This window comes from Kitasatospora sp. NPDC094015 (assembly GCF_040304075.1).
Lineage (GTDB): Bacteria > Actinomycetota > Actinomycetes > Streptomycetales > Streptomycetaceae > Kitasatospora.
The window spans coordinates 335,114-390,597 of record NZ_JBEOUL010000001.1 but is presented as its reverse complement, the minus strand read 5'-3'; the positions used below and the strand labels follow the sequence as shown (position 1 = coordinate 390,597).

Annotated in this window: 56 protein-coding genes and 1 riboswitch (1 of these 57 cut by a window edge); of the genes, 24 read left to right on the top strand and 32 right to left on the bottom strand. The window is 74.8% G+C overall.

What is annotated here, in order from left to right; genetic code table 11:
- Positions 1-58 carry the 3' portion of an NUDIX domain-containing protein gene (locus ABT014_RS01805; protein WP_350635716.1) on the top strand. It extends 437 nt beyond the left edge of the window, so only the last 58 of its 495 coding nucleotides appear in the window; its start codon lies off the left edge, out of view; it ends in the stop codon at positions 56-58.
- A 64-nt stretch (positions 59-122) separates the two neighbouring features.
- On the opposite strand, the gene ABT014_RS01800 is transcribed toward ABT014_RS01805, so the two are convergent.
- Positions 123-1,562, bottom strand: coding sequence for an MFS transporter (locus ABT014_RS01800; RefSeq protein ID WP_350635714.1), 1,440 nt, complete (start codon positions 1,560-1,562; stop codon positions 123-125).
- A gap of 105 nt (positions 1,563-1,667) precedes the next feature.
- Entirely contained in the window at positions 1,668-2,627 is a 960-nt protein-coding gene (locus tag ABT014_RS01795; protein ID WP_350635712.1) for a class I SAM-dependent methyltransferase, read from the bottom strand.
- A gap of 78 nt (positions 2,628-2,705) precedes the next feature.
- On the opposite strand from ABT014_RS01795, the gene ABT014_RS01790 reads away from it, so the two are divergent.
- A complete protein-coding gene (locus ABT014_RS01790) occupies positions 2,706-3,290 on the top strand; it encodes a helix-turn-helix domain-containing protein (protein ID WP_350635710.1) in 585 nt (194 codons plus the stop codon).
- A 26-nt stretch (positions 3,291-3,316) separates the two neighbouring features.
- Here the strand turns inward: ABT014_RS01790 and ABT014_RS01785 are convergent, their stop codons facing one another.
- From ABT014_RS01785 to ABT014_RS01770, 4 genes are all read right to left on the bottom strand, one after another.
- A complete protein-coding gene (locus tag ABT014_RS01785; RefSeq protein WP_350635708.1) occupies positions 3,317-3,691 on the bottom strand; it encodes a three-helix bundle dimerization domain-containing protein in 375 nt (124 codons plus the stop codon).
- 121 nt (positions 3,692-3,812) lie between these two features.
- The gene (locus ABT014_RS01780; RefSeq protein WP_350635706.1) at positions 3,813-5,549 is read right to left on the bottom strand and encodes a SpoIIE family protein phosphatase; all 1,737 of its coding nucleotides are present in this window, start codon (positions 5,547-5,549) and stop codon (positions 3,813-3,815) included.
- Positions 5,550-5,703: 154 nt separating this feature from the next.
- Positions 5,704-6,621, bottom strand: a complete 918-nt coding sequence (locus tag ABT014_RS01775) for an ADP-ribosylglycohydrolase family protein (protein WP_350635704.1) — start codon at positions 6,619-6,621, stop codon at positions 5,704-5,706.
- Positions 6,622-6,770: 149 nt separating this feature from the next.
- The gene (locus ABT014_RS01770) at positions 6,771-8,252 is read right to left on the bottom strand and encodes an MFS transporter (protein WP_350635702.1); all 1,482 of its coding nucleotides are present in this window, start codon (positions 8,250-8,252) and stop codon (positions 6,771-6,773) included.
- Between the two features lie 254 nt (positions 8,253-8,506).
- Between ABT014_RS01770 and ABT014_RS01765 the strand changes: the two genes are divergently transcribed.
- Positions 8,507-9,085 (top strand): TetR/AcrR family transcriptional regulator, encoded by a 579-nt coding sequence (locus ABT014_RS01765; RefSeq protein WP_350635700.1) that lies wholly within the window; start codon positions 8,507-8,509, stop codon positions 9,083-9,085.
- Positions 9,086-9,140: 55 nt separating this feature from the next.
- On the opposite strand, the gene ABT014_RS01760 is transcribed toward ABT014_RS01765, so the two are convergent.
- Positions 9,141-9,593, bottom strand: a complete 453-nt coding sequence (locus tag ABT014_RS01760) for an ATP-binding protein (RefSeq protein ID WP_350635698.1) — start codon at positions 9,591-9,593, stop codon at positions 9,141-9,143.
- 320 nt (positions 9,594-9,913) lie between these two features.
- On the opposite strand from ABT014_RS01760, the gene ABT014_RS01755 reads away from it, so the two are divergent.
- Genes ABT014_RS01755 through ABT014_RS01745 form a run of 3 tightly spaced genes read left to right on the top strand, consistent with a single transcriptional unit; the run spans position 9,914 to position 11,731 of the window.
- Positions 9,914-10,675, top strand: coding sequence for a hypothetical protein (locus ABT014_RS01755; protein ID WP_350635696.1), 762 nt, complete (start codon positions 9,914-9,916; stop codon positions 10,673-10,675).
- A 46-nt stretch (positions 10,676-10,721) separates the two neighbouring features.
- Positions 10,722-11,534 (top strand): helix-turn-helix domain-containing protein, encoded by an 813-nt coding sequence (locus tag ABT014_RS01750; RefSeq protein WP_350635694.1) that lies wholly within the window; start codon positions 10,722-10,724, stop codon positions 11,532-11,534.
- Positions 11,531-11,731 carry a DUF397 domain-containing protein gene (locus ABT014_RS01745; RefSeq protein ID WP_350635692.1) on the top strand — a complete coding sequence of 67 codons (201 nt, stop codon included), beginning with the start codon at positions 11,531-11,533 and terminating at the stop codon, positions 11,729-11,731. The genes ABT014_RS01750 and ABT014_RS01745 overlap by 4 nt, the downstream gene beginning before the upstream one ends.
- A gap of 40 nt (positions 11,732-11,771) precedes the next feature.
- Here the strand turns inward: ABT014_RS01745 and fusA are convergent, their stop codons facing one another.
- Positions 11,772-13,838, bottom strand: coding sequence for an elongation factor G (fusA, locus tag ABT014_RS01740; RefSeq protein ID WP_350635690.1), 2,067 nt, complete (start codon positions 13,836-13,838; stop codon positions 11,772-11,774).
- 520 nt (positions 13,839-14,358) lie between these two features.
- On the opposite strand from fusA, the gene ABT014_RS01735 reads away from it, so the two are divergent.
- Positions 14,359-15,054, top strand: a complete 696-nt coding sequence (locus ABT014_RS01735; protein ID WP_350635688.1) for a phosphatase PAP2 family protein — start codon at positions 14,359-14,361, stop codon at positions 15,052-15,054.
- 152 nt (positions 15,055-15,206) lie between these two features.
- Complete coding sequence (locus ABT014_RS01730; protein WP_350635686.1) at positions 15,207-15,641, top strand: hypothetical protein; 435 nt, start codon at positions 15,207-15,209, stop codon at positions 15,639-15,641.
- Positions 15,642-15,704: 63 nt separating this feature from the next.
- On the opposite strand, the gene ABT014_RS01725 is transcribed toward ABT014_RS01730, so the two are convergent.
- The 4 genes from ABT014_RS01725 to ABT014_RS01710 form a co-directional block, all read right to left on the bottom strand.
- Complete coding sequence (locus ABT014_RS01725; protein WP_350635684.1) at positions 15,705-16,691, bottom strand: pirin family protein; 987 nt, start codon at positions 16,689-16,691, stop codon at positions 15,705-15,707.
- Positions 16,684-17,187 (bottom strand): OsmC family protein, encoded by a 504-nt coding sequence (locus ABT014_RS01720; protein ID WP_350635682.1) that lies wholly within the window; start codon positions 17,185-17,187, stop codon positions 16,684-16,686. The genes ABT014_RS01725 and ABT014_RS01720 overlap by 8 nt, the downstream gene beginning before the upstream one ends.
- Positions 17,188-17,210: 23 nt before the next feature.
- Positions 17,211-17,516 (bottom strand): GNAT family N-acetyltransferase, encoded by a 306-nt coding sequence (locus ABT014_RS01715; RefSeq protein WP_350635680.1) that lies wholly within the window; start codon positions 17,514-17,516, stop codon positions 17,211-17,213.
- Positions 17,517-17,619: 103 nt separating this feature from the next.
- Positions 17,620-18,180, bottom strand: a complete 561-nt coding sequence (locus tag ABT014_RS01710) for a Uma2 family endonuclease (protein ID WP_350635678.1) — start codon at positions 18,178-18,180, stop codon at positions 17,620-17,622.
- A gap of 234 nt (positions 18,181-18,414) precedes the next feature.
- Here ABT014_RS01710 and ABT014_RS01705 point away from each other — a divergent pair, with 234 nt between their 5' ends.
- The gene (locus ABT014_RS01705; RefSeq protein ID WP_350635676.1) at positions 18,415-19,704 is read left to right on the top strand and encodes a ricin-type beta-trefoil lectin domain protein; all 1,290 of its coding nucleotides are present in this window, start codon (positions 18,415-18,417) and stop codon (positions 19,702-19,704) included.
- A 135-nt stretch (positions 19,705-19,839) separates the two neighbouring features.
- Here ABT014_RS01705 and ABT014_RS01700 read toward each other — a convergent pair whose 3' ends face one another.
- Entirely contained in the window at positions 19,840-20,148 is a 309-nt protein-coding gene (locus tag ABT014_RS01700) for a hypothetical protein (protein WP_350635674.1), read from the bottom strand.
- 17 nt (positions 20,149-20,165) lie between these two features.
- On the bottom strand, positions 20,166-20,963 hold the full coding sequence (locus ABT014_RS01695) for a VOC family protein (RefSeq protein ID WP_350635672.1): 798 nt from the start codon (positions 20,961-20,963) through the stop codon (positions 20,166-20,168).
- A gap of 214 nt (positions 20,964-21,177) precedes the next feature.
- On the opposite strand from ABT014_RS01695, the gene ABT014_RS01690 reads away from it, so the two are divergent.
- A complete protein-coding gene (locus ABT014_RS01690) occupies positions 21,178-21,750 on the top strand; it encodes a universal stress protein (RefSeq protein WP_350635670.1) in 573 nt (190 codons plus the stop codon).
- 43 nt (positions 21,751-21,793) lie between these two features.
- On the opposite strand, the gene ABT014_RS01685 is transcribed toward ABT014_RS01690, so the two are convergent.
- From ABT014_RS01685 to ABT014_RS01670, 4 genes are all read right to left on the bottom strand, one after another.
- Positions 21,794-22,963 (bottom strand): magnesium and cobalt transport protein CorA, encoded by a 1,170-nt coding sequence (locus tag ABT014_RS01685; protein ID WP_350635668.1) that lies wholly within the window; start codon positions 22,961-22,963, stop codon positions 21,794-21,796.
- Between the two features lie 362 nt (positions 22,964-23,325).
- Positions 23,326-23,499, bottom strand: a riboswitch (M-box (ykoK) riboswitch).
- Between the two features lie 227 nt (positions 23,500-23,726).
- Positions 23,727-24,497, bottom strand: a complete 771-nt coding sequence (locus tag ABT014_RS01680; RefSeq protein ID WP_350635666.1) for a bestrophin-like domain — start codon at positions 24,495-24,497, stop codon at positions 23,727-23,729.
- Between the two features lie 51 nt (positions 24,498-24,548).
- Positions 24,549-25,337 carry a hypothetical protein gene (locus ABT014_RS01675; protein ID WP_350635664.1) on the bottom strand — a complete coding sequence of 263 codons (789 nt, stop codon included), beginning with the start codon at positions 25,335-25,337 and terminating at the stop codon, positions 24,549-24,551.
- 270 nt (positions 25,338-25,607) lie between these two features.
- Positions 25,608-27,020 (bottom strand): family 2B encapsulin nanocompartment shell protein, encoded by a 1,413-nt coding sequence (locus ABT014_RS01670; protein WP_350635662.1) that lies wholly within the window; start codon positions 27,018-27,020, stop codon positions 25,608-25,610.
- Positions 27,021-27,261: 241 nt separating this feature from the next.
- Between ABT014_RS01670 and ABT014_RS01665 the strand changes: the two genes are divergently transcribed.
- Both ABT014_RS01665 and ABT014_RS01660 read left to right on the top strand, forming a co-directional pair.
- A complete protein-coding gene (locus ABT014_RS01665; protein ID WP_350635660.1) occupies positions 27,262-28,452 on the top strand; it encodes a M20 metallopeptidase family protein in 1,191 nt (396 codons plus the stop codon).
- A gap of 126 nt (positions 28,453-28,578) precedes the next feature.
- Positions 28,579-28,878 (top strand): hypothetical protein, encoded by a 300-nt coding sequence (locus tag ABT014_RS01660; RefSeq protein ID WP_350635658.1) that lies wholly within the window; start codon positions 28,579-28,581, stop codon positions 28,876-28,878.
- Positions 28,879-28,917: 39 nt separating this feature from the next.
- Here ABT014_RS01660 and ABT014_RS01655 read toward each other — a convergent pair whose 3' ends face one another.
- Positions 28,918-29,235, bottom strand: a complete 318-nt coding sequence (locus ABT014_RS01655) for an SHOCT domain-containing protein (RefSeq protein WP_350635656.1) — start codon at positions 29,233-29,235, stop codon at positions 28,918-28,920.
- 285 nt (positions 29,236-29,520) lie between these two features.
- On the opposite strand from ABT014_RS01655, the gene ABT014_RS01650 reads away from it, so the two are divergent.
- Positions 29,521-30,180, top strand: a complete 660-nt coding sequence (locus tag ABT014_RS01650; protein WP_350635654.1) for an Rv1733c family protein — start codon at positions 29,521-29,523, stop codon at positions 30,178-30,180.
- A 48-nt stretch (positions 30,181-30,228) separates the two neighbouring features.
- Here ABT014_RS01650 and ABT014_RS01645 read toward each other — a convergent pair whose 3' ends face one another.
- A complete protein-coding gene (locus tag ABT014_RS01645; RefSeq protein ID WP_350635652.1) occupies positions 30,229-30,924 on the bottom strand; it encodes a DUF4232 domain-containing protein in 696 nt (231 codons plus the stop codon).
- Between the two features lie 248 nt (positions 30,925-31,172).
- Here ABT014_RS01645 and ABT014_RS01640 point away from each other — a divergent pair, with 248 nt between their 5' ends.
- The 6 genes from ABT014_RS01640 (at position 31,173) to ABT014_RS01615 (ending at position 37,122) form a co-directional block, all read left to right on the top strand.
- The gene (locus ABT014_RS01640; protein WP_350635650.1) at positions 31,173-32,237 is read left to right on the top strand and encodes a GNAT family N-acetyltransferase; all 1,065 of its coding nucleotides are present in this window, start codon (positions 31,173-31,175) and stop codon (positions 32,235-32,237) included.
- Positions 32,238-32,350: 113 nt separating this feature from the next.
- A complete protein-coding gene (locus tag ABT014_RS01635) occupies positions 32,351-34,372 on the top strand; it encodes an oxidoreductase (protein ID WP_350635648.1) in 2,022 nt (673 codons plus the stop codon).
- A 64-nt stretch (positions 34,373-34,436) separates the two neighbouring features.
- Complete coding sequence (locus ABT014_RS01630) at positions 34,437-35,003, top strand: PadR family transcriptional regulator (protein ID WP_350635646.1); 567 nt, start codon at positions 34,437-34,439, stop codon at positions 35,001-35,003.
- Between the two features lie 38 nt (positions 35,004-35,041).
- A complete protein-coding gene (locus ABT014_RS01625; RefSeq protein WP_350635644.1) occupies positions 35,042-35,362 on the top strand; it encodes a GNAT family N-acetyltransferase in 321 nt (106 codons plus the stop codon).
- A gap of 96 nt (positions 35,363-35,458) precedes the next feature.
- Positions 35,459-36,277 carry a DUF1028 domain-containing protein gene (locus tag ABT014_RS01620; protein ID WP_350635642.1) on the top strand — a complete coding sequence of 273 codons (819 nt, stop codon included), beginning with the start codon at positions 35,459-35,461 and terminating at the stop codon, positions 36,275-36,277.
- A 242-nt stretch (positions 36,278-36,519) separates the two neighbouring features.
- Positions 36,520-37,122: a superoxide dismutase gene (locus ABT014_RS01615; protein ID WP_350635640.1), complete on the top strand. Its 603-nt coding sequence runs from the start codon at positions 36,520-36,522 to the stop codon at positions 37,120-37,122.
- A gap of 52 nt (positions 37,123-37,174) precedes the next feature.
- Here the strand turns inward: ABT014_RS01615 and ABT014_RS01610 are convergent, their stop codons facing one another.
- From ABT014_RS01610 to ABT014_RS01600, 3 genes are all read right to left on the bottom strand, one after another.
- Positions 37,175-37,957, bottom strand: coding sequence for an aminotransferase class IV (locus ABT014_RS01610; RefSeq protein ID WP_350635638.1), 783 nt, complete (start codon positions 37,955-37,957; stop codon positions 37,175-37,177).
- Positions 37,958-38,007: 50 nt separating this feature from the next.
- Entirely contained in the window at positions 38,008-38,334 is a 327-nt protein-coding gene (locus ABT014_RS01605; protein WP_350635635.1) for a hypothetical protein, read from the bottom strand.
- Between the two features lie 131 nt (positions 38,335-38,465).
- Positions 38,466-38,885, bottom strand: coding sequence for an HIT family protein (locus ABT014_RS01600; RefSeq protein ID WP_350635633.1), 420 nt, complete (start codon positions 38,883-38,885; stop codon positions 38,466-38,468).
- A 162-nt stretch (positions 38,886-39,047) separates the two neighbouring features.
- Here ABT014_RS01600 and ABT014_RS01595 point away from each other — a divergent pair, with 162 nt between their 5' ends.
- Positions 39,048-41,141: an MDR family MFS transporter gene (locus tag ABT014_RS01595; RefSeq protein WP_350635631.1), complete on the top strand. Its 2,094-nt coding sequence runs from the start codon at positions 39,048-39,050 to the stop codon at positions 41,139-41,141.
- A 29-nt stretch (positions 41,142-41,170) separates the two neighbouring features.
- Here the strand turns inward: ABT014_RS01595 and ABT014_RS01590 are convergent, their stop codons facing one another.
- From ABT014_RS01590 to ABT014_RS01560, 7 genes are all read right to left on the bottom strand, one after another.
- Entirely contained in the window at positions 41,171-42,322 is a 1,152-nt protein-coding gene (locus ABT014_RS01590; RefSeq protein WP_350635629.1) for an alpha/beta hydrolase family protein, read from the bottom strand.
- A gap of 114 nt (positions 42,323-42,436) precedes the next feature.
- A complete protein-coding gene (locus ABT014_RS01585) occupies positions 42,437-43,378 on the bottom strand; it encodes an ROK family protein (protein ID WP_350635627.1) in 942 nt (313 codons plus the stop codon).
- 97 nt (positions 43,379-43,475) lie between these two features.
- Positions 43,476-44,687 carry a serine hydrolase domain-containing protein gene (locus tag ABT014_RS01580; RefSeq protein WP_350635625.1) on the bottom strand — a complete coding sequence of 404 codons (1,212 nt, stop codon included), beginning with the start codon at positions 44,685-44,687 and terminating at the stop codon, positions 43,476-43,478.
- Positions 44,688-44,789: 102 nt separating this feature from the next.
- Positions 44,790-45,287: a hypothetical protein gene (locus ABT014_RS01575; RefSeq protein ID WP_350635623.1), complete on the bottom strand. Its 498-nt coding sequence runs from the start codon at positions 45,285-45,287 to the stop codon at positions 44,790-44,792.
- 50 nt (positions 45,288-45,337) lie between these two features.
- Positions 45,338-46,816 (bottom strand): phytoene desaturase family protein, encoded by a 1,479-nt coding sequence (locus ABT014_RS01570; protein WP_350635621.1) that lies wholly within the window; start codon positions 46,814-46,816, stop codon positions 45,338-45,340.
- Between the two features lie 36 nt (positions 46,817-46,852).
- The gene (locus ABT014_RS01565; RefSeq protein WP_350635620.1) at positions 46,853-47,788 is read right to left on the bottom strand and encodes a 1-phosphofructokinase family hexose kinase; all 936 of its coding nucleotides are present in this window, start codon (positions 47,786-47,788) and stop codon (positions 46,853-46,855) included.
- Between the two features lie 64 nt (positions 47,789-47,852).
- Positions 47,853-48,725 (bottom strand): Fpg/Nei family DNA glycosylase, encoded by an 873-nt coding sequence (locus tag ABT014_RS01560; protein WP_350635618.1) that lies wholly within the window; start codon positions 48,723-48,725, stop codon positions 47,853-47,855.
- A gap of 124 nt (positions 48,726-48,849) precedes the next feature.
- On the opposite strand from ABT014_RS01560, the gene ABT014_RS01555 reads away from it, so the two are divergent.
- Both ABT014_RS01555 and ABT014_RS01550 read left to right on the top strand, forming a co-directional pair.
- Positions 48,850-49,059, top strand: a complete 210-nt coding sequence (locus ABT014_RS01555; protein WP_350635616.1) for an EF-hand domain-containing protein — start codon at positions 48,850-48,852, stop codon at positions 49,057-49,059.
- Between the two features lie 66 nt (positions 49,060-49,125).
- Positions 49,126-49,983: an EamA family transporter gene (locus tag ABT014_RS01550; RefSeq protein WP_350635615.1), complete on the top strand. Its 858-nt coding sequence runs from the start codon at positions 49,126-49,128 to the stop codon at positions 49,981-49,983.
- Between the two features lie 70 nt (positions 49,984-50,053).
- Here the strand turns inward: ABT014_RS01550 and ABT014_RS01545 are convergent, their stop codons facing one another.
- Entirely contained in the window at positions 50,054-51,136 is a 1,083-nt protein-coding gene (locus ABT014_RS01545) for a sugar ABC transporter substrate-binding protein (protein WP_502894804.1), read from the bottom strand.
- 260 nt (positions 51,137-51,396) lie between these two features.
- A complete protein-coding gene (locus ABT014_RS01540) occupies positions 51,397-52,353 on the bottom strand; it encodes an EamA family transporter (protein ID WP_350635611.1) in 957 nt (318 codons plus the stop codon).
- A 212-nt stretch (positions 52,354-52,565) separates the two neighbouring features.
- On the opposite strand from ABT014_RS01540, the gene ABT014_RS01535 reads away from it, so the two are divergent.
- Entirely contained in the window at positions 52,566-54,011 is a 1,446-nt protein-coding gene (locus tag ABT014_RS01535) for a lipase maturation factor family protein (protein ID WP_350635609.1), read from the top strand.
- Between the two features lie 195 nt (positions 54,012-54,206).
- On the top strand, positions 54,207-55,484 hold a 1,278-nt coding region (locus tag ABT014_RS01530), incomplete at its 3' end, for a hypothetical protein (RefSeq protein ID WP_350635607.1).

The window sequence follows — 55,484 nt, the reverse complement described above, 5'->3', positions numbered from 1 at the left end:
GGCCCGCCGCAGCGGCGTCCCGTTCCACCTCGCCGGCCCGGACGAGGCCTTCGCCTGACCGCCCGGATTCCTGCGGTGCCCCGCGGTGCCCCGCGGTGCCCCGCGGGCTTCGGCGGGGCCGCTCAGGCCGGGAGCGGCTGCCGGCGGGCGGTGCGCGCGAGGGCGAGCGCGGCCAGTACGAGGACGGCCGCGACCGCGAAGGTGACCCGCATGCCGGTGGCGACGGCCGCCGGCCCCGCCGTGCCGACGTCGGGGGCCGCCGAGGCCAGCGCGAACACCGCGCCCATCACCGAGGCGCCGGTGACCAGCCCCAGGTTGCGGGAGAGGTTGAGCAGCCCGGACACCACCCCGCGCCGCTCCGCGGGGACCTCTGCCATGACGGCGGTGTTGTTCGCCGTCTGGAACACCGCGTACCCGGCCGTGACCACCACCAGCGGGGCGAGGTAGCCGGCGAGGCCGGCCGAGGCCGGGGTCACGGCGAGCACGAGGGCTCCGGCGGTGATCGCGGTCAGGCCCAGGGCGGTGGTGCGGCCGGTGCCGAAGCGGTCGGCGATCCGGCCCGCCGGCACCCCGGTCAGCGCGGCCACGACCGGGCCGACCGACAGCGCGAGCCCGACCGCGGCCGCGCCGAGCCCGAGCGTCCGGGCCAGGTAGAACGGGCCGACCACCAGGGTCGCCATCATCACCGTCGAGACCAGCGTGCTCATCGCGAGGCTCGCGCTCAGCCGCCGGTCACGGAACATCGCCGGCCGGATCAGCGGCGCGGCGGCCCGCGCCTCGACCCGGACGAACACCGCGATCCCGGCGGCCGCCGCCACCAGCAGCGCCAGGTTCAGCACCCCGAACCGGCCGTGCCCGATCGTCATGGCCAGCGCGTACGCCGCCAGCGCCAGGGCGAGCAGCAGCGTCCCCGTCCCGTCGAGCCGGACCCGGTCGCCGGTGCGCTCCGCCCGGCGGTCGGCGGGCAGGTGACGGTGGGTGAGCAGCAGCGTGAGCAGGCCCAGCGGCGCGGCGACCAGGAAGACCGCCCGCCAGCCGAGGCCGGAGAGCAGCGCGCCGCCCAGCGACGGGCCGAGCGCGGTGCCGACCGCGGACATCGCACCGAGCAGCCCCATCGCGCTGCCGGTCCGCTCCTTCGGCACGGTCTCCCCGACGAAGGCCATGGTCAGCGCCATCATCACGGCTGCTCCCAGGCCCTGTGCCGCGCGGGCCGCGATCAGCAGCCAGAGGCTGGGCGCCACCCCGCACAGCACCGAGGCCACCGTGAACAGGGTGATCCCGGCGACCAGCAGCCGGCGGCGGCCGGTGAGGTCCCCGAGCCGCCCGACGCTGACGATCAGGGTGGTGACGCCGAGCAGGTAGGCCAGCACGATCCACTGGACCTGCTGGAACGAGGCGCCGAAGGCCTGCCCGAGGGCCGGCAGCGCCACGTTGGCGATGCTGGTGCCGAGCGAGGACAGCAGCATGGAGAGCGAGAGCCCGGCCAGGGCCAGGCGTTCCGTCGGGGTCCTGGCGGTGCGGACGGCGGGGGCGTCGTCCGGTCGTGCGGCGAGCGATGTCACGGGCGGTGGGCTCCGTTCTCGGGGAAGGGCCGGGCATCGGGGGATCGCGGGCGCCCGGCCGACCGGTCGGGTCGGTCGGCAGGGCTGGCGGGTCGGCCGGTCGGCTCAGCGGGCCGGTCGGGTGCCGGTGTAGACCGTGGTGGCGTCCAGCAGGAAGGCGTCGGGCCGGCGCAGGATGCCGTCCGGCGACTGCGGATCGACCAGCACGCCGAGCGTGCGGCGGTCCTCCTCGTCGAGCGGCCCGTCCATCGACTGCCAGATCCGGTCGAGGTTGGCGTGCAGGAATTCCCGGGCCGCGGTGTCGAGCGGCGCCGGGAGGTCGAGCACCAGCGTGAAGCCGCCGGTGCCGGTCAGCCCGGCGTGGCCGAGCATCGCGGGCCAGTCCTCGGTGACGGCGGTGGTGCCGGGCAGGTCGGCCCGCATGGCGGCGAACCACTCCTCCTGCGCGGCGTCCAGCCGGGCCTGCAGTCCGGGCCGGCCGATCCCGATGTCGCGCGGGAGGAACCGGGCCGGCAGCCCGCCCTCCGCCACCGCGAGCACCCCGCCGGGGCGCAGCAGAGCGGCGAGGCCGGTCAGTGCGGCCTGCTGGTCGCCGAGGTGGTGCACGGCCTTGCTGCTCCAGATCAGGTCGGCCGTGCCGAGCACGCTGCCGGCCGGCCCGTCCCCGCCGTCGAGGCCCGCGGGCAGCTCGGCGTGCAGGACGGTGACCCGGTCGCCGAGGCCGAGCCGTCCGGCCCGCACCAGCGCCTGGTCGAGGAGGCCGGTGGAGCCGTCCACGGCGACCGTCTCGGCCTCCGGGAAGGCCTCGGCGAGGACGCAGGTCATCACACCGGGGCCGCTGCCGACGTCGAGGATGCGGCGCACCTCGTGGTCCGGGCCGATCAGTTCCCGCAGGCGGGCCGCCGCCCGGCGCAGCACCGGGAGCTGGATCTCACCGTTGCGCTCCAGGTGGGCCACCATGGCGGCCCAGTCGATCTCGGTGCTGCCGTGGCCGTGGCCCTGGGCGGGGGTGCGGGCGGTGGGGTGGTCGTGGCCGCTCTGGTGGAGGTCGCTGTGTGGGCTCATGCCCAGGAGCGTGCACCGGCCTGCGCCGGGTGGCAATTTCTGTTGCCGTTTCCGGGACAGCGGGATGGAATGGCCCCCATGGACGAAGCACCGACCTACCAGGCGGTCCTCGAGGAGGTCGCCCCGCGGCTGCGGCGGCTGCGCGACAAGCGGGGGCTGACCCTGGCCGCGCTGTCCGAGCTGACCGGCATCTCCAAGAGCACCCTGTCCCGGCTGGAGTCCGGCCAGCGCCGGCCCAGCCTGGAGCTGCTGCTGCCGCTCGCCGGTGCCTACCGGGTGCCGCTGGACGACCTGGTCGGCGCCCCCGAGGTGGGCGACCCCCGGGTCAGGCTGACCCCGCGCGCGCTGGCCAACGGGGGTAGCTTCGTCCCGCTGACGCGCGGCCCCGGGCCGCTCCAGGCGTACAAGATGATCATCCCGGACCGGGGGACCGAGCCGGACCTGCGCACCCATGAGGGCTACGAGTGGCTGTACGTGCTCGACGGCCGGCTGCGGATCGTGCTCGCCGAGCACGACCTGGTGCTGGGCGCGGGTGAGGCGGCCGAGTTCGACACCCGCGTCCCGCACTGGTTCAGCAGCGCGGACGGGCGGCCGGTCGAGGTGCTCAGCCTGTTCGGCCGGCAGGGCGAGCGGATCCACGTCCGCGCCAAGTCCCGGAACTGACGCGGCCGCGCGTCCCGCCGGTGCGGTCAGCCGGCGGCGGCGTCGGTCGGCCGCGGGGCGCCGGCTGCCCGCAGCCGGTCGATGACCTGGCGCTCGACCAGGATCGGGATGAACGAGCGGATCGGGCTGCCGTCGAACCCGTGCCGGGCGGTCTGCACGGCCCGCTCCACGGCGTCCGCGCCGTACGCGTCGTCGAACCGCCCGTGCAGGCGCACCCCGACCGCCTGCAAGGCCTCGTCCTCCTGCACGGCGGGGTCCTGCGCGCCGGCATCCGGTACGCCGCCGTCCTGCTGCCGCTCCTGCGGCGCGCCCGGGTCCGGCCCGTCCGGGTCGGGGACGTCGAGCTGCTGGGTGCCCGGCCCCCGGGTGTCGAGCCGTGCCGCACCTGGCTCCTGCTCCACGGTGTCCTCCTCGCTCGTTCGCGATCCGGTGCCTCAGTCGATTCTGCGCGCCGACGCGCCGCACCGCCTTTCCACCGAACGGCCTTGCTCCTCCCCGGCCTTGCGCTCCGGTCGCTATGGGTCAGCGCGGGCGGGGGCGGGCGGCGAGCAGCGCGGTGTCGTCCTCGGCGGGCCGGGCGGACAGCTGGTGCAGGACGGCGTCGAGCAGGTCGTCCAGATCGCCGGCGGCGGGCAGCGGCAGGTCGGCGAGCCGGGCCAGCGAGACGTCGATGTCCTCGCCGCGGCGCTCGACCAGGCCGTCGGTGTACAGCAGCAGCGTCTGGCCGGGGGTGAGCGTGCGGGTGGTCTGCTCGTAGTCGGCGAGGCCGGTGCCCAGCGGCGGGCCGGTCGGCAGCCGGAGCAGCTCGGTGGGGTGGTCCGGGGTGATCAGGGCGGGCGGCAGGTGGCCCGCGCTGGCGAGGGTCCAGCGGTTGCGGGCCGGGTCGGCCAGCGCCAGCAGGCAGGTGGCCGGGCGGGAGGAGTCGTTCTCGGTGATCAGCGTGTCGAGCTGGCGCAGGATGCGGTGCGGCGGCAGGTCCATGCTCGCGGTGTAGCGCAGCATCGAGCGGTAGGTGCTCATGTCGACCGCGGCCTCGACCCCGTGCCCCATCACGTCGCCGATCACCAGCAGGGTGCGGCCGAACGGCAGCCGGACCGTCTCGTACCAGTCGCCGCCCACCACCGAGCTGCTGCCGGAGGGCAGGTAGCGGGTGGCGAGTTCGAGGTTGGGGTGCGGGTTGGCGGGCTCGGCGAGCAGGGCGCGCTGGAGGTCCAGCGCGACGTGCTGGGAGCGGGTGTAGCGCTGCGCGTTGTCGATGGCGAGCGCGGCGTGGGCGGCCAGGTCGCCGATCAGCGTGAGGTCGAGCTCGGTGAAGCCGGCCCGGTCGGCGCGCAGCCGGCCCAAGTGCAGCACGCCGAGGGTGCGGCCGCGCGCGGTGAGCGGCACCACCAGCAGGTACCGCACCCCGGCCGCCCGGTAGCCGACCGGATCGGCGGCGGCGGGCCCGGTGGCGGCCAGGTCGACGCTCACGGGCCGGCCGGTGGCGAGCGCCTCGGCGGTGGGGGAGCCGTCGCGGTGGCGGACGTTCTCGCCGGGGCGGGCCGGTGCCGGGGCTCCGGAACCGCCGACCGGGTCGCCGGCCAGCGCGGCGCGGTGCAGCCGTACCCCGTCGCCGATGTGCGGGGTCCGGCCGATCGGCAGCAGGTCGACGGCGGCGATGTCGGCCAGCCCCTCGGCGGTCGCGAACTGGGCGAGCTCGGCGCAGGTCCGGTCCGGGTCCAGGGTGGTCCCGATCTCGCCCGCGGCGGCCTTGACCACGGCGAGTCGCGCCGCGGCCCGGTCGGCCCCGCCGTCCGGTGCCGCACCGTGGGGTGCCCCGCCGCCCGGTGCCGCACCGCCGCTGGAGACCGCGCCCACCTCGGCGATCACGGCGACCACGCCGACCGTCCGGCCCTGGACGAGGACCCGCCGGCAGCTCAGCCGTAACTCCGGTGCGGCGCCGCCGCTGCCGTCACCGGCGGACGGCAGCGGCCCGGTCACCGTCCCGTCGCCGCCGGGGCCCGCGAGCGCGGCGGCCAGCAGCGGGGCGGCGGCGGCCAGCGGCGAGGCGTCCACGGACCTGCCGACCAGCGCCCCGGGGCGCAGCCCGGCGGCCTGCTCGAACGCGGGATTGGCGTACAGCCAGCGCAGCCGGGCGTCGGCGACGGCGATGCCGGTCGGCGCGCGGTCGAGGGCACCGCGCAGCAGCTCCGGGTCACCGCCGCCCGCCGGGGCGGGGGCTCGGAGCCGGTCGTCGCCCCCGGGTGCCTCGCTGTGCACCGTTGCCGCTCTCCCTCGTCACGCTCATCACCGGCGTCTGTCCATGATCACGCCGCGCTGCCGGGCCCGCATCCGCCCGGGCGGATTCCCGGACGGGGCCGGGCGCCGCACTCGGCGGTGCGACCCGGGGAGCGGGGTGGCGCGGCGGGCCGGCTCAGGTCGCGTGCACCCAGTCGGGCAGCGGTTCGCGGCGCAGCGTCCAGGCGCTCGGGACCGCGGCCGAGCCGGTCCTGGCCGCCACCGTGCCGCCGACGATCGCGCAGGTGGTGTCCACGTCGCCGAGCCCCTCGGCGGTGGTCCACAGCGCGTCGGTGAGGCTGTCCAGGTGGTGGGCGGCGGACCACAGGGCGAACGGCACGGTGTCGCTCGCCCGGATCCGCTCCCCGTTGCCGAGCAGCTCGGCGGCGTGCCGGGGGCCGGTGTCCGCGGGCAGTGCGGCCGCCCGCCGCAGGCCGTCCCGGACCGCCCCGGCGGGCGTGCGCCCGGCCACCTCGGCCAGCAGCTCCGGCCCGTCCGGCGCGGCGCCGCCGCGGCTGCGGGCGGCCAGGGCGGCGGCCAGCGCGACGGCCACCGCGCCCGCGATGCCCTCGGGGTGGGTGTGGGTGACCTCGGCCGAGAAGGCGGCCTGCTCGGCCACCTCGTCCAGGTCCGCGCAGAACCACGCGCCCAGCGGCGCGACCCGCATCGCCGCGCCGTTGCCGAGGCTGCCCTCGCCGCCGAACAGCTGCCGGGCTTCGGTGCGCCAGGCCGACGGGTCGGCGGCGAGCCGGGGCAGCAGCCGGTGCATGCCGTAGCCGTAGCCCCGGTGGGGGTCGTCCAGGTACCCGGCGGCGAACGCCTCGGCCAGCTGTTCCTGGTGGACGGCGTCGTGCAGGGTCAGCACCCGGTGGACCGCGAGCGCCATCGCGGTGTCGTCGGTCCAGCGCCAGGGCGATTCGGCCGGCGTCCGGCGGTCCCGGATCTGCTCAAGGGCCTCCTCGGCCGGGCGGAACCGGGGGAACCAGCGCTCCCCGAAGGCGTCACCGAGGGCCAGGCCCTCCAGAGCGTCGCGCGCGGCGTCGGCTGCGGTCATGGGCTGCATGCTGCCAGTCCGTGGCACCGCGTGCACCCGGTTTCGGCGCCCTCGTCCGCCCCTGTCCGCCCGCGCTCGCACCGGCGCGGTCCGTGCACCGGGGGCGCACCCCCCGGTCCACGCGCCGCGCCGGTCCACGCCCGCCGGTCTCAGCCGCGCACGCTCGCCCGCTGCGCCGCCGCCGGTGCGGTTGCTGCGGTCGGTGCGGCGGGTGCGGCGGGTGCGGCGGGTGCGGCCGGTGCGCCGGCCACCGCGACCGAGGTGGCGCGCCCGGCCGGGACCAGCAGCGCGGCCAGGGCCGCCGCCAGGCAGAAGACGGCGAGCATGGTGAAACCGTGGGTGTAGCCGGCGGCGTAGGGGCGGCCGGAGGGCTGGAGGTGCCCGGTCACCAGGCCGGTCATCAGGGCCGCGCCGATCGAGCCGCCGATGGTCCGGATGTTGGCGTTCATCCCGGTGGCGGCGCCGGTCTGGGCGGCCGGCACGCTCTGCACGATGAGGTTGCTCATCGAGGCGAACGCCAGGCCGATGCCGAGGCCGAAGATGCCCGCCGCCAGGGCGACCTGCCACTGCTGCCCGTGCCGGGCGGCGAGCAGCGCGCAGGCGATCGAGCCGAGGACCGCGCCGGTGGTCAGCTGGGCCTTGGCGGGGAAGCGCCCGGCCAGCCGGCCGCTGAGCACGCCGGCCACGAACATCGCGACCAGCATCGGCAGCATGAGCAGCCCCGCGCCGGTGACGGAGGAGCCGAAGCCGTAGCCGGCCGAGGACGGGGTCTGCGCGAAGCCGGGGAGGAAGGCCCACACCGCGTACATCCCGCCGCCGAAGAGCAGCGCGGCGGTGTTGGTGGTCCAGACCGACGGGAGGCGCATGATCCGCAGGTCGATCAGCGGGTTGCGGGAGCGGGCCTCGACCAGCGCCCAGAGGGCGAACAGCACCACGGCGACGGCCAGCAGGCCGAGCACGGCGACCGAGCCCCAGCCCCACTTGGCGGCCTGGCTGATCGGCAGCAGCAGTGCCACCAGCCAGCCGGAGAGCAGAACGGAGGCGAGCCAGTTGACGCTGCCCTCGGTGCGGTGCGGCGATTCGGGGACGTAGCGGTGGGCGATCAGCGCGGTGATCGCGACGATGATCACCGGGAACCAGAACAGCCAGCGGTAGTCCAGCGCGCCGACGATCGGCCCGGCGAGCACCATGCCCAGACCGCTGCCCACGGCGATGACCGCGGACAGGTTGCTGATGCCGCCGGGCACCCGGGCGGCCGGGAACTCGTCCCGGATGATGCCGAAGGACAGCGGGAACAGCGCCCCGGCGATGCCCTGGATCACCCGGGCGATGATCAGCACGGTGATGTTGGGGGCGAGCGCGGCCACCAGGCAGCCGATCAGGAGCGCGCCGAGCGCGGCGACCAGGGTGCGCTTCTTGCCGACCAGGTCGCCGACCCGGCCGAGGATCGGGGTGAAGATCGAGGCGGAGAGCAGGTAGGCGGTCATCACCCAGGTGACCGTGGACTGCGAGGTGTGCATCGCCTGCTGGACGGTCGGCAGCGCGGGCGTGATCAGCGACTGGAGCAGCGCGAACACGCCCGCGCCGGTCGCCAGGACGGCGAAGGTGAGGCGGTTGGAGCGGCGGTTCATCGGGACCCTCTCGGGACGCGGGACGGCGGCGGCCGGCCGTGGGCGGGCAGCCCGGGGCGGCGGACGACGCAGTGGCGGAGCGCGGACGGCGGAGCGCGGCGGGGGCCGCGGGAGGGCCGGCGCCGGCTCGGTGGGGTCGCGGTGCCGTACGACGGCAGGGCGACGGTGACGCCTCACTGGTAAAGTTGAGGCATGCCTCCAGATTACCGGAGGCGCACCTCCGGTTCAAGCCGGTGTCCGAGATGAGGTCCCCCGTGCCGGAACAGGTCGTCGTCAGCGAGTTCCTCGCGGCCCAGCGCCCGCGCCGCGCCGACGCGGCGCGCAACTTCGACGCGCTGCTCGCCGCCGCCCGTGAGGCGTTCGCCGAGCAGGGCGCCGAGGCCTCGCTGGAGGACATCGCCCGCCGGGCCGGCGTCGGCATCGGCACGCTCTACCGCAACTTCCCGACCCGCCGGCACCTCTTCGAGGCGGTCTACGCCAACGAGATCGACGAACTCGGCCTGCTCGCGGTGGAGTTGTCGGCCGAACCGCCGTGGGAGGCGCTCAACGACTGGCTGCGCCGGTTCGTCGCCTACACCCTCACCAAGCGCGCGATCCGCGACGCGCTGGTGGCCGAGGAGTCGGACATCTTCCTGGCCTGCCGCCAGTCCATGTACGACGCCGCCACCCCGCTGCTCGAACGCGCCCAGCGCTCCGGCGACGTCCGCCCGGACATGAGCACCGACGACCTGCTGCGGCTGATCTCCGGCATCAGCTCGGTCGCCTTCCCCGACGACGGCCAGCGCGACCGGGTGCTGGCCATCGCCCTGGACGGCGTGCGCGCCAAGGCCTGAGCGCGCACCGGGGGAAGTGCGCCGGGGGGAGTGCGCAGGCGGGAGTGCACCGGGCTCAGCGGAGGCACTCGGCCCAGACCGTCTTGCCCGGCGCCGCCGCGCGCGGCACGGTGCCCCACCGCGCGGCCAGGTGGCCGACCAGGAGCAGGCCCCGGCCCGACTCGGCGTCCGGGGCGGGGAGTTCCACGACGGTGGGTGGGGTCCGCTCGGTGCGGGTGTCGGAGACCTCGACACGCAGCGCGTCCGGCGACTCCGTCAGCCGCACCTCGAAGTCCCGCCCGGGCACGTGACCGTGGCGGACGGCGTTGGCGGCCAGTTCGGCGACGATCAGCGCGAGGGTCTCGTGGAGCGGTGTGCCGTAGCCGTACCCCCAGCCGTCGAGGCGGTGCGAGACGAGGCGCCGGGCGAGGCGCGCGCCGCGCGGGGTGGAGCTGAACCGCATGGTGAACTCCCGTGCGGGAGCCGCGATCCGCGGCGCGTCCGGTGAGGGCTGGTGCAGGGCTTCCATGGCGTCGAGCGTGGCGTTGCAGCCCGCGGCCGACCAGGGATGGCGCGCGTACAGCGGGGTCTGTACGGCCTGTCCGGTGGCGTGTACGAGGGGGCCGCCGGGATTCCAGGGAACGGGAAGCGACGGTCCGTCACTCCGTGCTACCGTCCGCTCACGGAACAAAGATTGACCCCGGCGGTGCGCTAACACCCCGGGGCCTGGCACTTGGAACAGAACTTCCTCATGCACCTTCACTTTATCGCGCCCGACCGCTATGTACGGGCATCCCACGAGATCGTGCGCCATCCGCGTCTACGGTCCACCGCGAAGACCCTGCTCCTGTGGGCCCTCTCCCTCCCGGCAGCCGGGACACCCTCCTCACGATCGGCAGCCGGATGCCCGAGGGCCGGATGGCCGTCTCCAGGGCCCGCTCCCAGCTGATCGAGGAGGGCTTCGTGCACAGCCGGCGCACCCAGCACCCGACCAAGGGCACCTGGTCGACCCGGGTCCTGGTCAGCAGCGTGCCGCTGACGGAGCGGGAGCAGGTCGAGGCGGCCTGGGACAGCGCGGTCCACAATCCGGCACTCGGTGAGCCGCCCACCCGGGCGGTCGGCACTTCCCCCCAGGGGGAGAAGACCGAGCAGAACACCTCCCTCCCCGCCGAGGCGTCGGCTCCGCCGGGAGCCGACCTGGCCCTCGCCGCCGGACTGCTCGACCGGCTGACCGCCCGGGACACCCGCCTGAGACTCGGCGCGTCCGAGACGCTCGAACTCGCGCCGCTGGTCTGCGCCTGGCTCGCCCGCGACCCGGATCCGGGGCGGCTGCGGGACGCGCTGCTGTCCGGACTGCCGGGCCAGGTCTTCTCGACGGTCGGCCTCCTGCGCAGACGGCTGGAGCGCAAGATGCCGGCACCCGAACCCGCCCCGGTGCAACGCCGGTACGGCGAGTGCGCTCACTGCGCGGATCCCGTGCCGCTGCCGGGGGAGTCCTGCGGCAGCTGCTCGGGCCGCGCCGGCCCGACGTTGCTGGACGGGGCGGCGATCGAACGCAACCGCCGCGGCGTGGAGCTGGCCCGCAGCCTGCTGCGCGGCGGCGTGGCATGACGTACAGAGCCCTGCTGTACGTCCCGGCTCCGACGAGGTGGCGCGGGTGACCGAACAGGACGACGCAGCGGGCTTCCTGCGGTGCTTCGGACGGCAGGTCCGGCTCCTGCGCGAGCGCGAGGGGCTGACCCGCAGCGAGCTGGGCGCCCGGCTCGGGTACGGCGACGAGCAGATCGCGTCCGTCGAGCTGGGTCGCCGCATCCCCAAGCCCGAGCTGATCGACAAGGCCGACGAGGCGCTCAACGCGGGCGGCGTCCTGCGGGCGATGAAGGAGGAGGTCGCCCGGGCCCGCTACCCGGCGTTCTTCCGCGACGCGGCCCGCCTGGAGGCGGAGGCGGTCGAGCTGCAGACGTACGACACCCACGTCGTGAAGGGGCTGCTGCAGACCGAGGCGTACACCCGAGCAGTGCTGGCCATGCGACGACCCCTGCTCGACGAGGAGACGATCGAACAGCGGGTGGTGGCCCGGTTGGCCAGGCAGGAGGTCTTCGACGCCCGGCCCGCACCGCTGTTCAGCTTCGTGATGGAGGAGTCGGTGCTGCTACGGCGGCTGGGTGGCGCGGCCGTGATGCGGGGGCAGCTCGAACAGATCCTCCTCATCGGTCGACGGCGGAACGTCGAGATGCAGGTGATGCCGCTCGATCGGGAGGACAACGCCGGTGTCGACGGCGGGTTCACGCTCTTCACCCGCAAGGGTGGCGAGCAGACCGGCTACCTGGAGACGCAGGGGCGTAGCACACTGGTCACCGATCGGGAGGAAGTCCGGGCCCTCGCGTCGCGCTATGGGATCATCCGGGCGCAGGCCCTCACCCCGAGTGAGTCGCTGGCCTTCATCGAGAAGTTGCTGGGAGAGCTATGAACGCCACGGTTACCGCCGGCACGACCTGGGCCAAGAGCAGCTACAGCGGTGCCGAGGGCGGCGATTGCGTCGAGGTGGCCACGTCCCCCCACACCGTGCGGGTGCGGGACTCCAAGGACCGGCCCGGTCCGGTCCTGGAGTTCGAGCCCGCCGCCTGGCGCGCCTTCGTCCGGTTCGCCGCCGCGTACCGCGCCTGACGGGCCCCGCCCCTGGGTGGGGCGGGGCCCGCCGGGCCGGTCAGCGCGGCGCCGGGGCGTACCCGGCGGGGCGGGAGGTGAAGGTGCCCCGGCCCTGGGTACGGCTGCGCAGGCGGGTCGCGTAGCCGAACAGCTCGGCCAGCGGCACGGTGGCGGTCAGGACGGCCGTGCCCGACCGGGAGGTCGAGCCCGTCACCCGGCCGCGGCGGGCGGCGAGGTCACCGAGCACCCCGCCCACCGCGTCCTGCGGCACCGTGACGGTGACCTCGGCGATCGGCTCCAGGACCGCCATCGTGCAGGCCCGCAACGCCTCGCGCAGCGCGAGCCGCCCGGCCGTGCGGAACGCGAGCTCCGAGGAGTCCTTGACGTGGGTAGCCCCGTCGGTCAGGGTCACCCGCAGCCCGGTGACCGGGTGCCCGGCGAGCGGTCCGTCGGCGAGCGCGTCCCGGCAGCCGGCCTCGACCGCCCGGACGTACTCCTGCGGCACCCGCCCGCCCACCACGGTCGAGGCGAAGGCGAACTCCCCGTCCAGCGGCTCGACATCGAGCACCACCTGCGCGAACTGTCCGGCGCCGCCGTCCTGCTTGGCGTGCCGGAAGGTCCGCCCGCAGACGCCGGCGACCACCGTCTCGCGGCGGGCGACCTGCGGCCGGCCGACCGCGATCTCCAGCCCGTGGGTCCGTCGGACCTTCTCCACGGCCACCTCCAGGTGCAGTTCTCCCATCCCGGACAGCAGGGTCTGCCCGGTCTCCGGATCGGTGCGGACCGCCAGTGAAGGGTCCTCCTCCACCAGCCGCGCCAGCGCCGACACCAGCCGTTCGGTGTCGCCGTTCCGGTGCGCCTCGACCGCCACCGCGACCACCGGGTCGGCCGCCGCGGGCGGTTCGAGGACCAGCGGCGCCCCGGCCGCGCACAGGGTCGCCCCGGTGCGTGCGGCCTTTGGCCCGACCACCGCCACGATGTCCCCGGCCGCGGCCCGGTGCATCTCCTCGTGCCGGTCGGCCTGCACCCGCAGGATCCGGGCGATCCGCTCGACCCGCCCGGTGCCCGCGTCCAGCACCGAGTCCCCCTTGCGGACCGTGCCGGAGTACACCCGCAGGAAGGTGAGCCGGCCGGTGGTGGCCGGGTGCACCTTGAACACCAGCCCCGCGAACGGCGCCGCCGGGTCGGCGGATCGTTCCTGCGGCGCGCCGTCCAGGGTGCCCCGCACCGGCGGGACGTCCAGCGGCGAGGGCAGGTAGGCCACCACCGCGTCCAGCAGCGGTTCGATCCCGCGGTTGCGGTACGCCGAGCCGCACAGCACCACCAGGCCGGCACCGGTGCGGGTCAGGTCGCGCAGCGCGGTGGCCAGGGTCGCCGCACCGAGCGCCGAGGTGGCGCAGAACTCCTCCAGCGCCGCCGGGTGGAGTTCGGCGACCGCCTCCTCGAGCTGCCGTCGCCGCTGCTGCGCCTCGGTGAGCAGCTCGTCCGGCACCGGTCCTTCCCGCACGCCGTCGCCGTTCCCGGTCCAGAGCAGCGCGCGCAGCCGGACCAGGTCCACCACGCCGGTGAACCCGCTCTCCCGGCCGATCGGCAACTGCACCACCAGCGGCGCCGGGTGCAGCCGCCGGCGGATCGAGTCGACGGCGGTGTCGAGGTCGGCGCCGGCCCGGTCCAGCTTGTTGACGAAGGCGATCCGCGGCACGCCGTGCCGGTCGGCCTGGCGCCACACCGACTCGCTCTGCGGCTCGACGCCGGCGACCGCGTCGAAGACGGCGACCGCGCCGTCGAGCACCCGCAGCGATCGTTCCACCTCGTCGGCGAAGTCGACGTGGCCGGGGGTGTCGATCAGGTTGATCCGGTGGCCGTCCCAGGTGCAGCTGACCGCCGCCGCGAAGATGGTGATCCCGCGTTCGCGCTCCTGCGGGTCGAAGTCGGTGACGGTGGTGCCGTCGTGGACCTCGCCGCGCCGGTGGGTGGCGCCGGTGAGGTGGAGCACCCGTTCGGTGACGGTGGTCTTGCCGGCGTCGACGTGGGCGAGGATGCCCAGGTTGCGGACGGCGGCCGTTGTTTCGGCGGCCGTCGCTTCGGCGGGGTGCGGGTGGAGGGGGTGCAGGTCGGTACGCATGGCCTACGGCCTTTCGCGGTGATCCGGAACGAGACGGGCGCGATTCCCGGACGGGCGGCGGCCGGTGGACCGGGTGCCGCGGGACCTGCTGCACGGCGCCCGTGGCCGGGGCGGCCGAGGGGCGGGCAGGGGTCAGGGGGTCGTCACGGGTTCCGGTGCCGGCCGCGCAGCGGGCACCGGGCGCGCGAAGACACCAGGATCACCTCGTACCGCGACGAGGGGACGACGACGGCGCTGCTGGTGCGCACGGCCGGTCTCCTCTCGCTCGTCACGGAGCGCGCCGGGAGAGTGGCTGCCGGCGCGCGGATCGTGAGGAGTCTAGGGAGCCGCCGGCGGGGCCCGAAAGCGAATTTCGGGGGATCGGGCCCGCTGCGGCACGCCGCGGCGCCGGGGTCCGGCCGGCGGCCCAGGATGGGTGGGGTGGGGCGGGTGGCCCCGCCGCGACTGACGACAGTAATGTAGACAGTCGGGGCGTCGCCTGCCGCCCGCCCTGTCCCCGACGACCGAGAGGTGCTCGCCGGTGCCCGGTCCCGACGGCCCGTCGGCCCGTCCGTCCCGTACCGCCGTGCTGGCCGCGGCGGTCCCGCTGCTGCTCTTCGGCCTGCTCACCGCACTGCTTGCCCGGCACGGGTGGGGGCCCACCGCCGCCGAGCGGTCGCTGCACGCCTGGGCCGTCTCGCACCGCCCCGCCGCCGCGGTCCGGGCGGCGGACCTCCTGACCGACCTCGGCGCCGGCGCCGTGCCCTACCTCGCCGCAGGGCTGGCCGGGGTGCTCGCGGTCCGGCACCCGCTGTCCCCGCACCGCCGGGCCGCGCGACTGCTCGGCCCGATCGCGGTGCTGGCGCTCGGCCAACTGCTGCGGCACGGGCTGATGCAGGCCTTCGCCCGGCCCCGCCCACCCGCCGCCGACTGGGTGGCGGCCTCGCCCAGCGGCTACGCCTACCCGTCCGGCCACGCCTTCACGGCGGCCGTCGCGGCCGGCCTCCTGGGCTGGGCGGTCACCCGCAGCGTCCGCCGCCGCCTCGCGGCACCGCTCCTGGCGCTGCTGGCCGCAACGGCTATGGCGATCGGCCTCACCCGGATCTACCTCGGCGTCCACTGGCCGCTGGACGTACTCGCCGGCTGGCTCCTCGCAGCCGGCTGGCTCGCCCTGACCCTCCCCGTACTCACCGCCCTCCAGCCCACCGACCCCGCCCCGCCGACGCGCCGGACCTGACGGCGAAGCCGCCTCCGCGCCGGAGAGTTCGGGCGCCGCGGCCGGGCGCCGGGCATCCCGCTGCCGGCCGACCGGGCAGCGCGCTGGTCGGCTACGCTCGCCCGAACCACTCACGCGGACACCGTTCGGGACCGCCGACCCCGGGGACGCGCATGTATGCCACCGCCCAGCCCGCCCGGACCAGGACCAGGCTCTGGGTACTGGTGCCCATCGGTGGTCTGCTCCTCATCGCGGCGGCCGTCTACGAGCGGCTGCCGGCCGAGGTGGAGCCCCCGCACATCTATCTGCTCTGTCGGGAACAGGGCTCACTCACGCTCATCTTCTGCGTGATTGCCCTGATCGTCGCCGTGGCCGGCCTGGCCTGCGCGATCGCTCTGGTCCACCTGGTCGTCGACCCGCCCGCCCGGTTCACCGCGCCCCTGGTCTACGCGGCGATCGCACTGACCGCGGTCGTCGGCATGGACGGCCTGGATCATCTGGGCGCCGGCATCGCCGCCCGGACCCAGGCCCGCTACGAGCGTGCCCCCGCCAGCACCTGCCAGTACCCGATGCCCGCCTACGAGGAGACACCCGGCTGGTTCTTCTGATCCACCACCCGACCTGCCGGCGATCACCGAAGCACCACCCAGCCCGGACGTAGAGCCCCCCGCTCAGCGCACCCGTCCCCGTGCCTTGAGCGGGAGTGCGGGCAGTTCGGGTGCGGCCAGCCGGGTGCCGTCGTAGCCGTGGACCTCGCCGAACGTCGACCCTTCCATCCACGCCTCGCGGGCCTGGCGGATCTCCTCGTCGGTGCGGCCGATGAAGTTCCACCACATCACGATCCGCTCCTCGAACGGCTCGCCGCCGAGCAGCAGCAGCGAACCGTCGGCGAGCGCCCGCAGCGGCAGTTCGGTGCGCCCGCTGCCGAGGTAGAGCATCGAGCCGGGCGCCAGCCGGACCCCGTCGACCTCGGTCAGCCCGTCCATGGTGAGCACCGCGTACTCGAAGTCCCGCTCCAGCGGCAGCCGTACGTCGCTTCCCTCGGTGAGCGTCAGATCGGCGCCCATCAGCGGGGAGTAGGTGGTGCCGGGTGAGCGGGTGCCGTCGAGTTCGCCGAGGATGAGGCGGGCGTCGAGGCCGGCGGCGGTGACGTGGGGGAGGTCGGGGTGGTGTTCGAAGGTGGGGGCGGTGTGGCGGTGGGCGTCGGGGAGGGCGACCCAGAGTTGGGCGCCGTGCAGGTACCGGGCGTGCGGGCGGGGGGATTCCTCGGAGTGGGAGATGGCGCGGCCGGAGGTCATCAGGCCGAGTTCGCGGGGGCGGACGGCCTGCAGGCTGCCGAGGCTGTCGCGGTGCAGGACCTCGCCCTGGTGCAGCCAACTGACGGTCTGCAGGCCGATGTGCGGGTGCGGCGGCACCTGCATGCCGGGCTCGTCGGCGATGTCGTCCGGCCCGTAGTGGTCCACGAAGCACCAGGCGCCGACCATCCGCCGCCCCAGGTTCGGCAGCAACCGCCGCACCACCGTCGACCCGCCGAGCGCGGTCTCCCGGGGCGCCAGCAACTCCCGTACGGGCTGCGCGCCGACCAGCCCGCGCCCGCCGAGGACGGTGGGAGCGGCGGTCGCGGCGGCCTGCGGGCCGCGCGGTTCGAGGTCACTCATGGCCACCGGTCTCCTGCTTCGTCGGGTGCGGGTCGTGCGGGTCGTGCGGGTCGTGCGGGTCGTGCGGGTCGAGCGGGACGATCGGGGTGCCGCCGCCGACCGCGAGGGTGACCGGGGTCCGCTCGGCGATGTCCAGCAGCCGGGCGCGCTGCGCCTGGTCCAGCTCGCCGACCAGGTCGATCCGCCGGGTGATCCGGGCGGTGCGGTCGGGGCCCTTCTCGTACCCGAGGTGCACCCGCACGGTCTCCAGCTCCCAGCCCTTGCGGTGCGCGTACATCCGCAGGGTGATCGCGGTGCACGAGCCCACCGCGGAGAGCAGCAGGCCGATCGGGGTGGTCGCGGTGTCGGCGCCCCCGGACGACTCGGGTTCGTCGGCGGCGAGGCGGTGGTGGCCGCTGCGGATCTCCACCCGGTAGTCCTCACCGGTGGAGGTGGAGGTGGCGACGGCGGCGGCCGCGCGCACGTACTGCGGGGCGGCGCCCGTGCTGCTGTCCATGTCTGTCCCTCCCTGGTCCGTGGCTACAGGCCGAACCGCTGGCGCCGCTCGGCGGGCACCAGGTCGACGTACTCCGGGTGCTTGCCGAGCCAGCCGCGGATGAACGGGCAGTACGGGAGTACCGCCACGCCCTCCGCGCGCGCCGCGTCGAGCGCCGCCCGGGCCAGCTGCCCGCCAAGGCCCCGCCCGCCGAACCGCGGGTCGATCTCGGTGTGGATGAAGGCGAGTTCGCCCTCGGACCGGTGGTACTCGGCGAACCCGGCCAACTCGCCGCCGTCCGAGATCTCGAACCGGGACCGCTCGGGATTGTCCGTCACGCCGACCGTCATGGTGCTGCCTCCTGCCGCGCTGGCCCGACGCGGATCGCCGGCCCCGACACGCCAGTAGTTTATCCTTCAACTAGCCAATGATCAACACCACCCACCCGACGGCTCAGTAGGTCGGGAACCCGGCCGTGTCGACCTCGTACGCGCCGACCGCGACCCGCTCCCCGAACCGGAACTCCCGCCGGGTGCTGTACCTGCGCCCTTCCGGGGTGTCGTGCGGCAGGGAGAGGACGAGTCCGGTGCCGTTGCGCGGGTCGACGATCAGGTAGTGCGGGATGCCCATCGTGGGGTAGTCGCGCATCTTGCCTTCGTAGTCGTTCTCCGGATTCGACTTGGAGACGACCTCGACGACCGCGATCACCTCGCGGGGGTGGACGGCGTCGCCCGCCGTCAATGCGCTCTCGGGGAAGACCATGACGTCCGGGCGGCGCTTGATGCCCGATTCGGGATCCTCGATGTCGGCGCCGCCGTGTGCGATGAAGGGCTCGGCTGCGTCCGCGAGCTGACGGTCGAGGAGTCGGGTGAGGCGGTAGACGATGAGCTCGTGCAGGTTGACGGGGCTCATCATCATGATGATCTCGTCGCCGCTGATCTCGACGGCCCGGACGTCCTCGGGGGCGTGTGCGGTGAGTTCGTCCGCTACCGCGCGCATCCTCGCGTAGTCCATCTGCTGCCTCCTGGGGTTCGGGCTCCGTGCGGCTCAGCCTAGTGAGGTGGGCGCGGTGGGTGGCGGTGTCGGTGTGCCGTGTCCAAGTTGTTGACAGGGATTGGTCATCGGAGTTCACTTCCTGAAGACAGGTCTGGACCGGTGCCTGACCCGACGCTCGCCGACGAGACCGTCAATCATCCGCCACCACCTGCTGGTTGGCGATCCCCCACGACCGGATCGAGGCGATGCCCGATGTCCTCAGCGACCCGTCGACGACCCTTCTGGGCCACACTTCTTGTGGCCACCGCCCTGGCGACGGCCTTCGCCTCGGCCCCGGCCCCGGTGTCCGCCGCGCCGGTGTCCGCTGCCCCGGCGGCCCAGGCTCAGGCCCCAACGGCCGCGCTGGCCGCGAACTTCGAGGACAACTTCGACGGACCGGCCGGCGCCGGGGTCGACGGCGGCCGTTGGCAGGTCGAGACCGGCGACAACGTCAACAACCACGAGCGGCAGTACTACACCGCCGACAACGCCAACGCCGCGCTGGACGGCCAGGGCCACCTGGTGATCACGGCCCGCCGCGAGAACCCGGCCAACTACCAGTGCTGGTACGGCACCTGCCAGTACACCTCGGCCCGGCTGAACACCTCCGGCCGGTTCGCCCAGGCGTACGGGCACGTCGAGACCCGGATGAAGATCCCGCGCGGCCAGGGCATGTGGCCGGCCTTCTGGATGCTCGGCGACGACATCGGCCAGGTCGGCTGGCCGAACAGCGGCGAGATCGACGTGATGGAGAACGTCGGCTTCGAACCGGGCTCGGTGCACGGCACCATCCACGGTCCCGGGTACTCGGGCAGCGGCGGCATCGGCGCCGGCTACACGCTGCCCGGCGGCCAGGCCTTCGCCGACGCCTTCCACACCTTCGCGGTCGACTGGGCCCCCGACTCGATCACCTGGTCGGTGGACGGCGCCGTCTACCAGCGCCGCACCCCCGCCGACCTGGGCGGACGCAGCTGGGTCTTCAACAAGCCGTTCTTCGTGATCCTCAACCTCGCGGTCGGCGGCTACTGGCCCGGCGACCCGGACGGCTCCACCGCCTTCCCGCAGCAGCTCGTCGTCGACTACGTCCGGGTCACCACCGGCAGCAGCGGCGGCGCCACCACCGGCAGCCTCACCGGCCTGGCCGGCAAGTGCCTGGACGTGAACGCCGCCGCCACCGCCAACGGCACCAAGGTCCAGCTCTACGGCTGCAACGGGACGCCCGCGCAGCGCTGGACGGTCGGCACCGACGGCACGATCCGCGCGCTCGGCAAGTGCCTGGACGTGAACGCGGCGGGCACCGCCGACGGCACCAGGGTCCAGCTCTGGGACTGCAACGGCACCGGCGCCCAGCAGTGGTCCTACAACCCGACCACCCACGACGTGGTCAACCCGCCCGCCAACAAGTGCCTGGACATCACGGGCAACAACGCGGCGGACGGCACCCCCGCCCAGCTCTGGACCTGCACCGGCGGCGCCAACCAGAAGTGGTCCCTCAACCCCTGATACCCGGCCCCACCCCCGACACCCGAGCCACCCCGGTCGCCCCGCCCACCACCCGGGCGGGGCGACCGGACCGTCCGGCAACACAGACCGATGCCGGGATCGAGACCGGGGCCGGGACCGTGCCCCGCCCCGCCGTCACCGCGACGGCCGCGGCTCCGTGCCCCACACCGCCATCGGGTGGCGCCGGCCGCCGTACTCCAGCTCGCAGCGCAGTGCCGTCGAGCCGGGCGCCGGGCGGTCGATCCGGACCAGGCAGACCTCGCCGGGCAGGTCCGGGTGGGCGCCGGAGAGCGTCCGCGGCAGTGCCCCGGGGCCGCGCTCGCGGCGGAACGCGACCTCCCGGCCGTCCACCAGCAGCTCGGTCTCGGTGAGCAGCCCGGAGCGGATGTTCACCTGGACGGTGTGCCCGGCCCGGTCCAGGCGGAAGCTGTGACGGTGGCGCACCGCGGCCGCCCGCGCGGTCAGCTCGGCGGAGCGGGTCGGAGCACCACGAAGTCCGCGCCCGCCGGGTCGACGCAGACCGCCAGCCGGCCGACGCCGGGCACGTCCGCGGGGCCCATCTGCACGCTGCCGCCGTGCTCGGTGACCTTGGCGACCGTCGCGTCGGTGTCCGCCGTGGCGAACACCGGGTGCCAGTACGGCTTCCCGCCGGTCAGCGCGAGGTGCTCCGGAGGCAGCTGGAGCAGGCCACCGTGCATCCGGTCCTGAGGCTGCCCGGCGGGGGTCACCAGCCAGTAGGTGCCCTCGTCGCCCGGCATCGGCATCGGCTCGGACCGCCAGCCGAGGAGCTCCCCGTAGAAGGCCTTGGCCGCCGCGGCGTCGGTCGTGTACAGCTCCGTCCAGGACAGCGTGCCGGGCTCGTCCGCCGCCTCCATCCCCGGCGTGCTGCCGGCCTGCCAGACCGCGAACTGGCCGCCCTGCGGGTCGGTGAACTGCGCCAGCCGCCCCTCCTCGCCCGCGTCCGTCGGGGCGAGCCGCACCGTACCGCCCAGGCGCCGTACGGTCTCGGCGGCGGCGTCGGCGTCCGGGGTCGCGAAGTACAGCATCCAGGCGGACCGGGCGCCGTCCTCGCTCAGCGCGCCGACCGCGGCGATCGTCCGCCCGTTCAGGCGGAACGCGGTGTACCCGCCGGCCTCCGGGCCGTAGTCCTGCGGCTCCCAGCCGAACACCGCGCTGTAGAACGCCGTCGCCGCGGCGATGTCGGGCGCGCCGAGGTCGAGCCAGCACGGGGAGCCGGGAACGAATCGGGTGGTGAGCATCGGGATTCCCTTCGGGGGTCGATGGGAGCCAGCCTGTCATCCGGGTACGGGCCGCGCCCGTCGGCTCCGCCCGTCCGCGTGGCGGCGTCAGGGACGCGTTCGGAGGGCGGCCCGCGCCGTCAGGGGGCCGTCAACGCCGCCTCCGGCCGGCCGGGCCGGCGGTTGGCTGGAGCCCGATCGGGTGGACCGCGCGGAGCGAAGGACGGGCAACGGCATGGACGGGCAGCACGGCGGCGGGCGGCGGATCGTGGTCGGCGTGAGCGGAACCCTGGGCAGCCTGACCGCCCTGCACCGGGCGGTCGCGGAGGCCGCCCGCACCGAGGCCGCCGGCACCCCGGCCGAGGTCCTCGCGGTGCTGGCCTGGCTCCCGCAGGGCGGTGAGCACGGCTACCGGCTGGCGCCCTGCCCGCCGCTGCTCCAGCACTGGCGGGAGGTGGCGGTGGCCCGGCTGACGGAGGCGCTGGAGGCGGCCTTCGGCGGCCCGTCGGGCGACCACGGGCCCGGTGTCCTGCGCCCCGGCGGCGTCCGGCTCACCGCGGAGGCGGTGCGCGGTGACGCCGGCGAGGTCCTGGTCCGCACCGCCGACCGGCCTGGTGACCTGCTGGTGGTCGGCGTCGGCGGCGGGCTGCTGCGGCGCGGGCTGCGCCCCTCGGTGGCCGGGTACTGCGTCCGACGGGCCGGCTGCCCGGTGCTCGCGGTGCCGCGCCCCGCCCTCCAGTACGACCTGGCGGAGCTGCACCGCCGCAGCCGCCGCCACCTGCTCCCCGCACCGGCGGCGCACCGCTGACGGCGAGGCCGCTGACCGCGGCGCCCGGCGCGAGGGCCCGTCCTCAGAGCCAGTCGCGGCGCTTGAAGACCAGGTAGAGCGTGAGGCAGACCAGGGCCATCAGCCCGATCGCGAACGGGTAGCCGAAGACCCACTTGAGCTCCGGCATCTCGGTGAAGTTCATCCCGTACACGGTGCCGATCAGGGTGGGCGCGAAGAGGATCGCCGCCCAGGAGGAGATCTTCTTGATCTCGTTGTTCTGCGCGTGGCCGGCCTCGGCCAGCTGCTTCATCTCCTCGTTCTGCGCCTGCGAGACCAGGGTCGCGTTGACGGTGAGGATGTTCTGCAGCATCTGCCGGAAGCCGTCGACCCGCTCGGCCGCGGTGGTGGCGTGGTCCGCGACGTCGCGCAGGTAGCGCTGGAGCTCCTGGTCGGTGCCGTACTTCTCGAAGCCGCCCTCCAGGCTGGCCATGATGTCCAGCAGCGGACGGGTGGCCCGCTGGAACTCGATCACCTCGCGGGAGAGCTCGTAGATCCGTCGGGACACCCCCGGGTCGCCGCCGAAGACCTCGGTCTCGATCTCGTCGATGTCGTGCTGGAGCCCGGCGATGACCGGGGCGTAGCCGTCGACCACCGCGTCCAGCACGGCGTAGAGCACCGCCTCGGGGCCGAGCGCGAGCAGCTCCGGGTCGTCCTCCAGCCGCCGGCGGACCGCCGACAGGTCGGGGGACTGCGAGTGGCGGACGGTGAGCACGAAGTCGGGGCCGACGAACAGGTGGATCTCGCCGAAGTCCACCTCCTCGTCGTCGTCCAGGTACCGGGCGGCGCGCAGCACCACGAACAGGGTGTCGCCGTAGCGCTCCAGCTTGGGGCGCTGGTGGGCGACGATCGCGTCCTCGACGGCCAGCTCGTGCAGCCCGAAGCGTTCGGCGGCCTCGGTGAGCTGCTCCTCGGCGGGGCGGAACAGGCCGATCCAGGTCATCGTGCCGGGCTTGCCGGGCACCTGCTGGTAGATCTCGGACAGGCTGGTCGGCTGCTCGACCCGCAGTCCGTCGCGGTAGACCGCGGCGTCCACCACCGAGCGCTCCAGCGAGATCGGCTCGGTCCGGTGCTCGGGGCGCGGGTCCATCGAGTGCTCGGGGGCCGGCACCGCGACAGCGGCGGGGGCCGGGTCGGCGGGACGGGTGAACGGACGCTTGCCGGCGCGCACCGCGCGCACTCGCCAGTCGGACATGGCAGGAACCTCCACGGATCGGGGTCCGCCTCGCGCCCGCTGCGGGGGCGGCGGCTGCGGCCGGCACGGGGGCCGACCGGGCGGACGGGGGTGCTCGGCCGTGGCCCGGCACCCGCGCGGATGCCCGCGCGGACCGGAGGCGGTCAGCGTCGGGCGGTGCGGCGGGCTGCGGGGAGAGCCGGGCGGGCAGGGCTTGGGCGCTGGGGGACGGATGCCGCCGTCCCGGGGTGGGGCCGACTTCGACCCGGACTACTGCACTCCACCGCTCTCACCTCCTCGCCGCCGGGCGCCGGAGGGGCGCCGGGTCCACGGCACGCAGGAGAGACCCCCGGAAACCCCGGCGGACACGCCCGCGGGCCGGGTGGGCACCCCTGAACTCGTCAGAGCTTTGGCACGCCACGGCGTAGCACCCGGGGGTGCAGCCACTTGGGGTCACCCCTTAGGCCGGGGAGACCTGTCCTGAACCTGGGCGTCTCTCGACGTCGTGGGGTCAGTGGCCTGTGTCCGTGGCGACGCCTCACCGAACGAGGTGCCTACACAACTCCTTCCAGTCTAGCCCCGCCCCGCCGCCCCGCCCGACCATGCGCCGCCGGCCGGGAGCGTGACGATCCATCAGATCGGTTGCACGGTCCCGGGATCGCCGGACTTCGGCCGATCCCGTGCGGTTCTCTGTCCGGCATGTGCACAATGGCTCGTTTGCCGGAAAAGCCGGAGGGGCGCGCGGAGAGCCGCGCGCCCCTGGCCACCAGGCCGTCCGGGCCGGTCAGCCGGCTCCGCCGATGGTCGGGAAGAGGTCCAGGAAGGGCTGGGTGGTGACCGAGATGCCGCGCCCGAAGGGGTCGTCGAAGTCCCAGATCAGGAACAGCAGGAAGCCGATCAGTGCGCTGAACGTCCCGGCCAGGAAGAGCTCGCGCCCGGAGCGCCGGATCTGGAGCGTGAAGATCATGCCCACGGTGACCAGCGCGCCCACGATCAGGCCGAACCAGACCACGCCGGGCATGGTCGGGCCGGTGCTCTGGCCGCGGGAGTTGCGGGTCTCGTCGACGATCGCGATCCGGTCCATCATCGGCTGGTAGGTCTGCGCCTCCAGGTCGTTCTGCGGGGTCCGGGCGGCGGCGTCCGCCCGCAGCTGCTGGAGCAGCTCGGTGCCGCGCGGCGAGATCTCGCCGTTCTTCTCCATGTACGACCACTCGGTGCCGACCACGAACGAGACGTAGGCGTTCACGTCCGAACGGATCGTCTCCCGGTAGTCGGCCGGGAAGATCTGCGCCCGCTCGCTCACCTCGTGCAGCGACTGGGCCTCCCGGAGGATATCGTCCTGGGCGGCGCTGCGGGCCTCCCAGACGCCCGCGATGGCGAGACCGAGGACGATCGCGTAGACCACGCCGATCATCATCGTCATGTACTCGATGACGTCGGGGGTCTCCGTCGGATCGTCGTCGTCGGCGACCCGGCGGTGTCTCAGCAGGACGACCGCCACGACGACGGCGCAGGCCGCCAGCATGGCGATCGCGAGGGCGAGCCATTCCGACATGACAAAGCTCCTGTCCAGGTGATCGGTGGTCAGCGGTGGTGGTGCCGGTGATCAGGACCGGCTGCCCCGGCCGCCGCGGGAGGACCCGGAGCGGGGCTTGAGCGCGGCGGCGGCGAGCACCGCCGGCACCGTGACCACCAGCATCGTGGTGGTCGGCGGGGTGCCCTGGTGCCGCTTCGCCTCGGCCACCGGCGCGGGCGGCGGCAGCCGGATCGGCTTGGGGGCCGGCGCGGGCGGCGGTGCGGGTGGGGTGGTCGCCGGGGGTGGGGCGACCACCTGGGGCGTCGGCCGGCTGGGCGTCGGCGTGGGCTTCACCGGCCGGGGCACGGGCTTCGGCGGTGGTGGTGGCGGCGGTGGCGGCGGGGTGGGTGTCGCCACCGGCGTCGGGGTCGGGCCCGGCTTGGGCGTAGGCGTAGGCGTAGGCGTCGGGGTGGGCGTCGGCGTGGGCTTGGGCGTCGGGGTGGGGGTCGGCTTCGGGCAGGGCGGCGGCGGGCAGGGGTGCGGCTTGCCCGGGTGCGGCGGACGGCCGGGGTGGTGGTCGGGGTGCTTGCCGCCGAACAGGTCCATCCGCAGGTCGAGGTCGATGCTCAGGTCGACCCGGGCGCCGGAGATCCCGGCCTCGATCGACAGGCAGGCCTCCACCACGGGCCCGTGCGGCCCGGTGCCCGCTCCGCCGGAGCCGTGCCCGGTGCCCCCGTGACCGGTCGGCGGGTGCGCCGGGGTGCGCTCCTGGGCGGCGGCCGCCCCGGCCCCGGCCAGCAGGGTGCAGAGGGCGGCCACCCCGACGGCCGCCGCGGCGACCCGGGTGCGGTGCCCGGCGACGGCCCGGAGAGTCCCCACCGCCCGCCCGGCGCCAGCCGCCGGAACCGGGCCCGCGAACGCCTCGGCAGACGCCGGTAACGCCCGTGGCATAGATAGCGCCCGTCGCGCCGGGCCGCGCGGGGATAACTCGCGCGCAGGGATCGAGCGATGGCCGGTGGGGTCCACCGGCCCGGCAGCTGGTCGCACGCCGTCCCCTCTCCTGGTGCTCTGTGTGCCGGGTGGCAGAACCGACGTCAGGCGGCCCGGAAGGGCGCCGCCTGACGTCATGTCAACCTGTTCACATATCGACTAGTTACGGCCGTGCGCGATCTCGACGTTCTCCAGGACGCCGACCGCGTCCGGCACCAGGATCGCGGCGGAGTAGTAGGCGGTGACCAGGTACGAGATGATCGCCGTCTCGTCGATGCCCATGAACCGCACCGACAGGCTCGGCTGGTACTCGTCCGGGATCCCGGTCTGGTGCAGGCCGATCACGCCCTGGTTGTCCTCGCCGGTGCGCAGCACCAGGATCGAGCTGGTCCGCTCCTTGGTGATCGGGATCTTGTTGCACGGGAGGATCGGCACGCCGCGCCAGGCCGGCACCTTGGAGCCGTTGAGGTCGACGTGGTCCGGGTAGAGCCCGCGGGAGTTGAGCTCGCGGCCGATGGCGGCGATGGTGCGCGGGTGGGCGAGGAAGAACTCCGAGTCGCGGCGGCGGCTCAGCAGCTCGTCCAGGTCGTCCGGGGTGGGCGGGCCGGAGTGGGTCTGGATCCGCTGGCTGAAGTCGGCGTTGCTGAGCAGGCCGAACTCGCGGTTGTTGATCAGCTCGTGCTCCTGGCGCTCGCGCAGCGCCTCGATGGTGAGCTTCAACTGCTGCTCGGTCTGGTTCATCGGCTGGTTGTAGAGGTCGGCGACCCGGGTGTGCACCCGCAGCACCGTCTGCGCGATCGACAGCTCGTACTCGCGCGGCTTGAGCTCGTAGTCCACGAAGGCGCCGGGCAGCTGGAACTCGCCGGTGTGGCCGGCCGACATCGGGATCTCGGCCTCGCCGCGCTCGTTCTGCCGCTGGAGCGGGAGCGAGCGGAACTCGGTGATGTGGGCCTGGAGCGCGGGGGATCCCGCCAGGACGGCCTCGAACTCGCTCCGGGCGAGGGTGAGGACGGTGCCGGAGGTCAGCGTGGTGGCCGTGTAGTCCCAGCTGGCGTCGGTGTCGAGCAGGCCCTGCTCGCCGAACCGGTCGCCGTCGCCCAGCGTCTCCAGCACGGTGGTGTCGCCGTACTTGCCGGTGCCGACCTTGTTGATCTTGCCGTGCGCGATCAGGTGGATCTGGTCGGCCGCGTCGCCGCGCTCGGCCAGCACCTCACCGGGGCCGAAGTCCCGCTGCACGCAGCGGTCCGCGAGCGCGGTGAGCACCTCGACGTCCTCGAAGCCGCGCAGCAGCGCCAGCTCGCCGAGCTCGCGCGGGATCACCCGGACCTCGGGCCCGGACTTCACGAACTCGATCCGGCCGTCCCCGACCGTGTAGGTGAGCCGCCGGTTGACCCGGTAGGCGCCGCCCGCGGTCTGCACCCAGGGGAGCATCTTGAGCAGCCAGCGGGAGGTGATCTCCTGCATCTGCGGGGCGGACTTGGTGGTGGTGGCGAGATTTCGGGCGGCCGCGGTCGTGAGGCTCGACTGCGCCTGCTGTACCTGCTGTGTCTCCGGGCTTGCGTCCACGGGCATCGGCAGGGGCTCCTTCGTCTGGATCGGCACACCGCCGGCAGCTCCTGGCGGTGCATCAGATGTGCTTCGTCAAAGGCAAAATGGCGGTTCGGGGCGACCGATCCGCCTATCCGGCACACTAGATCTTCACGGGTCCACTGAGCCGTCCGGCGGAACCAGTGCCGCTCGAACGAGTGAATCTAGAAGAGGTTGGGTTAGCGTTCGAGCGTCACGTCACGTACCGCTCGCGAAGGAGCCCGCGATGGACCTGCTGGAAGCCGCCCGAGCCCTGCAGCCCGAGCTGTCGGCACTGCGCCGGGACCTGCACGCCGAGCCCGAACTGGGCCTGCGGCTGCCGCTGACCCGGGCCAAGGTGCTGGCGGCGCTGGACGGCCTGCCGCTGGAGATCGGCACCGGCGCGGCGCTCGACTCGGTGACCGCGGTGCTGCGCGGCGCCGGCGACGGGCCGACCGTACTGCTGCGCGGCGACATGGACGCCCTGCCGGTGCACGAGCGGGCCCCGGCCGGCCAGCCGGAATCGGTGCTGCCGGGCCTGATGCACGCCTGCGGCCACGACCTGCACACCGCGATCCTGGTCGGCGCCGCCCGGCTGCTGGCCGAACGCCGCGAGCAGCTGGCCGGCGACGTGGTGCTGATGTTCCAGCCCGGCGAGGAGGGCGACGGCGGCGCGGAGATCATGGTGCAGGAGGGCGTGCTGACCGCGGCGGGCGAGGATCGCCCGGTGGCCGCCGGGTACGCGCTGCACGTCTCCTCCGCGCTGCTGCCGAGCGGCGTGGTGGGCGGCCGACCCGGGCCGATCATGGCGGCCGCCGACCGGCTGCGGGTGGTGGTCCGCGGCCGCGGCGGCCACGGCTCCACCCCGCACGCGGCGCTCGACCCGATCCCGGCGGCCTGCGAGATGGTCACCGCCCTGCAGACGGCGGTGACCAGGTCGTTCTCCGCCTTCGACCCGGTGGTGGTCACGGTCGGCACCTTCCACGCCGGGGACGCCCACAACGTGATCCCGGACGAGGCGTCCTTCGTGGCCACCGTCCGGAGCTTCTCGCCGGAGGCCGGCCGCCGGGCCGCCGAGCTGCTGCCGCGGTTGGTGCGCGGGATCGCCGACGCGCACGGCCTGGCGGTCGACGTGGAGTACCGGCACGACTACCCGGTGACGGTCAACCACCCGGCCGAGGCGGCGTTCGTGGCGGAGACCGCCCGCGAGCTGCTCGGCGCCGCCCGCTACACCGAACTCCCGCAGCCGCTGGCGGGCTCCGAGGACTTCTCGTTCGTGCTGAACCGGGTGCCCGGCGCGTACTTCTTCCTCGGCGCCACCCTCCCTGGCCGGGACCCGGCCGGTGCGCCCTACAACCACTCGCCGGAGGCGGCCTTCGACGAGGCGGTGCTCGCGGACGGCGCGGCCCTGCTGGCCGCGCTGGCGCTGCGCCGCTGACGCCCGGCCCCGCGCCGGGGCGGCCGGTGGCGACCGCCCCGGGGGCGGGGACGGGCGCCCCGGGGCAGCATGGAGGGGCCACCGGCGGGTCCCCGGCCCGCCGGACGGATCGGAGAGGACCTGGTCATGAGCCGACACCGCCGGTTCCACCTCGACCGCGCCGGCCACTCGATCACGCTCAACGTCCGGGCCGGCTGGAAGACCGAGTACGAGTTGCTGGTCGACGGCAAGGAGGTCGACCTCCATCGGCACGGCCACCGGCACGGCGCCGACGACGACCTGCTGACCGGGGAACTCCCGGGCGAGCCGGCCCGCCCGTTCGCCATCAGGGTCGAGCACCCGGGCAAGGGGCGCGACGCGATCGCCTGCGTGCTGGAGCTGGACGGCGCCGAACTCCCGCTGCCCGAGGCGGTCACCCAGCACTGACCCGGGCCGCCGGACGAGCCACCGTCGGCGGCCGGCCGGTCACCCGGGGTGTCTGAGCACGGCCAGCCGGCGCCGGTACTCCTCGTCGTCGATCTCGCCGAGCGCGTACCGCTCCGCCAGCAGCTGTTCGGGCGCCGGCCGCGCGTCCGGCGGCCCGCCCGGTACGGCGGCTCCGCCGGGCCACGGCTGTCCCGCCGGGCCGACCGGGTGCCGGGCCCGGTCGCGGCCGCCGAGCTGCCGGTACAGCAGGACGGCGACCAGCACGATCACGACCACCAGGCCGAGCAGCAGCAGTGCCGCCAGGCCGTACCCCCAGCCACTTCCGCCCCCGCCCCCGTGGTGCCAACGGTCGACCATCTCACGCCTCCTCGGACGCCGGGCCCGGGAGCGAAGGACCGGGAACGGCGGGCCCTGCCTCCATGGTGCGCCTCACGCGGCCCGGGCGGGCAGCGGTCCGAGGGAGGCAGCGGTCCGGGACGGACAGCTGTCCGGGGCCGGGAGGCCGGCCGAACCGGGCCGGAACGCCGCTCGCGATGACCAGCGCCGCCGACCGCGCGAGACTGGAAGGCAGGTACGTCCGCGGGTGCGCCCCCCGGCCGCCCGCGTGCCGCACCCGCCAACTCCCGGCGGAGGAGGAGCACCATGGCGCGCAGGGCCCCGAAGTCCGGACCGCCGATCGCCCGCACCACGCTGCGCGAGCACCTGTGCCGCGCGGCCGGCCGTGACGCCAACCCGCTCTGCCGGTGCGCGGACCGGGCCCGCAGCCGGCTGGTCGCCGAGCTGGTGCTGGCCCTGGTGGCCGCCCTGGTCGTCGGCGCGGTGCTGGCCGTGCTCACCTGGAGCGGAGGTCGGCACGAGGCCGCCGCGGAGGCGGTGCACCGGCACCGCGCCACCGCGACCACGCTGGCCACGGCGGTGCCCGACGGTACGGCCGCCTCGCCGGTGGACGGCACCGAGAGCGTGCTGGTCGAGGCCACCTGGACGTACCCGTCGGCCGGGCAGGTCAGCGGCTGGGTCCCGGTGCCGTCCGGTACGGCGGCCGGCAGCCAGGTCCCGGTCTGGGTCGACGATGCCGGACAGTCGGCGCCGGGGCCCCGTTCGGGCACCGACATCGCGCTGAGCGCCGTGGTCACCGGCCTGCTCAGCTCCTCCGGGGTGGCCGTCGCGGCCGGCCTGGCCTGCGCGCTGCGGTACCGGATGGTGGACCGCCGGGCGCAGGCCGCGTGGGAACCGGCCTGGGAGCGGGTCGAGCCGCTCTGGTCGGGCCGCACCCCGGGGCGGCCCGGAGGCGGCGACGGCTGAGCCCGGCCGCCCCTCCGTCCGAGCCGGCGCCCGGGCCGCCCTGACCGGTCAGCTGCTGAACAGCACGCCCTGGCTGGCCGGCTGCAGCGAGCCCACCCGGATCCCGGCCTTGGACACGGTCAGCGCGTTGACCGGCTTGGCGTCCGTGCCCAGCACGGTGGCGATCAGCTGGGTGGTCTCGTCCGGCGGGGTCAGCTCCAGGCCGGCCAGCACCTTGCAGTCGACGTCCGACTTGCTGCACGGGGCCCAGGCGAGACCGGCGAAGGCGGTGGTGCCGGGCTTCAGGCTGATCGAGGACGGCTGCCCGGGGTTGGGCACCCGGTTGGTGGGCAGCTCGACCCGGCTGTTGTCGGCCAGCAGCCCGCCGAGGCCCGGGTAGCCGTACACCGTGCAGGTCCGGGTGCCGCGGTTGACCAGCATCAGCATCGCGTTGCCGGGCCGGTCACCCTGGAGCTGGATGTCGGCCTTGAGGTCGGCGGTGTGGCACCGGTCGCCGGCCGCGCCGCCGGCCTGCGCACCGGACGACTGCGCGGAGCCGCCACCGGCGGGGGTGGACGCGGTGCTCGCGCTCCCGCCGCCGGCTCCCGTGCCGGCGGCGCTCGCCGCGGGGGTACCGGCGCTCCCGGCGGCGGCCGACGGCGGCGCGGCCTGCGACCCGCCGCTGCTCGAACAGCCGGTGGCGGCGAGGGCGAGCAGGGCCGTGGCCGCGGCCACGACGGCCACCTGGGAAGTACGCCGGTTCATCAGTCCTCCTGGAGTGTCCGGGCCGTGCACCGGCCCCGTCCCCTCTCACGCGGGGGGACAGGTCATCAGTTCAGCGGATTTGTCCCGACCGCGTAACGGTGATCGGCAAGCTCGTGGCGCCGGAGGCCCCCGCGGCGCGGGTTGGGGCGAAACCCGGCCGGACCTGGTCACCGTTCGAGACAATTCCCTCGGCCCCGTCGCCGCCGGCCGGCGGCCGCGCCGTGGCCACGGGTGGGGGAGAGCGAGCGATGGTGACTGCACAGGGCCCGGAGATCCACCGGACGCCCGAGCTGGCGGCCGAACTGGTCGACGGGTGGCGGGAGTTGGTGGCGCATGACTCGGCGGGTTCCTGGTTCATGACGCCCGAGTGGGTGCTCTCCTGGTGGGAGACGCTCGGGGCGGACCTGCCGTCGGACGCGGCCGAGCTGGCGGTCTGGCGTACGCCGGCCGGCCGGGTGGCCGCGGTGGTGCCACTGCTGCGCACCCGCGAACGGCTGCATCCGCGCCTCCCGTTGGCCGCCCCGGTGCTCACCGCGCTGGGCTCCGGGCCGGGCGCCGCCGACCACTGCGGCTTCCCGGCATCCCCCGAACTCCGGCCGGTGGTAAGAGAGTTCCTTGCCTCCCGGGCCCGCCGCAGCACCCTGTGGCTGCCCGACCTGGATCCGGAGCAGCAGGATCTGCTGCCGCCGGGCGCCCGCCGGGTGTCCCGGGCCGCCTGCCCGCGGACCGACCTCACCGGCGGCTTCGAGGCGATCGGCTCCCGCCAGTTCCGCGCCAATCTGCGCCGCTACGGCCGCAAGCTGGACGCGGCCGGCGTGAACTTCCGCTGGGTGCCGCCGAAGGAGGCCGGCCCGGAGCTGCTGGACACCGTGCTGCGGCTGCACCAGGTGCGCCGTGCGGCGATGGGGCGGCCCACCACCTTCGACGAGCGCCGCCGCGCGCTGCACGCCCGGGTGCTGGAGCGCTCGGCCGCCGCCGACCCCGAGCGGGGGCCGGCCTTCCTGCTGGCGGAGCGCGGCGAGCAGGTGGTCGGGGTGCTCTACGGATTCCGCTGGGGCACCGGTTTCGCGTACTACCAGATCGGCTGGGAGCCCGAGCTGGCCGAGCTGCGGCTCGGTACGGCGGTGATCGCCGAGGCGGTGCGGGCCTGCGCGGACCAGGGGCTGGCGACCTTCGACTTCCTGCGCGGCACCGAGCCCTACAAGTACCGCTTCGACGCGGTGGACCGGTACGACGAATCCTGGCTGGTGCCGAGGGGCGGCGCGGGCGCGCTGCTCGGTCTCAAGCACACGCTGAAGGAGCGGAGGGCCTGACACCGCCGCCCACCGAGCACCCCGGCACCCTGCCCCGTCCAATGTGCAACTAGTTGCATAAGGCTCCCCGGCGCCCTACCGTGAGCACGCGACCACGGACCAGGAGGCGTCGGATGACCGCGTACCCCCACCTGCTCAGCCCGCTCGACCTGGGCTTCACCACGCTGCCCAACCGGGTCGTGATGGGCTCGATGCACGTCGGCCTGGAGGAGGCGGAGCACGGCTTCGAGCGGATGGCGGCGTTCTACGCCGAGCGCGCCCGCGGCGGGGTCGGCCTGATCGTCACCGGTGGCATCGCCCCGAACGAGGCGGGCCGCCCGTGGTCCGGCGGCGCCAAGCTGACCACCGAGGCCGAGGCCGACGAGCACCGGGTGGTCACCTCGGCCGTGCACCGCGAGGGCGGCCGGATCGCCCTCCAGCTGCTGCACTTCGGCCGCTACGCCTACCACCCCGACCTGGTCGCCCCGAGCGCCCTGCAGGCGCCGATCAGCCCGTTCCCGCCGCGCGAACTCACCGGCGAGGAGGTCGAGCGGACCATCGAGGACTTCGCCGACGCGGCCGCGCTGGCCCGGCGGGCCGGGTACGACGGCGTCGAGATCATGGGCTCCGAGGGCTACCTGATCAACGAGTTCACCGCCGCCTGCACCAACCGGCGCGAGGACCGCTGGGGCGGCCCGTTCGAGCACCGGATGCGCTTCCCGGTGGAGATCGTCCGCCGGGTCCGCGAGCGGGTCGGGCCCGACTTCATCCTGATCTACCGGCTCTCCATGCTCGACCTGGTGCCCGGCGGCTCCACCCTCGACGAGGTGGTGGCGCTGGCCCGGGCCGTCGAGGCGGCCGGTGCGACGATCATCAACACCGGCATCGGCTGGCACGAGGCGCGGATCCCGACCATCGCCACCTCCGTCCCGCGCGGTGCCTGGAGCTGGGTGACCGGACGGGTGATGGGCTCGGTCTCGATCCCGCTGGTCACCAGCAACCGGATCAACACCCCCGAACTGGCCGAGCAGTTGCTCGCCGAGGGCCGCGCCGACCTGGTCTCGCTCGCCCGCCCGCTGCTGGCCGACCCCGAGTTCGTCGCCAAGGCGCGGGACGCCCGGGCCGACACCATCAACACCTGCATCGGCTGCAACCAGGCCTGCCTGGACCACACCTTCAGCGGCCGGATCACCTCCTGCCTGGTCAACCCCCGGGCCTGCCACGAGACCGAGCTGGTGCTCGGCCCGACCCGCCGCCGCAGGCGGATCGGCGTGGTCGGCGCCGGCCCCGCCGGTCTCGCGCTCGCCGTCACGGCGGCCGGACGCGGGCACGCCGTCACCCTGTACGACAGCGCCGCCACCATCGGCGGCCAGCTCGACCTGGCCCGGCGGGTGCCCGGCAAGGAGGAGTTCGACGAGACCCTGCGCTACTTCCGCCGGCAGCTGGAGATCCACGGCGTCGAGCTGCGGCTCGCCACCACGGCCACCGCCGCGGAGCTGGACGCCGAGGACTACGACGAGCTGGTGCTCGCCACCGGCGTCACCCCGCGCACCCCGGACATCCCCGGCGTGGACCACCCCAGCGTGCACAGCTACCTGGACGTGCTGGCCGGCCGGGCCGAGATCGGCACCCGGGTCGCGGTGATCGGCGCCGGCGGGATCGGCTTCGACGTCGCCGAGTACCTGACCGACCCGGGCAAGGGCGCGAGCCTCGACCCGGCGGCCTTCTTCGAGCAGTGGGGCGTGGACACCGAGTACCGCTCGGCGGGCGCGCTGCGCACCCCCGTCCGGCAGCCGGCCGCCCGCACCGTCCACCTGCTGCAGCGCTCCACCACCAAGGTCGGTGCGGGGCTCGGCAAGACCACCGGCTGGATCCACCGCACCGAACTGCGCCACCGCGGCGTGCAGATGGTGGCCGGGGTCGGCTACCTGCGGATCGACGACCAGGGCCTGCACCTCACCGTCGACGGCGAACCCCGGCTGCTGGAGGTCGACTCGGTGGTGCTCTGCGCCGGCCAGGAGCCGCGCCGCGACCTGTACGAGGAGCTGCGCGCGCTCGGCCGCGAGCCGCACCTGATCGGTGGCGCCGACCTGGCCGCCGAGCTCGACGCCAAGCGGGCCATCGACCAGGGCACCCGGCTCGCGGCGACGTTCTGAGCCCGCGGCGGGTCCGTAGGATGCGCTCCTGTCGAGTCAGACCCAGGAGAGGGCCCGCCACCCCATGTCGCTGCCGCACGCCATCCTCACCGCCCTGTTGGAGAAGCCCTCCTCGGGGCTGGAGCTGACGCGCCGTTTCGACCGGTCGATCGGCTACTTCTGGTCCGCCACCCACCAGCAGATCTACCGCGAGCTGGGCCGGCTGGAGGAGTCCGGGCTGATCCGCGAGCTGCCGCACGAGACGGTCGCGCGCGGCGGCCGCAAGGAGTACGAGGTGCTGCCGGCCGGCCGGGCCGAGCTGGTGGGCTGGGTGGCCGAGCCGCAGGACCCCAAGCCGGTCCGCGACGCCCTGCTGCTGCGGCTGCGGGCCGCCGCGACGGTCGGCGCGGACGGGCTGGGCGCCGAGCTGGCCCGCCACCTCGACCTGCACCGGGCCCAGCTGGTGGAGTACCAGGAGATCGAGCAGCGGGACTTCCCGCCCGCGACGGCCGACCGGGAGAACCGCCTCCAGCACCTGGTGCTGCAGGCGGGCATCAAGCTGGAGGCCTTCTGGGTCGAGTGGCTCACCGAGGCCGCCACCGTCCTCGCCCCGCCGGACCACCCCGACGCCGACCGGCCACGCACCCGCTGATCCGCCGCACCCGGCCGGACAACCCCTAGCCTGGGACCATGACGACGGAACCCCAGGTCACCGACAACCCGGCGGCCTCCCGCTTCGAGATCCGGCTGGCGGCGGGCGACGCCGAGCCGGTCGGCTTCGTGGAGTACCACCTGTCCGACGGCGAGATCGCCTTCCTGCACACCGAGACCGCACCGGGCCACGAGGGGCTCGGCCTGGCCGGCACCCTGGTGCGGGCCGCACTGGACTCCGCCCGGCACCGGCAGCTCGCGGTGCTGCCGTACTGCCCGTTCGTGCGGGTGTGGATCGGCCGCAACCGCGAGTACACCGACCTGGTCCCGGTCGACCGCCGGGCCCGCTTCGACCTCTGAAGTCCGCCTCGCGGCAAGCCGGTTGACCGACCGTCCGGGACGGCAGGCGGACAGATCCGCGGGCGCGGCCGCAGCCCGACCGGTACGGTCCGGGCCATGACATTCTCGATCGTGGCCCGTTCCGGTACGGCCTTCGGCGTGGCGGTGGCGAGCAGGTTCCTGGCGGCCGGAGCGGTGGTCCCCGCCGCCGACGCGGCCGCCGGCGCCCTCGCCACCCAGGCCTGGGCCAACCTCGCGTACCGCCCGCAGGGCCTGACCATGCTCCGCACCGGCGTGGCCCCCGCCGACGTGGTGGCGGCCCTGACCACCGCCGACGGCCTGCGCGCCGAACGTCAGCTGGGCGTGGTCGGCCCGGCCGGCGACGGCGCGAGCTACACCGGCGAGGAGTGCGTGCCCTGGGCCGGCGGCGTGGTGGGTGACGGGTACGCCATCCAGGGGAACATCCTCACCGGCCCCGAGGTGGTCGCCGCGATGGAGGGTGCCTGGCTGGCCGGGGCCGAGCAGCCGTTGACCGCCCGCCTGCTCGCGGTGCTGGCCGCGGGCGACGCGGCGGGCGGCGACCGCCGGGGCCGGCAGAGCGCGGCCCTGTACGTGGTGGACCCGGGGAAGGGCTTCGCCGGATCCGGCGACGTCGCGTACGACCTGCGGGTGGACGACCACCCGGATCCGGTGGCGGAACTGCGCCGCCTGCTCGGCGTGCACGAGCTGCTGTTCGGTGCCGGTGACCCGGCGTCCCTGCTGGAGCTGACCGCCGAGCTGTCCGCCGAGGTGGAGTCCCGGCTCGCCCGGCTCGGGCACACCTCGCTGGAGCACTGGGCCGGGCTGGAGAACATCGAGGGCCGCCTGGTCCGGGATGCGGTGGACCCGGTGCTGCTGGACCACCTGCGAGCGGTCTCCGAGCGGGTGGGCGGCTGAGCCGGCGCGGCTGCCTCGGTGCCTCGGTGCGCGGGGGTCGGCCGGTGTCCCGGCGGGCGCCGGTTGGGAAGACGATCGTCGGTCAGGAAGGAATCCGACGCCCTACCGGGACGCGGAGTCCGGTGGCCGGCGGGCCGACCCCCTCGCCATCAACATGCTGGAGCATTCACTACGCTATTGCAAGTAAGAGGCAATAGTGTGGCTTCGGCATGATCGACACCGTTGAAAGGGGCCGTGTCCCGATGGGCACCTACTCGCTTCCCGACCTTCCCTACGACTACTCCGCGCTCGAGGCCGCGATGTCGGCGGAGATCCTGGAGCTGCACCACTCCAAGCACCACGCCGCCTACGTCAAGGGCGCCAACGACACCATCGAGCAGCTGGCCGAGGCCCGCGACAAGGAGCAGTTCGGCGGTCTGGTGGGGCTGCAGAAGACGCTGGCCTTCCACCTGTCGGGCCACGTGCTGCACTCGCTGTTCTGGGAGAACCTCTCCCCGGACGGCGGCGACCGCCCCGACGGGGCCCTCGGCGACGCGATCGAGGAGCACTTCGGCGGCTTCGAGACGTTCCGCAAGCAGCTGACCACCGCGACCGTCGGCGTCCAGGGCTCCGGCTGGGGCATCCTCTCCTGGGAGCCGCTCGGGCAGCGCCTGATCGTCGAGCAGGTCTACGACCACCACGGCAACGTGGGCCAGGGCACCACCCCGCTGCTCGCCTTCGACGCCTGGGAGCACGCCTACTACCTGCAGTACCGCAACGTCCGCCCCGACTACGTCACCAAGCTCTGGGACGTCGTCAACTGGAACGACGTCGCCGCCCGCTTCGCCGCGGCCACGAGCGCCTGACGCGCTCCGCCCCGGTCCGGCCGGCAGGGCGCCGCAGCGCCCCGCCGGCCGGTCACAGCTGCTCGGCCGGCAGGGCCAGGTACTCCTCGCGCAGCCGGGCGAGCACCGGGTGCCCGGGGTCGAACTCCACGCCGTCGACCGCCGCGATCGGGCGGATGCCGAAGCCGGCGTTGGTGGCGCAGGCGGCCTCGAACCGGCCGAGACCGTCGAGGGTCACCCGCTCGGAGCGCTGCGGGCCGCCGTGCGCACGGGCGATCAGCGCCGCGGTGATCCCGGGTAGTTGCTCGGCCTCGGGGGCGACGAGCCGCTCGCCGTCGTGGAAGAGGATGTTCCAGGTGGCGCCCTCGCGGACCACCCCGCCGGGGCCGGTGAGCAGCGCGTCGTCGAAGCCGGCCAGCTGGGCCAGCCGCCGCTCGTGCAGCAGTCCGAACAGGCCGGTGTGCTTGACCTGCGCGAGCTCGCGCCGGTAGGTGGTGCTGCGCACCCGCAGCGGCGGCAGGGCGGCCGGGGCGGCGGGCCGGAGCGTCACCAGCACCCGGGGGTCGGCCGGTGCCCCGGGGCGCTCCAGCGTCAGGTCGGGGTCGAAGACGGTGACCCGCGCGGTCACCGGGCCGGGCGCATCCGCGACCGCCGCGCGCAGCCGGGCCCGGACCAGCTCCGGATCGAGCTCGGCGCCGAACACCAGGCGGCAGTCCCGCACCAGCCGGGCCAGGTGCAGGTCCAGCCCGCGGACCTGCCCGTCTGCCACCCGGAGCGTGGTGAAGTGGCCGTAGTTGGTCATGGCCAGCGCCGCGACCTGGCGGACCTCGGCGGGCTCCCCGTTCAGCTCGATCATGGCGGCCAGTGTGGCAGAGCACCCGCCCGAACAGACCGGCCGACGGCGGGTCAGCTGCCGACGATGGAGAAGCTCAGCCAGTGCTCGGAGGCGTCCTCGACCGCGGTGTTGGTGGCCAGGTAGAAGGTCGCGGCACCCTCCGGGTCGGTGCAGTCCGGGCCGTGGTGCAGGACCACGTCGGACAGCAGGTTGTTGCGGACCGCGGTCACGCCCTGGCCGAAGCCGTGGCAGTCGCCGGACAGCGGGCTGGTGAGCTTCTGCACGGTGGTGCCGTCGGACGCGATGATGGTGCCGATCGGCGGGTCCGAGCAGCCGGCCAGGGTGAGCGAGAGGGCGGCTGCGCCGACGAGGGCGGTGAGCGACCTGGGGACGGCCATGGCGAAGTCTCCAATACCAGGTGTGGACGGCGTGGGCAACGGCTCGAAAGATACCCTGCCGACCCGAGGATGCCCGGCTGGGACGACGCCCGATGGCGTGTCCCCGACCAGCAGTGACGAGCCGTCAGGAGCTACTGTGCGGGCGCCATCGCGGCGCGCACCCGGGCGGCCGTCTCCGCCGCCTCGGCCTCGTCCCGGTAATGGGTGCGCGGCCAGAAGAAGCCGCGCAGCCCGTCCTTCCGGTTGCGCGGCACCACGTGGACGTGCAGGTGCGGCACCGACTGGCTGACCCGGTTGTTGGCCGCCACGAAACTGCCGGCCGCCGCCGTCCCGGACTCCACCGCCGCGGTCACCCGCCGGACCCGCGCGAAGAACGGGCCGACCGATGCCGCGGGAAGGTCGGTCAGCGTCTCCAGGTGCTCCCGGGGGACCACCAGGACGTGCCCGGGGAAGAGCGGCCGGTGGTCGAGGAAGGCCACCGCCACCTCGTCCTCCAGCACCCGGTGGGCCGGTACCGTCCCGGCGATCACGGCGCAGAAGATGCACTCCACGGCGCGATTATCGCCCCGCCCGTCCGGTCGGCGGCGCCAGGCGGGGCCGGTGGCCGGTGCCGATCGGCCGATCGGTGGCACCGGCGGTGGCGAGCCGACGGGGTGTCACCGCCGCGGACCTCAGCGCAGGCGGTGCACCGGCGCCGGTGTGAGGATGCGAAGGTGACCACCACCAGCGAGAGCGACCCGGCCGCCCCGCAGGCGGCGCCGCCCGTGCTCGACCGGCGCCGGCGCAACATCGTGTTCGGCACCATCATGCTCGGCATGCTGCTGGCGGCGCTGGACCAGACCATCGTCGGCACCGCGCTGCCGACCATCGTCGCCGACCTCGGTGGGGCCGCCCACATGTCCTGGGTGGTGACCTCCTACCTGCTGGCGGAGACCGTCACCACCGCGCTGGTCGGCAAGTTCGGCGACCTGTTCGGGCGCAAGCTGGTCTTCCAGGTCTCGGCGATCGTCTTCATCACCGGCTCCTTCTTCTGCGGCCTCGCCACCAACATGTCGCTGCTGATCGGCTGGCGGGCCCTCCAGGGCGTCGGCGCCGGCGGCCTGATGGTCACCGCGATGGCGCTGATCGCCGACGTCATCCCGCTGCGCGAGCGCGGCAAGTACCAGGGCGCGATCGGCGCGGTGTTCGGCGTGGCCACGGTGATCGGCCCGCTGCTGGGCGGCCTGTTCACCGACCACCTGACCTGGCGCTGGGCGTTCTACGTCAACGTCCCGATCGCCGTCCTGGTGGTGATCGCGGCGGCCCGGAACATCCCCTCGGTCCGCTCGGCCTCCCGCCCGGTGATCGACTACCTGGGGATCGCCCTGGTCGCCGTCGGGGCGAGCGCGCTGATCCTCGCCACCAGCTGGGGCGGCAACGAGTACCCCTGGGGCTCGGCGACCATCGTCGGCCTGTTCGTGCTCGGCGTGTTGGCGCTGGCGGCGTTCTGCGTGGTGGAGACCCGGGCCGCCGAGCCGATGCTGCCGATGCGGCTGTTCCGCAACCCGGTCTTCACGGTCTGCTCGGTGCTCAGCTTCATCGTCGGCTTCGCGATGCTCGGTGCCCTGACCTTCCTGCCGACCTTCCTCCAGTACGTGGACGGGGACTCCGCCACCGTCTCCGGGGTGCGGACCCTGCCGATGGTGCTCGGCCTGCTGATCGCCTCGGTGTTCAGCGGCAACGTGGTCTCCCGGACCGGCCACTACCGGATCTTCCCGATCGTCGGCTCGCTGGTGATGGCGCTCGGCCTCTACCTGCTGTCGCGGATGGACGCGGACACCGGCGCCTGGCTCGCCTCGCTCTACATGTTCGTGCTCGGCACCGGCATCGGCCTGTGCATGCAGGTGCTGACCATCGCGGTGCAGAACACCGTCGACTACACCGACCTCGGCACGGCCACCTCCGGGGTCACCTTCTTCCGCACCCTCGGCAGCTCCTTCGGCACCGCCGTGTTCGGCACCATCTACGCCAACGCGCTGCGCACCAACCTGGCCGAGGGGGTCGCCGGCGCGGCCCGGCTCGGTGGCGACCCGGCGGTGGTGGCCGCCGCGGCCGGCAGTCCGGAGGGCCTGCACGGGCTGCCGCCGGAGCAGGCGGCCCCGATCGTCGACGCGTACGCCGACACCCTGCACACCGTCTTCCTCTGGACGGTGCCGGTGGCGCTGCTGGGCTTCGTGGTGGCGCTCTTCCTCAAGCAGGTCAAGCTCCGCGACTCGGCCCGGGCCACCTCCACCGACATGGGCGAGGGCTTCGCCTCGCCGACCGGCGGCGACTCGGCCCGCCTGCTGGAGCTCTCGGTCGGCTCCATCCTGCGCCGCACCGACCTGGACACCGCCCGCGAGCTGTTGCGCACCTCCGGCTCCCACCTCGACATCGCGGGCGCCTGGGCGGTCATGCAGGTCGAGCTGTTCACCCGGTCGGTGGGGCACGCCAACCTCAACCTGGTCGCGGCCCGTCGCCGGCTGCCGCCCGAGGTGCTGGAGCCGGTCTTCGAGCGGATGGTGACGGAGGGCTACCTCAGCCACGAGGGCACCTTCTACGCCCACACCGATGCCGGCCGCCGCCAGGCCGACGCGCTCAACGAGGCCTGGGCGGCCTGGCTCAACGCGGAGCTGGAGAAGGACCGCGGCCGCCCGCGCAGCTCCGAACTGCGCGCCGCGGTGGACGCCATCGCCAAGCGGATCATCCTGGAGGACCTGGCCGACGGCCTGCCCGAGAGCCACCGCCCGATGCCGGTCACGGCGGGCGCCGACCCCGGCCGCTCCTGACCGGCCGGGCCCCGGGCCCCGGGCGCCGGTCAGCGCCGCAGGAAGGTCACCTCCGGGTAGCCGGGGGAGGGGCGGTCCAGCAGGGCGGACGGCCCGCCGCGCAGGTGCCGGTCGAAGAAGGCCACCACGTACGCCCGGGTGATCGCCTCGGCGCGGGTGCTGTCGATGCTGCCGAAGGACTCCGCGACCACCTCCGGCGGGTAGAGCCCGCGGGCGCCGAAGGCGTCGACCAGATAGGGGAAGTCGCTGAACGAGAGGTGGCCGGCGGTCGGCAGGTCCAGCCAGCGCCGCCAGCCGGTCAGCCGGGGCCAGTACTCCGGCCAGCTGGAGCCGGCCTCCGCGCCGCCCGCGCGCTGCTCGCCGAGCAGCAGCACCGGGCGGTGCACGCTCCCCCGGGCGGGCGGGGTGAAGAAGTCCCCGTCCAGGTTGACCGCCGCGTCCACCCGGCCGTCCTCGGCCAGCGTCTCGACCGCGGCGGCGCCGCCGATCGAGTGGCCGGCCACCCCGATCCGGCCGCGGTCGACCCGGAGGCCGAACTCCCGGCCGAAGCCGGGGGCGGTCAGCTGGTCCAGCAGGAAGCGGATGTCCTTCGCCCGGCTGAGCGTCACCGCCGCGCCGTCCGGGTCCGCGCAGATCGCGCAGAGCTCGATCCGGCCGTCGGCGAACTGCACCGGGGCCTCGTGCCGGTGGTCCACGGCCGCCACCAGGTAGCCGCGGGCGGCCAGCTCCTCGCCCAGGGTGGTCAGGTAGGCCCGGCCGAGCCCGAGGCCGGGGGAGAGCACCACCAGCGGCCGGGCCGGGCCGGGCGCCGCCGGTGCGCCGGCCAGTGCGTGGGTGCGGACGGTCGCCAGGGCCGGGCTGCCGATCATGGCGGTGGACAGCTCCGCCGAGACGTACGGCGCGGCCCGGCCGCGCGGCAGCGGCGCCGGGTACCAGAGCGTCACCATCAGCTCCTGCGGGCCGGCTCCGGGCACCCACGGGTCGGGACGGGAGCGGTCGACCAGGTCCAGGGTCCGGGTGCCGACCGGGGTCCGGACGGTCGGCGCGAGCAGCTCCGGGCCGGCCGGGGCGGGCGCCGGCGAGGGTTCGGCGGCCACCGCCGGGCCGGCCAGCAGCACCGACAGCAGCACGGACAGCAGGACGGACAGGGCGGCGGAGCGCCGCAGCAGCTTCCTCGGCATGCCGACCACGGTAGGGAGGAGGAGGCCGGCCGGGCGTCCGCCGCACGGACGAGCCCGCTCCGTCGAAAGGAGGGCAACCCTCCTCATCCCGGGAAGAGTTGACCTTTCATCAGATCATCGGATGCGCAGGGCGGCCGCGGCCGCCCCGACCAGGCCGGCGTCGGTGCCCAGCCGCGCGCGGTGCACCTGGATGCCGCGGACGAACGGCAGCGCGGCGAAGGTGTCCAGGTGCCGGGCGAGCGGTTCGAACAGCACCGGGCCGCACTGCGCGACCCCGCCGCCGATCACCACCGCCTCGATCTCCACCAGCGTGGCGGTGGCCGCGATGCCCGCCGCGAGTGCCCGCGCGGCCCGGTCGAAGGCGGCCAGCGCCACCGGGTCGCCCGCCCGTGCCGACTCGGCGACGGCGGCGGCCGAGGCGTCCGCCCCGGGCGCCCGCCAGCCGTGCGCCAGCGCGTACCGGGCGATCGCCGTGCCGCTGGCCAGGCCCTCGACGCAGCCCACGCTGCCGCACGGGCAGGGATCGCCGTGCAGGTCCACGCTGATGTGGCCGATGTGGCCCGCGTTGCCGGTCAGGCCCGCGTGCACCCGCCCGTCCAGGACCAGCCCGCCGCCGACCCCGGTCGACACCACCATGCACAGCGCGCTGCGGTGGCCGGCCGCGGCGCCGAGCCAGTGCTCGGCCTCGGCGATCGCCGTCCCGTCGCCGATCAGGGTGACCGGCACCCGGACGGCCGGGTGCGCGCCGACCTGCTCGACCAGCGGGAAGCCGCGCCAGGCCGGGATGTTCACCGGGCTGACGGTGCCCGCGGAGGCGTCCACCGGGCCGGCGCTGCCGATCCCGACCGCCGTCACCTCGGGCCAGCGCGGGTCGGTGGCGAGTTCGTCGATCAGGTCCAGCACCGTCTTCAGCACCACCTCGGCGCCGGCCCGCGCCGGGGTGGGCCGCCGGGCCCCGGCGGTCAGGTTGCCGTCGGCGTCCACCAGGGCGGCGGCCACCTTCGTCCCGCCGATGTCCACGGCCGCCACCAGGCGCTCCGCCTCGCCACCCGCCACTGTCGCCACCTTCCGCGCTCGGCCCCGCCGAGCCCGGGCCACCGGCCCGCCAGGCTACCGCGCGGCGGCCGTCGGGGCGCCGTCCGCCCCCGCGGCCTCAGTCGTCGATCGCCTGGTAGGCGAGGGTGCGGAAGTCCCGGGCGATCGGCGGCGGCTCGGGGCTGGTCCAGGATGCCTGGGTGAGCAGCAGCAGGGTCAGCTCCTCGCGCGGGTCGGCGGTCCAGCAGGTGCCGAGGCCGCCGTCCCAGCCGTACGAGCCGACCGATCCGTCCAGTCCGGTGCGGGTGGTGGTGACCCCGACGCCGAAGCCCCAGCCGAAGGTGTCGAACTGGTCCGGCACCAGGCCGGAGGCGGCCTTCTGGGCGGGGGTGAGGTGGTCGGTGGTCATCAGCTCGACGGCGGGGCGGCTGAGCACCCGGCGGCCGGCGTGCCGGCCCAGGCCCAGCAGCATCCGGCTGAACGCCAGGTAGTCGTCGGCGCAGGAGACCAGCCCCGCACCGCCGGAGGGGAAGGCCGGCGGGCGGCTCCAGCTGCCGCCGGCCGCCGGGTCGTACGGTTCGAGCGCGCCGCTCACCGGGTCGGTCAGGTAGCTGGTGGCCAACCGGCCGATCCGGTCGGCGGGGACGCTGAAGGCGGTGTCGCGCATGCCCAGCGGGTCGAGGATCCGCTCCCGCAGGACCTCCTCCAGCGGCCGGCCGGCGGCCCGCGCGAGCAGGATTCCGGTCAGGTCGGCACCGGTGTGGTACATCCAGCGCTCGCCCGGCTGGTGCAGCAGCGGGAGGGTGGCGAACCGGCGCAGCCACTCGTCCGGCTCCGGGTCCTTGGACGGGTCGGGCGGGCCGACGTACAGCCCGCTGTCGAGGACGGCGCGCTGCACCGGGTAGCTGCCGGGCGGGGCCATCAGGGCGCCGAAGCCGAGCCGGAAGGTGAGCAGGTCGCGCAGGGTGATGGGCCGTCGGGCGGGTTCGGTGTCCTCGACCGGGCCGTCGAGTGCCCGCAGCACCCGGCGGTCGGCCAGCTCGGGCAGCAGCCCGTCCACCGGGTCGTCCAGCCTCAGCAGGCCCTCCTCGACCAGGGCCATCGCGGCGGCCGCGACCACCGGCTTGGTCATCGAGGAGATCCGGAAGAGGGTGTCCCGCCGCATCGGCTCGTCGCCGCCGGCCTCCAGGGTGCCGTGCACCTCGATGTGCACGTGGCCGCGCCGCTGCACCACGGCGACCAGCCCGGGGACCTCGCCCCGCTCGACGTAGCCGGCCAGCGCCGTGCGCAGGCGGGCGAGCCGCGCCTCGGACAGTCCGCCGTCACTCATCTGCGCACGCTCCTTCGCCGGTGGCCGCCAGGGAACGTCTGTCCGCCGAGGGCGCCGGCCATGCCGCCGGGCCGGTGCTGTCACCCGGCCGGCCCGGCGGGCTCAGTCCTCCGCGCGCAGGACGACCAGCGGCCGGGCCGGGTCGGTCTCGTACACCTGGACGGTGACCTGCCGGCCGCCGCTCGTGCGGACGGTCTCGGTGAACGGGCCGCCGGCCGGTGCTCCGCAGCCGCTCAGCGGTGCGGACCCGGGCGCCGGGGCGGGCGCCGGCAGCCCGCCCGTGGTCAGGAACTCCCGCAGGCCGTCGGGGGTGGTGGTGAAGGTCGCCATCAGGTGGAAGCGGTCGAAGAACGGCCCGGTCACCGAGTCGTGCCGCAGGTCGACGCTGTCCGTCGGCAGGGTCAGGTCGAAGTACCCGCTCTCCTGGTCGAACTCGCGGAACGAGGACGAGCACGCCGCCCGGTCCTTGTGCTCGCCGGGGGCCGGTGCGAGCACGCCGGAGCAGAGCACGAACACGACCGCCGCTCCCGCCACGATCGCCGTCAGGCAGCCGAGCACGACCGCCTTCCCCGTCCGATGACCCCCCGCACGTTCCAGCACGGCGGCCACTCTGCCCGAACGGGCGTACGGCGGCAAACCCGGACGGGTGGTCAGCGCGGTGCGGCCACCAGGGCGAGCGGGTCGGTCGGGTCGCCGAACACCGTGCGCAGCGCCCGGGCCGCCGCGTGCAGGCCGGCCATGCCGTGCACGCCCGGCCCGGGCGGGGTGGCGGCGGAGCACAGGAACAGGCCGGGCACCCCGGTGGCGTACGGGTCGAGCGCGGGCACCGGGCGCAGCACGGTCTGGCGCAGGGTCATCGCGCCGGCGCCGATGTCGCCGCCGACGTAGTTGGCGTTGTAGGCGGCCAGGTCGGCGGCGGTGGTGGCGCGCCGGGCCAGCACCAGGTCCCGGAAGCCGGGGGCGAAGCGCTCGATCTGGGCGGTGACCGCCTCGCCGGCGTCGACGGTGGAGCCGTGCGGCACGTGGGCGTAGCTGTACAGGGTGTGCTGTCCGGCGGGTGCCCGGGTGTCGTCCACCACGCCGGGCTGGACGGCGAGCACGAACGGGCGCTCGGCGTGCCGGCCGGCGGCGATCTCCCGTTCGGCGGCGACGGTCTGCTCCCGGGTGCCGGACAGGTGCAGGGTGCCGGCCAGGGCGCAGTCGGGGTCGCGCCAGGGCACCGGTCCGGCGAGCGCGAAGTCGACCTTGCAGGCGCCGGATCCGTAGCGGTAGCCGCGCAGCCGTCGGGCGTGGCGGTCGGGCAGGCGGCGGCCGGCGATCCGCAGCAGGCCGGTGGGGGAGGTGTCCAGCAGGACGGCCCGGGCCAGCGGGAGGTCCTCCAGCGAGCCGATCGGGTGGCCGGTGACGATCCGGGCGCCGCGGCGGGTCAGCTCCTCGGCCATCGCGTCGACCACGGACTGGCTGCCGCCGCGCGGGACCGGCCAGCCGACGGCGTGCGCCAGGGTGCCCAGCAGCAGGCCGGCGCCGGCCGGGGCGAGTTCGCGCGGCGGGCGGACGGCGTGGGCGGCGACCCCGGCGAACAGCGCCCTGGCCCGTTCCCCGCGCAGCCGGGCGCCGCGGGCGGGGGAGCCGAACTCGGCGGTGCGCAGCAGCAGCCGCAGCGCGGTGAGCGGATCGGCGGGCACCCGGCGCTGGTCGGAGAGCACGGCGGCGACCAGGCCCTGCCAGCGCTCCACCAGCGGGCCGAAGACCGCGCGCCAGGCGGCGCCGTCCCGGCCCAGACCGTCCGCGGTGCGGTCCAGGTCGCGCCAGGCCAGGCCGGCCGGCGCGCCGTCCAGCGGCTGGGCGTACGCGATCTCGGGCTGGAGCAGTTCGACCCGCCGGGCCAGTCCGAAGGCCCGGAAGAACGGTGAGGCGAGCGCCATCGGATGGGCGACCGAGCAGACGTCGTGCCGGAAGCCGGGCAGGGTGGTGGCGGCCGTGCGGGCGCCGCCGCCGACGGTGTCGGCAGCCTCGTGCACCTCGACCCGCAGGCCGGCCCCGGCCAGCACCAGGGCGGCGGCCAGCCCGTTCGGGCCGGCACCCACCACCACGGCGTCGGTCTCGCCGTTCGACCGGTTGCCGATCATGCCCGTTCCCCCTTCGGTGGACCTGCGCCCACTCTCTCAGGCGGTGCGCAGCGAGGTGGTGGCGCGCACCGCCCGGGCCGTGGTGGTGGCCCGGAAGCGGTGGTAGGCGTCGAGGTCGAACCGGCCGGCCCGGGGGGCGAGCACGGTGGCGGCGGAGAGCGCGACCGCGTCGGGCAGGACGGCGGGCCAGCCGGCGCCGCCGGCCAGGCCGGCGGCGATCGCGGCCACCGCCGAGTCGCCGGCGCCGGTGGGGTTGCCGGTCACGGTGGCGGGCGGGGCGCAGCTCCAGGCGCCGTCCCGGTCGAGCGCGAACAGGCCGTCGGGGCCGAGCGAGGCGACCACCGCGCCGGCGCCCCGGGCCCGCAGGTCGGCCGCCGCGGAGGCGACGTCGGACAGGCCGGTGGCGGCCAGCAGTTCGGCGGCGTTCGGCTTGACCACGCTCGGGCCGGCGGCCAGCGCGGCCGTCAGGGCGGGTCCGTCGGCGTCCAGCACGGTCGGTACGCCGTGCCGGGCGGCGCGTTCGACCAGCCCGGCGTAGGCGTCGTGGGGCAGCCCGGGCGGCAGGCTGCCGGAGAGCACCAGCACGGTGGCGTCCGGCAGCAGCCGGTCCACCTCGGCCAGCAGGGCGGCCCACTGCGCGGCGGCCAGTTCTGGCCCGGGTTCGTTGAACACGGTGGCGTCCGCCGGGTCGACCACCGTGACCGTCCGCCGGGTCTCGCCGGTGATCGGCACGGCGGTGAACGGCAGCCCGGCGCCGGTCAGCTCGGCCGCCACCGCGGCCCCGGTCGCGCCGCCGAGCGGCAGCACGCCGTGCGCCCGGCGGCCGAGCGCGGCCAGCACCCGGGCGACGTTCACCCCTTTGCCGCCGGCCTGGGCGGCGACCTCGGTGACCCGGTGGCTGCCGTGCGGGCGCAGCTCGGGGACGGTGTAGGTGAGATCGAGGGCCGGGTTCGGTGTGACGATCAGGATCACGGCTGCGGACTCCCGGGTGACGTTTTCTGCGCGATGAGCGGGCTCTTCGAGCAGATTCAATCACTCACTTGAGCAGTCGCGACAGTCTCCGGTCGGCCAGCATCCGGCCGCCGGTCTGGCAGGTCGGGCAGTACTGGAGCGAGGAGTCGGCGAAATTGACGGACCGTACGGTGTCCCCGCAGCGCGGGCAGCGTTCCCCGGCCCGCCCGTGCACGGCCAGCCCGGCCTTCTTCTCGGCCTTCAGGGCGTCCGCGGCGCCGGCCGCGCGGGCCCGCTCCAGCGCCTCGGTCAGCACCCCGCGCACCGCCGTGAACAGCCGCTCCCGCTGCTCCTCGTCGAGCGAGGCGGCCAGCGCGTACGGGGAGAGCCGGGCCGCGTGCAGGATCTCGTCCGAGTAGGCGTTGCCGATCCCGGCCAGCACGCTCTGGTCGGTGAGCAGGGTCTTCAGGCGCTTGCGGACGCCCGAGGTGAGGGCGGCCAGCGCGGCCGGGGTGAACTCCTCGCCCAGCGGGTCCGGGCCGAGCCGGGCCACCCCGGGCACCGCGCCCGGATCGGTCACCACGTAGGCGGCCAGCCGCTTGGTGGTGCCCTGCTCGGTCACCTCGAAGCCCGATCCGTCGTCCAGCACCAGCCGCAGGGCGAGCGGCCCGTGGCCGGGGCGGCGGGCAGGAGCTGGGTCCGGGAAGGCGGCCCGGCGCCGGATCCAGCCGGCCCGGGCCAGGTGCAGCACCAGGTGCAGGTCGTCGGCGGTGGCCAGGTCGAGGAACTTGCCGTGCCGGCCGACGCCCCTGACGGCCTGTCCGTGCAGCGCGTGGGCGGGCGGGTCGAAGGTCTTCAGCACCTGCACCGACAGCACGTCCAGCCGGGCGAGGGTACGGCCGGCGCAGTCGGCGGTCATGCGCTCGGCGAGGGCTTGGACTTCGGGAAGCTCCGGCACAGCGCCAGTCTCGCCCGGCACCGGCCGGGCGGCCACCGCTGTCCGGGGGGACGTATCGGGCATCCCCGGCCGGGACGGTATCGTACGGCCGTCACAGTGACACTCGACTGGAGGAACAGGCCAGATGGACATCGACACGGCCAAGGCGGTCTTCACCCGCTTCGACCTGGACGGCGACGGGCACATCTCGCCGGAGGAGTACTCCAAGGTCATGGCGGAGATGGGCGACCCGTACATCACCGTGCCCAAGGCCCAGGCGCTGATCAGCGACGCGGACACCAGCCGGGACGGCCTGCTGTCCTTCGACGAGTTCTGGGCGATCCAGGCTCGCTGACGACGCGCGTCGTGGCCCCGGCTCCGCTCGCGGCGCCGGGGCCGCGCCGCTTCCGGAAGGAGTGAGGTGCCCGCCCAGACCGTCCCCCTGGTGGTGCTCGCCTCGGCGGTGCTGCACGCGGTGTGGAACGCGCTCGCCCACGGGGTCCGCGACAAGCTGGCCGGCTTCGCGCTGATGAACACCGCGTTCCTCGGCTGCGGCGCGGTGCTGGCCTGCCTGACCCCGCTGCCCGACCCGGCCGCCTGGCCGTACATCGCCGCCTCCACGGCGCTCCAGGTCGGCTACCAGTTGCTGCTGCTCCAGGCCTACCGGCTCGGCGACTTCGGCCAGATGTACCCGATCGCGCGCGGTACCTCGCCGCTGGTGGTCGCGCTGCTGGCGGCCACCGTGCTCGGCCCCGGGCTGCCCGGCGGCAAGCTGGCCGGGGTCGTGGTGATCTCGTTCGGGCTGGCCGGGCTGGCGCTGGCCGGGGGAGTGCCGGGCCGGGCCCAGCTGCCCGCGCTGGCGGCCGCGGTCGGCACCGGTGTGATGATCGCCGGTTACACCGTGGTCGACGGCACCGGCGTACGGCTCGCCGGCAGCGCGGCCGGCTACATCGCGTGGATGTTCCTCACCCAGGGCCTCGCCATGCTCACCGTCGCGGCGGCGCTGCGCGGCCGGGCGCTGCCCGGCCAGCTGCGGACCGGCTGGCGCCAGGGCGTCGCCGGCGGCCTGATGTCGCTGACCGCCTACGGCCTGGTGGTCTGGGCGCAGGCCCAGCCGGGCAGCGACCTGGCCACGGTGGCCGCGCTGCGGGAGACCAGCATCGTGATCGCCGCCGTGATCGGCGCCGTCGTGCTGCGCGAGGGCCTCGGCCGGATCCGGCTGGCCGCCAGCGCGGCCGTGCTGGCGGGCATCGCCGTGCTGGAGCTGGTGCACGGCTGACACCGGTGACGACCGTGCCCCCGGCGGCCCTTCGAGGGGCTGCCGGGGGCACGGTCGTGACGCTCGCGGGTCAGTGGATGCCGGCGTCCTTGCAGGCCGCGGCACGGGGCGCGTCGCAGATCTGCTGGGCCGTGTAGAGGCCGCCCGCGATCACGGTTTCGTTGATCCGCTCCTTGGTGACCACGATCGGGCTGAGCAGCATGGACGGGATCTGGGCGCCGTCGCTGGCGGTGATCGAGGTGGCCACCGTGGTCACGTCCAGGCCCTTGACCAGGTAGACCGCCAGGTTGGCGGCGGCGTCGGTCTCCGGCGCGTACGGCTTGAAGATGGTGTACGCCTGCTCGCCGGTCAGCACCCGCTGGATCGCGTCGAGCGAGGAGTCCTGGCCGCCTACCGGCACCGAGATGCCGTTCTTCCGCAGGGTGTCGATGATCGAGGCGGCCATGCCGTCGTTGGCGGAGTAGACCGCCTGGAAGCCGTTCTTGCCCAGCTTGGCGATCGCCTCGTTGGTCTTCTGGGCCGCCACCTCGGGCTTCCACTCGCCGGACTGCTCGTAGACGATGCCCTTGACCTTGCCGTCCAGGGCCTTGTGGGCACCGGCCTTGAAGTCCGCGGCGTTGGGGTCGCTCTCGGCGCCGTTGATCATCACGACCTGGGCGGTGGAGGCCTTGTTGCCGAGCGCCGTGAGCAGGGCCTGGCCCTGCAGCTCGCCGGTGCGGGCGTTGTCGAAGGAGACGTAGGCGGCCACGTTGCCGGAGGCCAGGCGGTCGTACGCGACGACCTTGGCACCCTTCCTGGTCGCCTCGTCGACCCACGGCGCGGTCGCCTTGGCGTTCACCGCGTCGAGCAGGATGACCTTGACGCCGCGCGCCAGCATGTCCTCGAACTGCTGCTTCTGGGTGCCCTCGTCGCCGTCGGCGTTGGCGTAGTCGATGGTGCACTTGGTGCACAGCCCGGCGACCGAGGCCTCGATCAGCGGCTTGTCGAAGCTCTCGTAGCGCGTCGAGGAGGCGCGCTCGGGCAGCAGCAGGCCGATGGTCTTGTTGCTGCCGGTGCCGGACTGCTTCGATCCGTCGGACCCGCAGGCGGCCAGCGACAGCGTCATCGACACAGCGGCCGTGCCGACGAGCAGGCGACGCGTCATTGCGTTCATGGTGGGTGGTGCCTCCCTGACAGCGCCGCAGACTCGCGGCGAGTGAAGGGGAGTCAAGCTGGCACCCCGATGTGACGTCAATAATTAAAGCATCCTGCGTACAATGTCGACCAAGTCGTTACATTCTTGAATGGGCATCGTTGCTGACCTGCGCCGACCGGGAGCAGGCTGTCGGCAACAGGTCAACTTTTCAACACGAACCGTTCAACTCGCCTGCGCCCCGGGGTGGCAGGGCCGGACCCGCCGCCCGGATGCGGGCCTCACCGCTCGGCCCGGACCACCAGGAAGACCCCGCTGACCACCACCGCGCCGCCCAGCAGCACCGGCCAGGTCAGCGGCTCGGCCAGGACCAGCCAGCCGAGCACCACCGCCACCACCGGGTTCACGTACGCGTAGGTGGCGACCAGCGACAGCGGGGCGCGCTGGAGCAGCCAGGCGTAGGCGGTGAACGCGACCAGCGAGCCGAAGACGCACAGGTAGCCCAGTGCCAGCCAGGAACGGGTCGAGACCGCCGCGAGCTCGAAGTGCGCCGGCTCCTGCCGGACCACCGCCAGCAGCAGCGCCCCCACCCCGCCCGCCAGCATCTCGTACACGCTGGCGGCCATCGGGTTGGCCGGCATCTCCAGCCGGCCGGCCAGGAACGAGCCGACGGCCCAGATCACCGCGCCCGCCACCACCGACAGCAGGCCGCCGAGCCGCAGCTCCCCGCTCAGCCCCGGCGAGGTCAGCACCAGCAGCCCGAGCAGTCCCAGGCCGACCCCGGCCAGCGTCGCGCCGGGCGGCCGGCGCCCGCCGACCAGGTTCAGCAGCACCACCCACAGCGGCACGCTCGCCACCAGCAGCGCGGCCATCCCCGACGGCACCGACCGCTCGGCGAGCACCAGCAGCCCGTTGCCGCCCACCAGCAGCAGCAGCCCGACCAGCGCCGCCGAGCCGAACTGGCGGGCGGTCACCCGCAGCGCGCCCGGCCCCTGCCGCCAGGTCACCAGCAGCGCGAGCAGCGGAGCCGCGGCGAGAAACCGCGCGGCGGCCGACAGGAACGGCGGCATGGTCTCCACCACCACCCGGATCGCCAGGTAGGTCGAGCCCCAGACCACGTAGACGATCCCGAGCGCCGCCCCGACCGCCCCGCTGATCCGCGGCCCCGCCGGCGCGTCCGCCTTGGTGAGCGGGGAGCGGGCGGTGCCGGCCGGCGGTCGTGGTGCCGTGGATGACATGGGTGACTCCGTGGTTTGGTCCTGTTGGTGGCTCGCGCGGGTATGAGACCACACCAGGCCCCCGCCCGTACACGGGGATCGGGTGAACGCCCTGGTCGGGCCGTGCGCCGACCGGATGAACGGCGCACCACCGGGTGCGCCCGGCTCCGGGCCGGTGCGCCCGGGTGGTACGGATGGGAGCCGTCCCACGGGCCGAGCCGAGGAGCGCACGGGTGGAGTGGTTCGCGGCACCGGAGTACTGGTTCGCCCGGGAGGCCTTCCAGCGGCTGCTGGCCGCGGTCTACCTGATCGCCTTCCTGGTCGCCGCCAACCAGTTCCGCGCCCTGATCGGCGAGCACGGAATGCTCCCGGTGCCCCGCTTCACCGCCCGCGTCCCGGCCCGCCGCTCACCCAGCCTGTTCCACCTGCACTACTCCGACCGGGCCTTCGCCACCACCGCCCGGACCGGCGCGGTGCTCGCCGCGGCACTGGCCGCGGGCGTGGCCGACCTGCTGCCGCTGGGGGCCGCGATGGCACTCTGGGCCGTGCTCTGGGTGCTCTACCTGTCGATCGTCAACGTCGGCCAGACCTGGTACGCGTTCGGGTGGGAGTCGCTGCTGCTGGAGAGCGGCCTGCTCGCCGTCTTCCTCGGCAACGACGAGGTGGCCCCGCCGGTGCTCGGGATGTGGCTGCTGCGCTGGCTGCTGTTCCGGGTGGAGTTCGGCGCCGGGCTGATCAAATGGCGCGGCGACCGCTGCTGGCGCACGCTCACCTGCCTCTACTACCACCACGAGACCCAGCCGATGCCCGGCCCGCTGAGCTGGTTCTTCCACCACCTGCCGCGCCCGCTGCACCGGGTCGAGGCGGCGGCCAACCACGTCGTCCAACTGATCGTGCCGTTCGGGCTCTTCCTGCCCCGGCCCGGCGCGGGCATCGCCGCCGCCCTGATCATCGCCACCCAGCTCTGGCTGCTGCTCTCCGGCAACTTCGCCTGGCTCAACTGGCTCACCGTCGCGCTCGCGCTCTCCGCCGTCGACGCCCGCGACCTGCCGCTCCCCGCCACCCCCTCGTTCGAGGGCGAACCGGCCTGGTACGAGGGGCTGGTGATCGCCCTCACCCTGCTGGTCGCGGTGCTCAGCTACTGGCCCGCCCGCAACCTGCTCTCCCGGCACCAGCAGATGAACCGCTCCTTCAACCGGCTCCATCTGGTCAACGCCTACGGCGCCTTCGGCAGCGTCGGCCGGCTGCGCCACGAGGTCGTCGTCGAAGGCACCGACGCGCACACCCTCGATGACGGCACCCGCTGGCGGGAGTACGGCTTCAAGGGCAAACCGGGCGAACCGGGGCGACTGCCCCGCCAGTTCGCGCCGTACCACCTGCGGCTCGACTGGCTGCTCTGGTTCGCCGCGATCTCGCCCGACTACGCCCGGCCGTGGTTCGACCCGTTCGTGGCCCGACTCCTGGTCAACGACCCCGACACCCTCGCCCTGTTGCGGCACAACCCGTTCCCCGGCGCGCCGCCCGCCTTCGTCCGGGCCCGGCTGTACCGTTACCGCTTCACCTCCTGGAACGAGCGGCGGGCGGGCGGAGGATGGTGGCACCGCACCCCTGTTCACGAGTACCTTCGCCCCGTGGGCCGGCACGACCTCGCACACCTGCTCCCCGCGCGGTACCGCTGAGCGCTGCCGGGTACCGCCGTGCGGGGGCCGCTCGGGCGGCGCGGCGAGTCGAACGGGCCCCGGTGCGTGCGTCCCTCGAACGCTCACCCGTATCCTGGCCTCCGCGCCGTACGCGCCGGGCTGCTCGCTCCGCCCCGACCGCTGAACCTTCCCCGCCATCTTCCCCGCCAGCCTCCCGCCAGAACCGGACCTGCCATGACAGTGCGCTTTCTGAACGACGCCGACGCCACGGTGCCGGCCCCAGCGGAAACCCCGGACGGCGACGCCCGCCGGAGCACCCGCGAGGAGCTCGGCCGGTACGCCGAACAGGGTGGATTCACCCTGACCACCGAGACCAACCCCTGGATCGAAGCGGCCGACCTGGTCGCCGGCCCCGAGGACGCCCGCGCCGCCTCGACGGTCCTGGCCGAGCTGCGCAACGGTGACATCCGCGCCGTCGGCGCGGCGGTCACCGGCCTCGCCGCCAAGGCCGGGCTGAACATCCCGGAGACCCTCAACGGGCTCAACCTGCTGCTCGACGTCTTCCAGCGGATCCAGCGCGCCGCCGGCACGCTGCGCGCCGACGTCTACGAGGCCGACCTGGAGGCGCTCACCGCCGCCACCGCGGACGGCCGTTGGCGCAAGCAGCGGGGCGTCAAGCTCTCGCTCGGCCGCCGCTGGGCGCTGCGGACGCAGGCCAAGAACCTCACCACCGGCGGCCGCACCAGCCGCTCCGACCTGCACTCCGCCCTGACCGCGGCCGCCGCCGTCCGCACCGACTGGGTCGCGCTGGCCGGCGAGGACGGCACCGCCAAGCCGGTCGTCCCGGTCGGCGGCACCCTGATCGCGGAGACCGCGCAGGCCGTCGAGTCGCTCGGCACGGCGGTCCGCTCGCTCGGGCGGCTGCTGCCCGAGCGCGACCTGGAGGCGCTGCCGCTCGGCGAGCTCGCCGACCTGGTCGACCGGCTGGCGGCGGACGAGGGCACCCTCTACCGGCTGCCCACCCTGCGGGCCCTGCGCGAGGAGCTCGCCGCGGACGGCCTGGACGTGCTGCTCGCCGAACTCACCGACCGCCAGGCGGACCGGGAGGCGGCGCTCGCCGCCTACGACCGGCACGTCGGCGCGGACGCGGAGGCCGACGAGCAGGCCGCCCGGCAGGCCCTCGCGGCGGGACCGCGGGACGGCGACGAGCCGGCGGCGGAGGTCGAGGCCGAGGCTGAGCCGGTTGTCGAGGTTGAGGTCGAGCCGGTCGCCGAGGTCGAGGTTGAGCCGGTTGCCGAGGTCGAGGTTGAGCCGGTTGCTGAGGTCGAGCCCGAGACTGAGCCCGTTGCCGAGGTTGAGCCGGTCGCGGAGGCGGAGCCGGTTGCTGAGGTCGAGCCGGTCGTTGAGGCCGAGCCCGAGGCGGAGCCGGTTGCTGAGGTCGAGCCGGTCGTTGAGGCCGAGCCCGAGGCGGAGCCGGTTGCTGAGGTCGAGCCGGTCGTTGAGGCCGAGCCG

Coding starts and splice junctions, on each gene's coding strand:
- ABT014_RS01685 (WP_350635668.1), bottom strand. CDS start 22,963: ATGTCCGACTGGCGAGTGCGCGCGGTGCGCGCCGGCAAGCGTCCGTTC.
- ABT014_RS01590 (WP_350635629.1), bottom strand. CDS start 42,322: ATGCCGAGGAAGCTGCTGCGGCGCTCCGCCGCCCTGTCCGTCCTGCTG.
- ABT014_RS01720 (WP_350635682.1), bottom strand. CDS start 17,187: ATGGACAGCAGCACGGGCGCCGCCCCGCAGTACGTGCGCGCGGCCGCC.
- ABT014_RS01655 (WP_350635656.1), bottom strand. CDS start 29,235: ATGGTCGACCGTTGGCACCACGGGGGCGGGGGCGGAAGTGGCTGGGGG.
- ABT014_RS01670 (WP_350635662.1), bottom strand. CDS start 27,020: ATGCCCGTGGACGCAAGCCCGGAGACACAGCAGGTACAGCAGGCGCAG.
- ABT014_RS01615 (WP_350635640.1), top strand. CDS start 36,520: ATGGGCACCTACTCGCTTCCCGACCTTCCCTACGACTACTCCGCGCTC.
- ABT014_RS01625 (WP_350635644.1), top strand. CDS start 35,042: ATGACGACGGAACCCCAGGTCACCGACAACCCGGCGGCCTCCCGCTTC.
- ABT014_RS01570 (WP_350635621.1), bottom strand. CDS start 46,816: ATGATCGGCAACCGGTCGAACGGCGAGACCGACGCCGTGGTGGTGGGT.
- ABT014_RS01665 (WP_350635660.1), top strand. CDS start 27,262: ATGGACCTGCTGGAAGCCGCCCGAGCCCTGCAGCCCGAGCTGTCGGCA.
- ABT014_RS01645 (WP_350635652.1), bottom strand. CDS start 30,924: ATGAACCGGCGTACTTCCCAGGTGGCCGTCGTGGCCGCGGCCACGGCC.
- ABT014_RS01690 (WP_350635670.1), top strand. CDS start 21,178: ATGGACGGGCAGCACGGCGGCGGGCGGCGGATCGTGGTCGGCGTGAGC.
- fusA (WP_350635690.1), bottom strand. CDS start 13,838: ATGCGTACCGACCTGCACCCCCTCCACCCGCACCCCGCCGAAGCGACG.
- ABT014_RS01540 (WP_350635611.1), bottom strand. CDS start 52,353: ATGTCATCCACGGCACCACGACCGCCGGCCGGCACCGCCCGCTCCCCG.
- ABT014_RS01730 (WP_350635686.1), top strand. CDS start 15,207: ATGTATGCCACCGCCCAGCCCGCCCGGACCAGGACCAGGCTCTGGGTA.
- ABT014_RS01775 (WP_350635704.1), bottom strand. CDS start 6,621: ATGACCGCAGCCGACGCCGCGCGCGACGCTCTGGAGGGCCTGGCCCTC.
- ABT014_RS01635 (WP_350635648.1), top strand. CDS start 32,351: ATGACCGCGTACCCCCACCTGCTCAGCCCGCTCGACCTGGGCTTCACC.
- ABT014_RS01620 (WP_350635642.1), top strand. CDS start 35,459: ATGACATTCTCGATCGTGGCCCGTTCCGGTACGGCCTTCGGCGTGGCG.
- ABT014_RS01795 (WP_350635712.1), bottom strand. CDS start 2,627: ATGAGCCCACACAGCGACCTCCACCAGAGCGGCCACGACCACCCCACC.
- ABT014_RS01760 (WP_350635698.1), bottom strand. CDS start 9,593: ATGGAAGCCCTGCACCAGCCCTCACCGGACGCGCCGCGGATCGCGGCT.
- ABT014_RS01650 (WP_350635654.1), top strand. CDS start 29,521: ATGGCGCGCAGGGCCCCGAAGTCCGGACCGCCGATCGCCCGCACCACG.
- ABT014_RS01725 (WP_350635684.1), bottom strand. CDS start 16,691: ATGAGTGACCTCGAACCGCGCGGCCCGCAGGCCGCCGCGACCGCCGCT.
- ABT014_RS01790 (WP_350635710.1), top strand. CDS start 2,706: ATGGACGAAGCACCGACCTACCAGGCGGTCCTCGAGGAGGTCGCCCCG.
- ABT014_RS01660 (WP_350635658.1), top strand. CDS start 28,579: ATGAGCCGACACCGCCGGTTCCACCTCGACCGCGCCGGCCACTCGATC.
- ABT014_RS01705 (WP_350635676.1), top strand. CDS start 18,415: ATGTCCTCAGCGACCCGTCGACGACCCTTCTGGGCCACACTTCTTGTG.
- ABT014_RS01610 (WP_350635638.1), bottom strand. CDS start 37,957: ATGATCGAGCTGAACGGGGAGCCCGCCGAGGTCCGCCAGGTCGCGGCG.
- ABT014_RS01710 (WP_350635678.1), bottom strand. CDS start 18,180: ATGGACTACGCGAGGATGCGCGCGGTAGCGGACGAACTCACCGCACAC.
- ABT014_RS01580 (WP_350635625.1), bottom strand. CDS start 44,687: ATGAGTGACGGCGGACTGTCCGAGGCGCGGCTCGCCCGCCTGCGCACG.
- ABT014_RS01555 (WP_350635616.1), top strand. CDS start 48,850: ATGGACATCGACACGGCCAAGGCGGTCTTCACCCGCTTCGACCTGGAC.
- ABT014_RS01715 (WP_350635680.1), bottom strand. CDS start 17,516: ATGACGGTCGGCGTGACGGACAATCCCGAGCGGTCCCGGTTCGAGATC.
- ABT014_RS01680 (WP_350635666.1), bottom strand. CDS start 24,497: ATGTCGGAATGGCTCGCCCTCGCGATCGCCATGCTGGCGGCCTGCGCC.
- ABT014_RS01745 (WP_350635692.1), top strand. CDS start 11,531: ATGAACGCCACGGTTACCGCCGGCACGACCTGGGCCAAGAGCAGCTAC.
- ABT014_RS01545 (WP_502894804.1), bottom strand. CDS start 51,136: ATGAACGCAATGACGCGTCGCCTGCTCGTCGGCACGGCCGCTGTGTCG.
- ABT014_RS01605 (WP_350635635.1), bottom strand. CDS start 38,334: ATGGCCGTCCCCAGGTCGCTCACCGCCCTCGTCGGCGCAGCCGCCCTC.
- ABT014_RS01630 (WP_350635646.1), top strand. CDS start 34,437: ATGTCGCTGCCGCACGCCATCCTCACCGCCCTGTTGGAGAAGCCCTCC.
- ABT014_RS01770 (WP_350635702.1), bottom strand. CDS start 8,252: ATGAACCGCCGCTCCAACCGCCTCACCTTCGCCGTCCTGGCGACCGGC.
- ABT014_RS01640 (WP_350635650.1), top strand. CDS start 31,173: ATGGTGACTGCACAGGGCCCGGAGATCCACCGGACGCCCGAGCTGGCG.
- ABT014_RS01695 (WP_350635672.1), bottom strand. CDS start 20,963: ATGCTCACCACCCGATTCGTTCCCGGCTCCCCGTGCTGGCTCGACCTC.